At 64.2% G+C, this 55,114-nt stretch carries 51 protein-coding genes, 1 other RNA gene and 1 pseudogene (1 of these 53 only partly in view); 38 read left to right on the plus strand and 15 right to left on the minus strand.

Annotated elements, in window-relative coordinates:
- Nucleotides 1-640, minus strand: partial view of a glycoside hydrolase family 25 protein gene (locus RFM40_RS10615; RefSeq protein WP_320225427.1) — the 5' portion only. Its footprint begins 152 nt before the window's first position; the window shows 640 of its 792 coding nt (coding positions 1-640); it begins with the start codon at nucleotides 638-640; its stop codon lies beyond the left edge, outside the window.
- Nucleotides 641-920: 280 nt separating this feature from the next.
- Here RFM40_RS10615 and RFM40_RS10620 point away from each other — a divergent pair, with 280 nt between their 5' ends.
- A complete protein-coding gene (locus tag RFM40_RS10620) occupies nucleotides 921-2,303 on the plus strand; it encodes a serine hydrolase domain-containing protein (protein WP_320277507.1) in 1,383 nt (460 codons plus the stop codon).
- A 30-nt stretch (nucleotides 2,304-2,333) separates the two neighbouring features.
- Here the strand turns inward: RFM40_RS10620 and RFM40_RS10625 are convergent, their stop codons facing one another.
- The 4 genes from RFM40_RS10625 to RFM40_RS10640 form a co-directional block, all read right to left on the minus strand.
- Nucleotides 2,334-2,642: a HigA family addiction module antitoxin gene (locus RFM40_RS10625; RefSeq protein ID WP_320277508.1), complete on the minus strand. Its 309-nt coding sequence runs from the start codon at nucleotides 2,640-2,642 to the stop codon at nucleotides 2,334-2,336.
- An 8-nt stretch (nucleotides 2,643-2,650) separates the two neighbouring features.
- A complete protein-coding gene (locus RFM40_RS10630; RefSeq protein ID WP_320277509.1) occupies nucleotides 2,651-2,947 on the minus strand; it encodes a type II toxin-antitoxin system RelE/ParE family toxin in 297 nt (98 codons plus the stop codon).
- A 125-nt stretch (nucleotides 2,948-3,072) separates the two neighbouring features.
- Nucleotides 3,073-3,750, minus strand: a complete 678-nt coding sequence (locus RFM40_RS10635; protein WP_320277510.1) for a class I SAM-dependent methyltransferase — start codon at nucleotides 3,748-3,750, stop codon at nucleotides 3,073-3,075.
- Nucleotides 3,747-5,045: a BtaA family protein gene (locus RFM40_RS10640; RefSeq protein WP_320225431.1), complete on the minus strand. Its 1,299-nt coding sequence runs from the start codon at nucleotides 5,043-5,045 to the stop codon at nucleotides 3,747-3,749. The genes RFM40_RS10635 and RFM40_RS10640 overlap by 4 nt, the downstream gene beginning before the upstream one ends.
- Nucleotides 5,046-5,173: 128 nt before the next feature.
- Between RFM40_RS10640 and RFM40_RS10645 the strand changes: the two genes are divergently transcribed.
- Nucleotides 5,174-5,437: a hypothetical protein gene (locus RFM40_RS10645; protein WP_320225432.1), complete on the plus strand. Its 264-nt coding sequence runs from the start codon at nucleotides 5,174-5,176 to the stop codon at nucleotides 5,435-5,437.
- 13 nt (nucleotides 5,438-5,450) lie between these two features.
- Here the strand turns inward: RFM40_RS10645 and RFM40_RS10650 are convergent, their stop codons facing one another.
- A complete protein-coding gene (locus RFM40_RS10650; protein WP_320225433.1) occupies nucleotides 5,451-9,062 on the minus strand; it encodes a hydantoinase B/oxoprolinase family protein in 3,612 nt (1,203 codons plus the stop codon).
- Here RFM40_RS10650 and RFM40_RS10655 point away from each other — a divergent pair.
- From RFM40_RS10655 to RFM40_RS10690, 8 genes and pseudogenes are all read left to right on the plus strand, one after another.
- A complete protein-coding gene (locus tag RFM40_RS10655; protein WP_320225434.1) occupies nucleotides 9,007-9,675 on the plus strand; it encodes a winged helix DNA-binding protein in 669 nt (222 codons plus the stop codon). The genes RFM40_RS10650 and RFM40_RS10655 overlap by 56 nt on opposite strands.
- A gap of 160 nt (nucleotides 9,676-9,835) precedes the next feature.
- Nucleotides 9,836-10,036 carry a hypothetical protein gene (locus tag RFM40_RS10660; protein WP_320225435.1) on the plus strand — a complete coding sequence of 67 codons (201 nt, stop codon included), beginning with the start codon at nucleotides 9,836-9,838 and terminating at the stop codon, nucleotides 10,034-10,036.
- A gap of 136 nt (nucleotides 10,037-10,172) precedes the next feature.
- Nucleotides 10,173-10,892 carry a DnaJ family molecular chaperone gene (locus RFM40_RS10665; RefSeq protein WP_320225436.1) on the plus strand — a complete coding sequence of 240 codons (720 nt, stop codon included), beginning with the start codon at nucleotides 10,173-10,175 and terminating at the stop codon, nucleotides 10,890-10,892.
- On the plus strand, nucleotides 10,889-11,656 hold the full coding sequence (locus RFM40_RS10670; protein WP_320272203.1) for an N-acetylmuramoyl-L-alanine amidase: 768 nt from the start codon (nucleotides 10,889-10,891) through the stop codon (nucleotides 11,654-11,656). Before RFM40_RS10665 ends, RFM40_RS10670 begins: the two co-directional genes overlap by 4 nt.
- 185 nt (nucleotides 11,657-11,841) lie before the next feature.
- Entirely contained in the window at nucleotides 11,842-12,552 is a 711-nt protein-coding gene (locus RFM40_RS10675) for a lytic transglycosylase domain-containing protein (RefSeq protein WP_320277511.1), read from the plus strand.
- A 58-nt stretch (nucleotides 12,553-12,610) separates the two neighbouring features.
- Nucleotides 12,611-13,011, plus strand: an RNA gene (gene rnpB / locus RFM40_RS10680) — RNase P RNA component class A.
- A 168-nt stretch (nucleotides 13,012-13,179) separates the two neighbouring features.
- A complete protein-coding gene (locus RFM40_RS10685) occupies nucleotides 13,180-13,464 on the plus strand; it encodes a type II toxin-antitoxin system ParD family antitoxin (RefSeq protein ID WP_320272201.1) in 285 nt (94 codons plus the stop codon).
- A pseudogene (locus tag RFM40_RS10690) lies at nucleotides 13,461-13,715 on the plus strand (type II toxin-antitoxin system RelE/ParE family toxin); the annotation flags it as partial. The gene RFM40_RS10685 and the pseudogene RFM40_RS10690, both read left to right, overlap by 4 nt.
- A gap of 59 nt (nucleotides 13,716-13,774) precedes the next feature.
- Here RFM40_RS10690 and RFM40_RS10695 read toward each other — a convergent pair.
- Nucleotides 13,775-14,890 (minus strand): cystathionine gamma-lyase, encoded by a 1,116-nt coding sequence (locus RFM40_RS10695; protein ID WP_320277512.1) that lies wholly within the window; start codon nucleotides 14,888-14,890, stop codon nucleotides 13,775-13,777.
- Between the two features lie 398 nt (nucleotides 14,891-15,288).
- On the opposite strand from RFM40_RS10695, the gene mraZ reads away from it, so the two are divergent.
- From mraZ to RFM40_RS10810, 23 genes are all read left to right on the plus strand, one after another.
- Nucleotides 15,289-15,747 carry a division/cell wall cluster transcriptional repressor MraZ gene (gene mraZ / locus RFM40_RS10700; RefSeq protein ID WP_320272199.1) on the plus strand — a complete coding sequence of 153 codons (459 nt, stop codon included), beginning with the start codon at nucleotides 15,289-15,291 and terminating at the stop codon, nucleotides 15,745-15,747.
- The gene (gene rsmH / locus RFM40_RS10705; RefSeq protein WP_320225442.1) at nucleotides 15,744-16,760 is read left to right on the plus strand and encodes a 16S rRNA (cytosine(1402)-N(4))-methyltransferase RsmH; all 1,017 of its coding nucleotides are present in this window, start codon (nucleotides 15,744-15,746) and stop codon (nucleotides 16,758-16,760) included. Before mraZ ends, rsmH begins: the two co-directional genes overlap by 4 nt.
- Nucleotides 16,761-16,764: 4 nt before the next feature.
- A complete protein-coding gene (gene ftsL / locus RFM40_RS10710; RefSeq protein ID WP_320225443.1) occupies nucleotides 16,765-17,160 on the plus strand; it encodes a cell division protein FtsL in 396 nt (131 codons plus the stop codon).
- A complete protein-coding gene (locus tag RFM40_RS10715) occupies nucleotides 17,157-18,884 on the plus strand; it encodes a peptidoglycan D,D-transpeptidase FtsI family protein (RefSeq protein WP_320277513.1) in 1,728 nt (575 codons plus the stop codon). Before ftsL ends, RFM40_RS10715 begins: the two co-directional genes overlap by 4 nt.
- A gap of 54 nt (nucleotides 18,885-18,938) precedes the next feature.
- Nucleotides 18,939-20,393: a UDP-N-acetylmuramoyl-L-alanyl-D-glutamate--2,6-diaminopimelate ligase gene (locus RFM40_RS10720; protein WP_320277514.1), complete on the plus strand. Its 1,455-nt coding sequence runs from the start codon at nucleotides 18,939-18,941 to the stop codon at nucleotides 20,391-20,393.
- On the plus strand, nucleotides 20,390-21,823 hold the full coding sequence (locus tag RFM40_RS10725) for a UDP-N-acetylmuramoylalanyl-D-glutamyl-2,6-diaminopimelate--D-alanyl-D-alanine ligase (RefSeq protein WP_320277515.1): 1,434 nt from the start codon (nucleotides 20,390-20,392) through the stop codon (nucleotides 21,821-21,823). Before RFM40_RS10720 ends, RFM40_RS10725 begins: the two co-directional genes overlap by 4 nt.
- Before the next feature lie 26 nt (nucleotides 21,824-21,849).
- Complete coding sequence (gene mraY, locus RFM40_RS10730) at nucleotides 21,850-22,932, plus strand: phospho-N-acetylmuramoyl-pentapeptide-transferase (RefSeq protein WP_320219410.1); 1,083 nt, start codon at nucleotides 21,850-21,852, stop codon at nucleotides 22,930-22,932.
- An 8-nt stretch (nucleotides 22,933-22,940) separates the two neighbouring features.
- The gene (murD, locus tag RFM40_RS10735; protein WP_320277516.1) at nucleotides 22,941-24,341 is read left to right on the plus strand and encodes a UDP-N-acetylmuramoyl-L-alanine--D-glutamate ligase; all 1,401 of its coding nucleotides are present in this window, start codon (nucleotides 22,941-22,943) and stop codon (nucleotides 24,339-24,341) included.
- Nucleotides 24,341-25,492: a putative lipid II flippase FtsW gene (gene ftsW / locus RFM40_RS10740; RefSeq protein WP_320277517.1), complete on the plus strand. Its 1,152-nt coding sequence runs from the start codon at nucleotides 24,341-24,343 to the stop codon at nucleotides 25,490-25,492. Before murD ends, ftsW begins: the two co-directional genes overlap by 1 nt.
- Nucleotides 25,493-25,498: 6 nt before the next feature.
- The gene (gene murG, locus RFM40_RS10745; RefSeq protein ID WP_320277518.1) at nucleotides 25,499-26,623 is read left to right on the plus strand and encodes an undecaprenyldiphospho-muramoylpentapeptide beta-N-acetylglucosaminyltransferase; all 1,125 of its coding nucleotides are present in this window, start codon (nucleotides 25,499-25,501) and stop codon (nucleotides 26,621-26,623) included.
- The gene (gene murC / locus RFM40_RS10750; RefSeq protein WP_320272191.1) at nucleotides 26,620-28,026 is read left to right on the plus strand and encodes a UDP-N-acetylmuramate--L-alanine ligase; all 1,407 of its coding nucleotides are present in this window, start codon (nucleotides 26,620-26,622) and stop codon (nucleotides 28,024-28,026) included. Before murG ends, murC begins: the two co-directional genes overlap by 4 nt.
- Nucleotides 28,023-28,988, plus strand: a complete 966-nt coding sequence (gene murB, locus RFM40_RS10755; protein WP_320277519.1) for a UDP-N-acetylmuramate dehydrogenase — start codon at nucleotides 28,023-28,025, stop codon at nucleotides 28,986-28,988. Before murC ends, murB begins: the two co-directional genes overlap by 4 nt.
- A gap of 309 nt (nucleotides 28,989-29,297) precedes the next feature.
- A complete protein-coding gene (locus RFM40_RS10760; protein WP_320272189.1) occupies nucleotides 29,298-30,224 on the plus strand; it encodes a D-alanine--D-alanine ligase in 927 nt (308 codons plus the stop codon).
- Entirely contained in the window at nucleotides 30,212-31,153 is a 942-nt protein-coding gene (locus RFM40_RS10765; RefSeq protein ID WP_320272188.1) for a cell division protein FtsQ/DivIB, read from the plus strand. The genes RFM40_RS10760 and RFM40_RS10765 overlap by 13 nt, the downstream gene beginning before the upstream one ends.
- On the plus strand, nucleotides 31,150-32,457 hold the full coding sequence (gene ftsA / locus RFM40_RS10770) for a cell division protein FtsA (protein ID WP_320225454.1): 1,308 nt from the start codon (nucleotides 31,150-31,152) through the stop codon (nucleotides 32,455-32,457). Before RFM40_RS10765 ends, ftsA begins: the two co-directional genes overlap by 4 nt.
- Nucleotides 32,458-32,525: 68 nt before the next feature.
- Nucleotides 32,526-34,181: a cell division protein FtsZ gene (gene ftsZ / locus RFM40_RS10775; protein WP_320272186.1), complete on the plus strand. Its 1,656-nt coding sequence runs from the start codon at nucleotides 32,526-32,528 to the stop codon at nucleotides 34,179-34,181.
- 427 nt (nucleotides 34,182-34,608) lie between these two features.
- Nucleotides 34,609-35,556: a UDP-3-O-acyl-N-acetylglucosamine deacetylase gene (lpxC, locus tag RFM40_RS10780; RefSeq protein ID WP_320225456.1), complete on the plus strand. Its 948-nt coding sequence runs from the start codon at nucleotides 34,609-34,611 to the stop codon at nucleotides 35,554-35,556.
- Nucleotides 35,557-35,771: 215 nt separating this feature from the next.
- Entirely contained in the window at nucleotides 35,772-36,641 is an 870-nt protein-coding gene (locus RFM40_RS10785) for an outer membrane protein assembly factor BamD (RefSeq protein ID WP_320225457.1), read from the plus strand.
- Nucleotides 36,642-36,649: 8 nt separating this feature from the next.
- Entirely contained in the window at nucleotides 36,650-38,323 is a 1,674-nt protein-coding gene (gene recN, locus RFM40_RS10790; protein WP_320225458.1) for a DNA repair protein RecN, read from the plus strand.
- Between the two features lie 138 nt (nucleotides 38,324-38,461).
- Nucleotides 38,462-40,669, plus strand: coding sequence for an NAD-dependent DNA ligase LigA (gene ligA / locus RFM40_RS10795; RefSeq protein WP_320272185.1), 2,208 nt, complete (start codon nucleotides 38,462-38,464; stop codon nucleotides 40,667-40,669).
- Nucleotides 40,669-41,355 carry a DUF2461 domain-containing protein gene (locus RFM40_RS10800; protein WP_320277520.1) on the plus strand — a complete coding sequence of 229 codons (687 nt, stop codon included), beginning with the start codon at nucleotides 40,669-40,671 and terminating at the stop codon, nucleotides 41,353-41,355. The genes ligA and RFM40_RS10800 overlap by 1 nt, the downstream gene beginning before the upstream one ends.
- A gap of 204 nt (nucleotides 41,356-41,559) precedes the next feature.
- Nucleotides 41,560-42,288 carry an AzlC family ABC transporter permease gene (locus RFM40_RS10805; RefSeq protein WP_320225461.1) on the plus strand — a complete coding sequence of 243 codons (729 nt, stop codon included), beginning with the start codon at nucleotides 41,560-41,562 and terminating at the stop codon, nucleotides 42,286-42,288.
- The gene (locus RFM40_RS10810) at nucleotides 42,285-42,581 is read left to right on the plus strand and encodes an AzlD family protein (protein WP_320225462.1); all 297 of its coding nucleotides are present in this window, start codon (nucleotides 42,285-42,287) and stop codon (nucleotides 42,579-42,581) included. The genes RFM40_RS10805 and RFM40_RS10810 overlap by 4 nt, the downstream gene beginning before the upstream one ends.
- 210 nt (nucleotides 42,582-42,791) lie before the next feature.
- Here the strand turns inward: RFM40_RS10810 and RFM40_RS10815 are convergent, their stop codons facing one another.
- From RFM40_RS10815 to RFM40_RS10825, 3 genes are all read right to left on the minus strand, one after another.
- On the minus strand, nucleotides 42,792-44,636 hold the full coding sequence (locus RFM40_RS10815; protein ID WP_320277521.1) for an aminopeptidase P family protein: 1,845 nt from the start codon (nucleotides 44,634-44,636) through the stop codon (nucleotides 42,792-42,794).
- Nucleotides 44,637-44,731: 95 nt separating this feature from the next.
- A complete protein-coding gene (locus tag RFM40_RS10820) occupies nucleotides 44,732-45,604 on the minus strand; it encodes a 50S ribosomal protein L11 methyltransferase (protein WP_320277522.1) in 873 nt (290 codons plus the stop codon).
- Nucleotides 45,605-45,683: 79 nt separating this feature from the next.
- Complete coding sequence (locus RFM40_RS10825; protein ID WP_320219392.1) at nucleotides 45,684-46,268, minus strand: SCO family protein; 585 nt, start codon at nucleotides 46,266-46,268, stop codon at nucleotides 45,684-45,686.
- Between the two features lie 242 nt (nucleotides 46,269-46,510).
- Here RFM40_RS10825 and RFM40_RS10830 point away from each other — a divergent pair, with 242 nt between their 5' ends.
- The 3 genes from RFM40_RS10830 to RFM40_RS10840 all read left to right on the plus strand — a co-directional run bounded on the left by RFM40_RS10830 (nucleotide 46,511) and on the right by RFM40_RS10840 (nucleotide 48,422).
- Nucleotides 46,511-46,987 (plus strand): CreA family protein, encoded by a 477-nt coding sequence (locus tag RFM40_RS10830; RefSeq protein WP_126099442.1) that lies wholly within the window; start codon nucleotides 46,511-46,513, stop codon nucleotides 46,985-46,987.
- Nucleotides 46,988-47,072: 85 nt separating this feature from the next.
- Nucleotides 47,073-47,714: a DapH/DapD/GlmU-related protein gene (locus RFM40_RS10835; RefSeq protein WP_320230287.1), complete on the plus strand. Its 642-nt coding sequence runs from the start codon at nucleotides 47,073-47,075 to the stop codon at nucleotides 47,712-47,714.
- 279 nt (nucleotides 47,715-47,993) lie between these two features.
- Nucleotides 47,994-48,422 (plus strand): low affinity iron permease family protein, encoded by a 429-nt coding sequence (locus tag RFM40_RS10840; protein WP_320277531.1) that lies wholly within the window; start codon nucleotides 47,994-47,996, stop codon nucleotides 48,420-48,422.
- A 9-nt stretch (nucleotides 48,423-48,431) separates the two neighbouring features.
- Here the strand turns inward: RFM40_RS10840 and RFM40_RS10845 are convergent, their stop codons facing one another.
- Nucleotides 48,432-49,298 carry an SDR family NAD(P)-dependent oxidoreductase gene (locus RFM40_RS10845; protein ID WP_320277523.1) on the minus strand — a complete coding sequence of 289 codons (867 nt, stop codon included), beginning with the start codon at nucleotides 49,296-49,298 and terminating at the stop codon, nucleotides 48,432-48,434.
- A 194-nt stretch (nucleotides 49,299-49,492) separates the two neighbouring features.
- Here RFM40_RS10845 and RFM40_RS10850 point away from each other — a divergent pair, with 194 nt between their 5' ends.
- The gene (locus tag RFM40_RS10850; protein ID WP_126099445.1) at nucleotides 49,493-49,774 is read left to right on the plus strand and encodes a hypothetical protein; all 282 of its coding nucleotides are present in this window, start codon (nucleotides 49,493-49,495) and stop codon (nucleotides 49,772-49,774) included.
- A gap of 6 nt (nucleotides 49,775-49,780) precedes the next feature.
- On the opposite strand, the gene RFM40_RS10855 is transcribed toward RFM40_RS10850, so the two are convergent.
- Nucleotides 49,781-50,356, minus strand: a complete 576-nt coding sequence (locus RFM40_RS10855) for a TMEM175 family protein (protein WP_320230283.1) — start codon at nucleotides 50,354-50,356, stop codon at nucleotides 49,781-49,783.
- Nucleotides 50,357-50,494: 138 nt separating this feature from the next.
- On the opposite strand from RFM40_RS10855, the gene RFM40_RS10860 reads away from it, so the two are divergent.
- Nucleotides 50,495-51,703, plus strand: coding sequence for an MFS transporter (locus tag RFM40_RS10860; RefSeq protein WP_320277524.1), 1,209 nt, complete (start codon nucleotides 50,495-50,497; stop codon nucleotides 51,701-51,703).
- A 25-nt stretch (nucleotides 51,704-51,728) separates the two neighbouring features.
- Here RFM40_RS10860 and RFM40_RS10865 read toward each other — a convergent pair whose 3' ends face one another.
- The 3 genes from RFM40_RS10865 to RFM40_RS10875 form a co-directional block, all read right to left on the minus strand.
- Nucleotides 51,729-53,198: an MATE family efflux transporter gene (locus RFM40_RS10865; RefSeq protein WP_320277525.1), complete on the minus strand. Its 1,470-nt coding sequence runs from the start codon at nucleotides 53,196-53,198 to the stop codon at nucleotides 51,729-51,731.
- Nucleotides 53,199-53,303: 105 nt separating this feature from the next.
- Nucleotides 53,304-54,785, minus strand: coding sequence for an esterase-like activity of phytase family protein (locus tag RFM40_RS10870; RefSeq protein ID WP_320230279.1), 1,482 nt, complete (start codon nucleotides 54,783-54,785; stop codon nucleotides 53,304-53,306).
- Nucleotides 54,786-54,873: 88 nt separating this feature from the next.
- A partial coding sequence (locus RFM40_RS10875) for a hypothetical protein (RefSeq protein WP_320277526.1) occupies nucleotides 54,874-55,114 on the minus strand: 241 nt, incomplete at its 5' end.

Here is a 55,114-nt window from a genome sequence, read left to right on the forward strand (position 1 = left end):
GGCCGGCGACCGAGCGCAGCCAATAGGGATAGCCGCGGAAGGTCGCCAGTTGATTGTCGTCGAAGAAGTCGAGCGAAGTGTAGATGATCGGCTTCTTGCCGTAATGGCGTTCGACGATTTCGAGGAAGGTGGTCATCTCGCTGCGCACCGTCGCGGGATCAGGGCGCAGCCTGCAGGTCGGCGACTTCGGGTTCCATTCCATGTCGAGCACCGGCGGCATGGCCGACGGGTCTCTTGGGACATTGGCGATGAACCAGCGCGCCTGTGTAGCGGCCGGGGTGCAGAAATAGAAGAAATGATAGGCCGCGCGCGGGACTCCGGCCGCCTTTGTGCGTGACCAGTGCTCGTTGAAATAGTCATCGAAACGGTCGCCGCCCTCGGTCGCCTTGATGAAGGCGAAGGAGATGCCGCTGGCCTTGGCCGTCGGCCAGTCGACCGAGGTCTGGTACTTGGAGACATCGGTGCCATGGATGGCATAATTCCACGGCGTGCCGCTGTCCCATTCATGCGGCTTGGAATCCTCGAAACGCGGCGCGCGCACCGCGACGGTCTGCGATGACGGCGCCAGCGGCGAAAGATCCTCGACGGTCGAGCAGGCGCCCAACAGCGTAAGCATCAGGATGGCCGCAAGACGGCGCATGATATCCCCCGAGCCGGGATCAGCCGGCCGCTGATGGGTCCTTCACTGATGGTGGTCGCTTACGCGGGCCCCCTCCGGACGATCGCCCCACAGGACCGCCCTTCTTCATGCATGTCGTTGTCCCAAAGCAGCTTGGCGCTTTTGGGCGATATCCCTCCGTGATCGCCGAACATGGTTGATAATCCGTTGACGGCGCTCGACATCGGACATGATTTTGCGGAAGCAATGGCGGCAAATCGATGACATAAAGCGAGCCGGAAAGTCCAAAGGGCGGGAAAAGATGCGGGCGGTCGTGAAGTTCGTCAAATGGCTGCTGGGCCTCGTGGTGCTGGCGGTGGTCGCACTTTTTGCCTGGCTTTACCTTGCGCCGCCCGAGCTGATCCGTGTCGGCTCTGGCTATTCGGCCAAGATCGTCTGCTCGAACGTGTTCATCGCCGGCCGCGACCCGAATGAAGTGCTGGCGGTCGACGTGCAGGCGCCGGGCCATCCGCTGCTCAAGCTGATGAAGGTATCCGTCGACAGGGAAAGGGGGCTTGTTTCGGCGGGCCTGTTCGGCGTGCTGGGCAAAAGCGTCGCGGTCGCGCGCGACGGGCTCGGCTGCGCCTCGGTTCCCAACGGCGACACCGGACGGGCGAGGCAGACATCCGTGCATGTCGAGCCTCTGGCGGTGACCGCACAGGACGCGCTCTGGCCCGAAGGCGAACGGGTGGATGCCTCGCAAAACCCGCAAGTGTCGAAGATCATCGACGATGCCGCCATGGCCGGGACCGGCATGCGCGCGCTCGTTGTGGTGAAGAACGGCCATATCGTCGCGGAGCGCTATGGCGATGGCTTTACCGCCAAGACGCCGCTGCTTGGCTGGTCGATGACCAAGACGGTGAATGCCGCGATCGTCGGCACGCTGGTCAAGGGCGGCAAGATGGCGCTCGACAGCAAGGACCTGTTCGCGCCGTGGAAGGCCGACGGGCGGGCCGCCATCAGCCTCGCCGACATGATGGCGATGTCGAGCGGGCTGGAGTTCAACGAGGATTACGGTGACGTCGCCGACGTGACCCGCATGCTTTATCTTGAGCCGGACATGGCGGGCTTCGGCGAGGCCAAGCCGCTCACCGGCGAGGTGGGCAAGGCGTTTTCCTATTCGAGCGGCACGGCCGTTATGCTGTCTCGGCTGTGGCAGGACGCGGTCGGCGACAAGGCAAAGGCGCTGGCATGGCCGCGGACGGCGCTGTTCGAGCCGCTCGGCATGCACAGCGCGGTGCTCGAAACGGACGAGCAGGGTACGTTCGTCGGCTCGTCCTATCTCTATGCCACGGCGCACGACTGGGCCCGCTTCGGCCAGTTCCTGCTGCAGGGCGGCGTCTGGAACGGCGCGCAGATCCTGCCCGCCGGCTTCGTCGACTGGATGCGGGAGCCGGCACCGGCCTCGAAGGTCTACGGCAAGGGTCAGGTCTGGATCGAGGGGCCGGGCGATGAGGAGAATCCCGGCGCTGGCGCCGCTGCCGGCCTGCCGAAGGACACCTATTGGATGGAAGGCCATGACGGCCAGACGATGGCCGTCGTTCCGTCGGAGCAACTGGTCGTGGTGCGTCTCGGACTGACGCCCGCCAAGCTCGGCTACCGTCCGCAGATCATGGTGGCGGCGCTGGTGAAGGCACTACACTGAGCTCTGATGGCCAATCGCCGCAACTCCTCTCTATGCTGCGGTCGGCAAAGGTTTGGCGCGATTGACGCGCGCCCGCTCATCAGGCGAGTTCATGACTTGCCAAAGATCGCTGCGGCGTTGGACGTTCAGCCAGAAATCCGGGCTGTTACCAAACACTCGCGCCAGAATGAGCGCGGTCGCTGCCGTCACGTTGCGGCGGTCATTGCACAATTCGTTCACATGTTTGCGCTGAACTCCCATTGCCCCGGCCAACGCCGCCTGTGTCAGGCCGAGCGGCTGCATGAATTCTTCCGTGAGGATTTCGCCAACCGTTGCGGGCTTGCGTGCGGTCATCAACATGTCTCACCTCACTTATAGCTGTGGTCGTCCAGATAGATGTCGGACGCCTCGCCGCGGCCGCCGTCCCAGCGGAAGACCAGCCGCCATTGCTTGTTGACACGGATTGAATGGAAACCTTCGAGATTGCCGCGCAGCTTCTCGAGATGATTGCTGGGCGGCACACGCAAGTCCTGATCAATCGTCGCATCGTCAATCATCTGGAGCTTGCGGAACAAACGGCTTTCGAGATCGGGCGGAATATTGCGAGAGTGGATGTCGTCTACAAAGAAGGCCCGCAGCCATCCGTCTCTAAATCCGACGATCATCGCATGCTTTCCAGGATAGAGGTAATGTACCACTCCTTGGGGCATATGACAATGCGCAGCGTAACGGAGTCATCATTGCGCCAGCCCATGGCGGGTTGGAACCATAGGCCTCGCGATCGCAAAACTCAGAATATCGGATTGGACCGCGATCTTATCACCGCTAACCAGGCGTAGCCGCGATAAAGCGTTCTGAAATGGAAGGTTGCGCCGGTCCGCTGGGATTCCGATCCAAGGACGTCGCGCAGCGAGGCGCGTGGCTCGACATGGAATTTCCGCAGCCAGCCGCGCAGCAGGGCCCGGAACCAGCGCGGCAGGCCTTCCTGCTGGCCGAAATCGACGACATGCAGCGAGCCGCCGGGAGCAAGCGCGGCGAGCGCTGCCGAGACGGTCTTTTCCCACCCAGGGATCATCGACAGTGAATAGGAGACGAAGACGCGGTCGAAGCGCGCGGTGCCGAAAAGCGCCTTAGCATCGAAGTCGGTGGCGTCGCCGCGAGCCAGGGTGACCCGAGCGGCGAGACCTTCGCGGGCCATAGCGGCGTTCGCCGTTTCCAGCATCTCGGCCGAGATATCGAGGCCGAAAAAGCGGGCGTTCGGATAGCGGCAGGCGGCAAGCACGATGTTGCGGCCGGTGCCGCAGCCGAGTTCCAACACGGTGCCGCTTTGCGGCATGTCGAGCCCTGCAATCAGCCGGTCGCGGCCGAGCAGGTAGTATTTGCGGGTCAGATCGTAGATGTGGCGCTGCCAGCGGTAGACGCCATCCATCAACTCGGCATGGCTGGCCGGCAGCTCCGTCGTGCTCATGCGGCGCGCTTCACATAGAGGTGGAAGCCGCCATAGATGGCCGAACGGTCCCTTGCCGAGAATTCGCGCGAGGCCTCGGTCTCATAGTGCCACTGGTCGAGCAGGGAGTTGGAGACGCGGCCCGGCAGCAGGCTGGGCTCGGCCGCGGTGCGGAAGATCACGCGGGCGCCAACCGATGCCGTGCGGGTGATCTCGGTCCACAAATCGTTGAGCAGGTCGTCGGTCATCCAGTCCTGCGCGTCGAGCAGGACGAAGCGGTCGACCGAGCCCGCATCCTTGCCGGCCAGGAATTTGATCAGGTTGGCATGATGGATGGCGACGCGATCGATGTTGGCGCGGATCGTTTTGTAGTTGCCCGGCTCGAGATAGGCGGGCAGGGCTGCCTCGCCAGGTTCCGGATAGCGGCGGGCGAAGGCCTGCCAGGCGAAATAGTTGTTCTTCAGCGGAAAATCGCAGGCGAGCTTTTCCAGCCGCGCCTTCAGGACGCTCGCCATCGAGCCATCGCCGGAGGTGATCAGCGAATCGTACTGCGCCGGCGGGATGCCGAGGCCGAACAGCGAAGCCTTGCGCGATGTCGCCCAGCGCAGGAGCTTCTTGTCGAAGACCGGCGCCAGTTCCTCGTTGAAGAAGCGGCGCTGTTCGCCGATGTTCTCGGCCTTCATGATGCCGGCCGGGTCGACGCCGAACAGTTTTGCGACGCGATGACCCATGGCGATGAACAGGCCGAGCAGCCCGGTCTGGTAGAAGTTGCGGTCGAAGACCGCGATGCGCCGCCGGCCGCGCCAGTTCCGGCGCTCCCAGTAATGGCGGCTGACCGGATCGAGATGCGGCGCGACGAAGCGGTCGTAGGCTTCCGAATTATGGCTGGTGTCGGCGGCGCCGAAGAAGCGGAACAGGTCGCCCTGGGACGGCAGGTGGCGAACCGCTTCCAGTTTCATGCGGTTCAGCGCGACGTGCGCCGCGTTGAGGTCGACTGCGTCGATCCGGGCCGGCGAGCGGGAGAGGTAAGCCAGAACGTTGCAGCCGCCTGACGCGATCGTGACGACGCGATGGCCTGCGCCAAGCTGCATGGCGTCCATGTCGACGTCCGGATCCTCCCAGATCTGCGGATAGACGAGGCCGGAAAACAGGAAGGCGAAAAGCCGTTCGGAAAAGCCTTCCTTCGACAGTGCGCGGTTCTGATAGACCGCTTTTCCAACTTCCTTGCCGCGGCGATAAACGAGTTCTCCGGAAACATCCGACATGGCAAGGTGATTCCCCGTTTGCGTTAGCGCAAGCGGGTAGCGCAGCGTCATGACAGGCAGGTGACAGGCTGTTGACGGCAAGTTGCTCCAAGCGTGATACTCCGAGCCGACTGATAATTGCACTGGCCAGATGTTCTTCGCGGTCTCGAAGCCGCATTATCCGGCCTGAGGGTGGGGCGATGGGACGGAAGGTCATTGCGCTGGCCGTAGTGGGGCTGGTTGCGCTCGGCGGTTTTCAATTCGCGACTGGCGGCGTCAAGCCGAGCGTCGACTTTGTTGAGGCGAAGGCCCGTTGTTACGACGCAGTGGCGCGCGGCAAGGCTATACGCAGCGGATCACCCTTGCCGCAGTCGGAGGGGATCCAAACGTATCGGCTCATCGTGATGGACTGCCGAAACAAGGGCTTCCTTATCAACGCTAGCTACGAAGACGTGTCATTTTGAGTTGACGCGGATTCTACACTCTGCCGAACCCGCCGGGCGTCGGCGTGATGACGATGACGGCCTCGCCGGCGTCGAGCGTGGTCTGGTCGCAGGCCTTCAGAACATCGATCGAGCCGTCGTTGCGCCTGACCTTGGTCGAGCCGGCCTCGCCGTCGCCGCCACCATTCAGTCCCTGGGGCGGGCGGTTGCGGTGCGAGGAGAGGATGGCGCATTCCATCTTTTCCAGGAAGCGGATGGTGCGCTTGGTGCCGTCGCCGGCGTTCCACCTGCCCTTGCCGCCAGAATCCGCGCGGATGTGGAAATCCTCCAGCACGACGGGGAAGCGCAATTCCAGCACCTCCGGATCGGTTAGCCGCGAATTGGTCATATGCGTGTGGACGCCGGAGGTGCCGGCAAAGCCGCGGCCCGAATTCATCCGGCCGGCCGGCGAGCCGGAGCAGATCGTCTCGTAATACTGATACTGCCGGTTGCCGAAGGTGAGGTTGTTCATCGTGCCTTGCGCGTTGGCCAGCGCGCCCATGGCGCCGAACAGCGCGTTGGTGACGTGCTGCGAGGTCTCGACATTGCCGGCGACAACCGCCGCGGGATAGGCAGGCTTGAGCATGCAGCCGTCGGGGATGATGATGTTGATCGGTCGGAGGCAGCCGGCGTTCATCGGGATCATATCCTCGACCATGACGCGGAAGGCGTAAAGCACGGCGGCTCGCGCCACCGGCTCCGGCGCGTTGAAATTGTTCTTCATGACCGGCGAGGTGCCGGTGAAATCGACCGTCGCCTCGCGCTTTTCCCGGCCGACGCTGATCCTGACCTTGATCACCTGACCGGTGTCGGTGGGGTATTCGTAGTCCGAAGTGTCCGGCAGGCGCTCCAGCACGCGGCGCACGCTCTCGGCGGCATTGTCCTGGACATGGCCCATATAGGCCTCGACGACATCGAGGCCGAAATGCGCGACCATCTTGCGGAGTTCCGCCACGCCCTTTTCGTTGGCGGCAATCTGCGCCTTGAGGTCGGCGATGTTCTGGGCGGGATTGCGGGCAGGATAGGGGTGGTCGGTAAGGAGGGTCTCGAGTTCCCTCTCGCGGAAGCGGCCGCGATCGACGATGCGGAAATTGTCGAACAGCACGCCTTCCTCGTCGACCGTGGTGGCCAAAGGCGTCATCGAGCCGGGTGCGGTGCCGCCGACATCGGCATGGTGGCCGCGCGAGGCTGCCCAGAACAGGATTTCCTTGCGCGCATCGTCGAACACCGGCGTCACGACGGTGATGTCGGGCAAATGCGTGCCGCCGTTATAGGGCGCGTTGAGCGCGAAGACGTCGCCCGGATGGATGTCGCCTGAGTTCAGGCGGATGACGGTTTCGACCGAGCGGTCCATGGAACCCAGATGCACCGGCATGTGCGGCGCGTTGGCGACCAGCGCGCCGTGGCGGTCGAACACCGCGCAGGAAAAGTCCAGCCGTTCCTTGATGTTGACTGAATAGGCGGTGTTCTGCAGCGTCACGCCCATCTGCTCGGCGATCGACATGAAGAGGTTGTTGAAGACCTCCAGCATCACCGGATCGGCCTCGGTGCCAAGCGCCGCCTGCCGGCGCTTCCGTTCGATGCGCCTCAGGAGCACATGGTTCCTGGCTGTGATCTCGGCCTGCCAGCCCGGCTCGACGACGATGGTCTGGTTCGGCTCGATGATCAGCGCGGGGGCCGCCACCTTGTGACCGGGTTTCAGATCCTCGCGGCGGAAGATGCCGGCATCGCGCCAGCCGCCATCGGCGAAGAATTGCCGCGTCTGCCACGGGCTTGCCGCCTTGTCTTCGAGACTTGATTCATTTTCGTCGCGCGCAGTGGTGCTGACATCGCTGCCTTCGACGCCAACCGCCTCCACGATCATCGGCTTGTTTTCATAGACGAAGCCGAACTGCGCCTTATGGGCGGCCTCGAAATCGCCTCTGGCGCGGAAGATCGAGCCATGCTCGAAATTGACCGGCAGCGCCGTGTCGGTGCCGTCATAGCGGATCTGCAGGACCGGCTTCGAGGCGATAGCGGCTTCCGCAATGCCTTGCGCGGCAAGCTCGGCCGTGACGCCTTGACGCAATGCCGCAATCAGGTCCTCGATCGACACGCGAGACTCTTCGGCGAGAGGTTTGAGCAATGCCTGCTGGCGCGAGGCGAAAACCGTCGACAGCCCGATACCGTAAGCCGAAAGCAGGCCCGAGAAGGGGTGGATCAGCACCGCTTCCATGCCGAGCGCATCGGCGACGAGGCAGGCATGCTGGCCGCCGGCGCCGCCGAAGCAGTTCAAGAGATATTCGGTGACGTCATAGCCGCGCTGCACCGAAATCTTCTTGATGGCGTTCGCCATATTCTCGACGGCGATGGTGACGAAACCCTCGGCCACCGCTTCCGGCGCGCGTCCGTCGCCGATCTCGGCGGCCAAAGCCGCGAATTTTTCGCGCACGGTGCCGACATCGAGCGGCTGGTCCTGGCCGGGGCCGAAGATCGCCGGGAAGACATCGGGCTGCAGCTTGCCGAGCATGACATTGGCGTCGGTGACGGCCAGCGGTCCGCCGCGCCGGTAAGCGGCCGGACCAGGATTGGCGCCGGCCGAGTCCGGGCCGACGCGGAAGCGGCCGGTCTCGTAATGCAGGATCGAGCCGCCGCCGGCCGCGACCGTGTGGATGCGCATCATCGGCGCTCGAATGCGCACGCCGGCGACCTCGGTGTCGAAGGCGCGCTCGTAGTCGCCGTCATAGTGGGCGACGTCGGTCGAGGTGCCGCCCATGTCGAAGCCGATGACCTTGTCGAATCCAGCGAGCTTCGCCGTCTCGACCATGCCGACGACACCGCCGGCCGGGCCCGACAGCAGCGCGTCCTTGCCCTGGAACATGTTGGCGGCGGTCAGCCCGCCCGACGACATCATGAACATCAGGCGGGGGCCAGTGCCCAACTCGCCGGCCACTTTTTGCACGTAGCGCGACAGGATCGGCGACAGATAGGCGTCGACCACTGTGGTGTCGCCGCGGCCAACCAGCTTGATAAGCGGCGAGACCTCGTGGCTGACCGAGATCTGGCTGAAGCCGATCTTACGGCAGACCTTGGCCACCGCCTCCTCATGATCCGGATATTTCCAGGCATGCATGAAGACGATGGCGACCGCGTCGATGCCGTCGGCCTTGGCCTGCTCGATCGCCGGGCGGCAGGCGGCAATGTCGAGCAGGCGTTCGACGCAACCGTCGGCGCGCACGCGCTCGTCGATCTCGATCACCCGCTCGTAGAGCTGCTCCGGCAGGATGATTTCCTTGGCGAAGATATCCGGCCGCGCCTGATAGGCGATGCGCAGCGCGTCGCGAAAACCCTTGGTGATGAGCAGGAGCACGCGGTCGCCCTTGCGCTCGAGCAGCGCATTGGTGGCGACTGTGGTGCCCATCTTGATGTCGCCGATCCGGTCGGCGGGAAAGGCGGCGCCGGATTTTAGCCCAAGCAGGTCGCGTATGCCCTGGATGGCGGCGTCGGCATAGGCTTCAGGGTTCTCGGACAGGAGCTTGCGCGGGTGCAACTGGCCCTGCGGATCGCGGCCGATGATGTCGGTGAAGGTACCGCCCCGGTCGATCCAGAAATCCCATCTCGAGGTCACGTTGCCTCCCTTTGCGGTCGTGCGGGTCCAGGTTTTCATTGCCTTATCGATGCCAATACGTCAATATATTATCGATAAATCATCGGAAAGGCATCGCATGCAGCGCGAAGAATGGGGGCCCATCGTTTCGGCATCGCATCTATCGGTCGGGGCCATGCCGTCCATGTCGGAATTGGAGTTCGCGCTGACGGTCACCGGCAACGCCTTTCAGCGCTGGACGGTGAGGTGCATGGCGGCCGCCGGCTACCCCAGCCTCACCCATCTCGACGTCCTTCTGCTGCATGCCACCAACCATCGAGGGCGCGAGAAAACGCAGGCCGATCTCTGCACCATGTTCAACATCGAGGACACGCATCTTGCGACCTATTCGATCAAGAAACTCGCCGGAATGGGCCTTGTCCGAACCGGCAGGCGCGGCAAGGAAAAGACCGTACGGGTCACCGAGGCGGGCGCATGTGCGTGCGAACGCTACCGCGAGTTGCGCGAAGGTCTGCTGATTTCGAGCATCAAGACGCTCGGACTCGATGAAGAGGCCCTCAGCAGGCTCGCTGGGCTGATGCGAGTGGTATCCGGCCAGTACGACCAGGCTGCCCGCGGCGCCGTCAGCCTATAGCGGGCGCACCACCTCGCCAAATTGCCTGTAATACCGGAGGGTTAGCAGTTATCGCGATGTTACAGGCAGAAACGCAACGTTACGAAACTCGCGAGCCGCTTGATGCATTTCTCCTGCGACCGTTCACCGAGCCGTGAACGTTTGCAGAAGGAGAAATACCATGAAGAAGCTCATTCTGGCGTCTGTTTCGGCGCTCGCCCTGCTGGGGGTCGCGGCTTGCAGCGAGAGCGGCACGGACAACACGACCACCCAAAGCACCAACCCGCCGGCCAACGAGCAGCCGATGAAGCCAGCCTCGCCTGACGCTTCGAAGCCTGCTGAACCGGCTCCGGCAACACCTCCTGCTGCGCCCGCGCAGTAGAGGTCAATCCAATTAAATCGGGAAGGCCGGCCTTGTGCCGGCCTTCCTTTTTTGGTGAGCCTTGGCGTCAAGGCCGTTGGACCTGCGGCATCGTCCCGGCTTGATAGCGGTGCCCGGTTCGCACTAAGAAGCCGGCATGTCGATTTGGGACCGCCTCGGCGAATTCATCGCTCGTGTTTCGTCGTCGGCGTCCTCGGGCGTCGCCGACGTCGTCGAGGCCGTGCGTACCGTGTTTTCCGGCGACCCGGATTTGCGCCGGCGCGTTGCCTTCTCCGTGGCGATGATCGCGCTCTCGGCCAAGATGGCCAAGGCTGACGGCATCGTCACTCAGGACGAAGTGCGCGCCTTCCAGGAGATCTTCGAGGTGCCGCCGAGTGAAACGCGCAACGTGGCGCGCCTCTACGACCTCGCCAAGCGCGATGTTGCCGGTTTCGATATCTATGCCCTGCGCATGGCGCAGCTTTGCGGTTCCGGCCATGCGAATTGCCTGATGCTGGAAGACATACTCGATGGGCTGTTCCACATCGCCAAGGCCGACGGCCTGATCCACGAGCGGGAAGGGCAATTCCTGCATCGCATTGCCGAGATTTTCCGGATCGACGAGGCGCATTACCAGGCGATCCTGTCGCGTCACGTCAATCTCGGTGCCGCCGACCCCTATGTTGTTCTGGGCATCGAGCGCGGAAAGCCGTTCGAAGAGGTCAGGAAGCGCTACCGCAAGCTGATCTCCGACAATCACCCCGACAGGTTGATCGCGCGTGGCCTGCCGCAGGAGTTCATCAAGATCGCCACGACAAGGGTCGCTGCGATCAATGCTGCTTATGAGATGATCGAACGGGGTCTCAGGCACGTATGAGCGGATTTTTGCCCGACCAGCCGGGTGCCGAGGTCAGGGTGTCGCCGAATTTTGGCCCGCGACGCGAGATGCTCAGGCCCGACATGATCGTGTTGCACTATACCGGCATGGCGACGGGCGCCGGCGCCGAGGCGTGGCTGTGCGATCCGGCAAGCGAGGTGTCCGCGCATTATCTTGTCCATGAGAACGGCTGCATCGTGCAAATGGTGCGTGAGGGCGACCGCGCCTGGCATGCCGGCAAGAGCTCGTGGTTCGGGCGCACGGACATCAACTCCTGCTCGGTCGGCATCGAGATCGTCAATCCCGGGCATGCGCTCGGCTACAAGGCGTTCCCGAAGCGGCAGATCGATGCGGTGATCGGATTGTGCGCGGGGATCGCCGGCCGGCATTCCATTCCACCGCAAAGGGTGCTTGCGCATTCCGACGTGGCGCCGGGGCGCAAGGTCGACCCGGGCGAGAGGTTTCCCTGGAAGGCGCTTTTCGCGGCCGGCGTCGGCCATCTCGTTCCCGCGGCCCCGATCAGGCAGGGCGCGACGTTGAAGGCCTGCGACACCGGCGCCGACGTCGAGGCGCTGCAGTCGATGCTGGCACTCTACGGTTATGGCGTCGAAATATCGGGCGTCTTCGATCGCCAAACAGAAATCGTGGTGGCGGCGTTTCAGCGGCATTTCCGGCGGCGGCTCGTCGACGGCGTGGCGGACAGCTCGACGATCCGCACACTGCAAAGGCTGCTGGCTTCCGTAAAGGCCGCCTCGCCAGAATAATCTGCCAAGCTGCCTAAATTACAATTTGTCATACAAAGTGAATTGCCTCGCCTTCATTGGCGCCAAATCGCTCTTCAAACGCATCTCCCGCAAGTTGTCGGACGTCTAACCTCCCAAGATGCTCCGATGTTGAGTTGGCCCACCCGTGCGAAGTTCTTCGCGCGGTTCAAACAGAACAGGACTACATGCAAAGATTGACCGTTGTAGCGGCAGCCGTTGCTGCCGGAGTGATGACTTTTGCCTTCAGCCCGGCTAACAGCGCGCCGTTGAATATGCGGGCGGCAGATAATGGGTTCGCAGCGACCCCCGTGACGCCGAAGGCGGCCCCGGCCCTCAAACCCGCAAAAACCAAGAAAACCGCTGCGGCGAAAGTGCAGAAGACCGCCGCATTGAAGTCGGCAAAATCAACGGTCAAACGCGGTAGGAAGCGCGGCAGGCAGACTGTCGACCTGACGACGACAGCGTCCATTCACCCCGAAATGCCTGCATTGTCGTCTTCGGCCACCGGCGGCGGCCAATATTCGGCGATCATCGTTCGCTATGCTGCAAGCTATGGCGTGCCGGTGTCGCTCGCCAAGGCCGTTATCAAGATCGAAAGCAACTACCGGCCGAACATGGTCGGGGGCGCCGGCGAGATCGGCCTGATGCAGATCAAGCCGGCGACGGCGCGGATGATGGGCTATACGGGTTCGGTCAAGGGACTGTTCGATCCCGACACCAACATCAAATATGGCATGAAGTACCTCGCCATGGCGCAAGGCCTCGGCGGCGGCACCACTTGCGGCACGATCCTCAAATACAATGCCGGTCATGGCGCAAGGCGGATGAATCCGGTTTCGGCCGCCTATTGCAGCAAGGTGAAGGTGCAGATGGCGGCCCTCGGCTCGCCCGCCTAGAGGCAAATTCGCCTTTTTCGTTTGCGTTTTCAGGCGGGAATCCCTTTATACGCGCTTGCCAGCTGGCCGGGCGGCCGCGCCTGCAAGAGTCGAAAGGCTGCGGGTGAGGAAAGTCCGGGCTCCATGGAGACACGGTGCCGGCTAACGGCCGGCGGGGGCAACCCCAGGGAAAGTGCCACAGAAAGCAAACCGCCGCGGCATCAGCCGCGGCAAGGGTGAAAGGGTGGGGTAAGAGCCCACCGCGCGACTGGCAACAGGAGCGGCACGGCAAACCCCACCGGGAGCAAGACCGAATAGGGGCGGTGCGAAGGGAAACCTTCGAGGGCTGTTTCCGGCCCACCGTCCGGGTAGGTTGCGTGAGGCGCATGGCGACATGCGCCCAAGATGAATGGCCGCCACGTTCTCGCGCCGCAAGGCGCGGGGGCCATACAGAACCCGGCTTACAGGCCAGCTGGCATTTTTCCGATACCGACAAAACCCTTGATATCAACAGGTTGCAGCCATGGGCGTGCCTGTTGATTCAAGCGCGTGGAGCTGCGCTCGGTTCCACCGCTCTATGGATGCGTTCCTTGAAACCGGTACGATTAAATCGTACCTTGGTCGCAAAGAAAGCCGTCGGAGCACATCATGGGCCAGGTCGACAAACGCAGCATTACACTTTCGCCCGAGCTGGCGCAGGCGGTCGACGACGTGGTCGCCGCTGGTGAGTACGCTTCGGCGAGCGAGGTGATCCGGGACGCGCTCAGGCAATGGAAGGACCGGCGCGACCTGCTCGGCTACACGGTCGAGGAACTGCGCAAGCTGGTGCAAGAGGGAATCGACAGCGGGCCTGCCCAGGACGGCCGGCCAATCATGGAGCGTTTACGCGCCAAATACGCAAAGATGGCCGATACCCGAGGCTTCGAGGAGTGAAATACCGGCTGCTTCCCCGGGCAGAATCCGACGTCGAAGCTATCGGTGACTATGTCGCCGAACGAAATCCGAATGCTGCGATCCGCCTCATCGACGCGTTGGAGAGGCGATGGGATTTGTTGACTTTGCATCCCTTTTCCGGCGCGCCACGTGACGATATCGCGCCTGGCGTCCGCCACCTGATCGTCGGCGAATACCTTACCCTTTATCGCGTTGGCGAGGATGCGACCGAAATCGTCCGCGTCTTGCACGGGCGGCGCAACATCGAAGCTGGCGACTTGAATTCGCGATCGACCCGGTCGGGCGACAGTCAATCGCCAAGTCGGTCCAACGACGTCTCGATCGCCTGCCAGAGCTCTTCCACCGGCTCGCAGCCGATGGCCAGCCGCACGAAGCCGGGCGGCACGGGGTCGCCACGCTTCGAGCGCCGTTCGGCCGAGGAGTGCACGCCGCCGAAGGAGGTCGCCGATTCAATCAGCGCGCAATTGTTGATGAAATCCTCGGCCTTTTCTTCCGAGGCCAATTCGAACGAAATCAGGAAGCCGAAGCGTTCCATCTGGGCACGCGCCAGATTGTTCGAGGCATCGCCCTCGAGCCCGGGAAAGCGCAGGCCGCTCACGGAGCGATGCCCCTTGAGACGACGGGCGATCGTTTCCGCCGAAGAGCACATGCGGTCGAAGCGCACCTCAAGCGTTTCGAGGCCGCGATGCACGAGCCAGGCCTCGAATGGTCCGGGAATGCCGCCGGCCGTTTCGCGCCAGTCTCTGACCCTGGCGACAATGTCCGGATTGCGGCTGGCGACATGGCCGAACAGCACGTCCGAGTGCCCGTTGATCGCCTTGGTGTCGGCCGACACGACGATGTCGGCGCCGAGGTCGAGCGGCCGCTGGCCAAAGGGCGTCATCGTCGTGTTGTCGACGACAAGAACCGCACCTTGCTCGTGAGCCGCCTTGGCGACGGCGGCGATGTCGCAGATATCCAGCCGCGGGTTCGACGGAGTTTCCACGAAGATCATTCGATAGCCGGCGAAACCGCCATCGAGCATGCTGGATGTCGCCCTGACGTCATAGGCGACGCCGAGCGGTTTCAGGAAGCGCTCCGCCAGGGCGCGTGTCGTGTGATAGCCGTCCGAGGGCAAGAGAATGCGGTCGCCCGATTTGACGAGCGAAAAAAATGCCGCCGAAATCGCCGCCATGCCAGACGGAAAGGCAACGCACTGGGCATCTTCCAGATGGCCAAGCATATGCTCGACGGCGTGCCATGTCGGATTGCTGAACCGGCCGTATTGATCGTAGCCCGTCGCGTCGCCCGGCGAGTGAAAGATCGAGGCCATGGTCAGGGGCAAGGGGATCGGGTCGCCCTTGGCGAAATCGCCGCTGCGCAGATGGGCAAGTGACGCGGCGCGTGACTTCGCGGTTTCAGGCATGGGCTCATTCCTCCACTGAACAGAGCTCCGACGCTAGGCGCGCCGGCCGTTCGCAGCAAGCCGCGTCTTTTTGGGCCAGACCGTTCTAAACGCTTCGTTAGGCTTAATAGACGATAAAGACGGGACGTGCCGTCAGCCTGCTCTTCCTGGTTGTGGCACGCGCGTTTGTGATGCCTCTTCCCGTTGACGCCCATAGTACCCCATGATATCCCATTCGCATCATCAAGCCTTCGTTCCGCGTCAGGGTGAAGCGTACGCCAATCGGGCAGTCGCGGCGGCTGCGCGTTTGCCGGTTTTCGCCTGTGAGAACGGGGCTATTTCTCGCGAGGGAACGCGCGGTGACGGCGCGGAGAAAAGAATGGAAAGGGGTGCGGCGGCGGAAGCGGCTGTAACGCGTAATGGACCGGTTTCTGTCAAACACGGTGAGCAGGATCGATGCGAAGGGACGGGTGTCCGTTCCAGCGCATTTCCGCGCGGTCGTGCAGAAACGTGGCTATGGCGAGCTCTATGCGCTACGTTGCCTGGACCTTCCGGCGATGGACGTCGGCGGGCTCGATCTGCTCGACCGCTACGAGCAGCGGATCGCGCTCGAGGATCCCTTCCTGCAGACAGCGGACGACATGTCGTTCTTCTGTCATGGCGACGGGACGTTCCTGAAACTCGACCAGGACGGCCGCATCACGATGACCGATTTCATCCGCGAGCATACGGGCATTTCCACGGAGGTGGCCTTTGTCGGCCGCGGCAATTTCTTTCAAATTTGGGAACCGGGCCGGCTTGCCGCCTATGGGGCGCAGGCGCGGGCCAGGCTCTTGCAGCTTCGGCAGGGGACGAAGCCTGGGGAGCGACCGGAATGATGGCTGGCCACGGCGATGATCCTCACGCCGTTGGCGGACTGGTCCGTCACATTCCGGTCCTCCTTGCCGAGGTGCTGGAGGCGCTTGCGCCAAAGGCCGGCGAGACAATCGTCGACGGGACTTTCGGCGCCGGCGGTTACACCGGCGCCATCCTCGAGCGGGGCGCCTCGGTCGTGGCCATCGACCGCGATCCGGACGCGATCGCCGCGGGCCGGGTTCTTGAGCAGCAGGCCGGCGGCAGGCTGAAGCTCGTGCAGGCGCCGTTCTCGACGCTGGACGAACGGGTCGAGAGCGCCGACGGCGTCGTGCTCGACATCGGCGTCTCTTCCATGCAGCTCGACCAGGCCGAGCGCGGCTTTTCTTTTCGCGCCGACGGGCCGCTCGATATGCGCATGGCGCAGGCGGGCCTGAGCGCTGCCGACGTCGTCAACACCTTCAAGGCGGGAGACCTTGCCCGCATCTTCGGCTTCCTCGGCGAGGAGCGGCATGCCGGCCGCATCGCCCGCATGATCGAGAGCCGGCGCGAGAAACGGCCCTTCGAGCGGACGCTCGATCTGGCCGACGCCATCGCCACCCATATCGGCCGCGCGCCGAAGGACAAGATCCATCCCGCCACCCGCGTCTTCCAGGCGCTGCGCATCTTCGTCAACGACGAGCTCGGCGAACTGGCGAGCGCGCTGTTCGCTGCCGAGCGTGTGCTCAAGCCCGGCGGGCGGCTTGCCGTGGTTACTTTCCATTCGCTGGAGGACCGCATCGTCAAGCGTTTCATCGCCGATCGGGCCGATGCGGCCAGCGGTTCTCGCCATATGCCCGACGCGCCGGCGCGGCCGGCGACGTTCCGCAAATCCGGCGGCGGGGTTGTGCCAGGAGAGGCTGAGATCGCCGCCAATCCGCGCGCGCGCTCGGCCAGGCTGCGCGCGGCAATCCGCACCGACGTGCCGGCACGCGCCGGCGATTTTTCGATTTTCGGCCTTCCAAAGCTTCCCGCCGTCGAGCGGCCGGGGGAGAGGTAAGCACGTGTTTCGTACCAGCGACATAGTCCTGATCGCCATCATGGTCTCGGCGGCGGCTTTGACCTACAAGACCAAGCGCGAAGCCGAGGATCAACTGGCGGCGGTGCAGAAGCTGCAGGCGCAGATCCGCTACGAAGAAGACACGATCGACCTTCTGAAAGCCGACTGGAGCCTGCTCACCCAGCCGGCGCGGCTGCAGAAGCTTGCCGAAATCTACAAGTCGCAGCTCGGGCTCGAGCCGCTCAACGCCCGCCAAATCGGCGGCCTCGACGACGTGCCGATAAAGCCCGTCAACATCGAGGACCTGTCGTCGCAGCGGCTTGGCGGGATGGCCGACAATTCCGGCAAAGGGCCCTCGGGCGACAAGGATCCGGTGGTCACGGGGAGCACCGTGCAATGATCGGCAGGCTTCCAAGGATCGGTGACCTGCTGAGACGACGCAAGAAACCCACCGAGGACGGCTCGATCGTCGTCGACGCCGCCCGCAAGGCGACCGGCGGCAAGGCCAAGACCCGCATCATCATGACGATGGCGGTGTTCTTCACCATCTATTCGACGATTGCCGGCCGGCTGGTTTATCTCGGACTGCAGAACCCGGACATGTCGGGTGGTCCGCAAAGCCGCGTCACCGCCTCGCGGCCAGATATTGTCGATCGCAACGGCGAGGTGTTGGCGACCGACATCAAGACGGCATCGCTGTTCGCCGAGCCGCGCCGTATCGTCGACGCCGACGAGGCGATCGAGAGATTGTCGACCGTGCTTCCCGAGATCGATTACGAGCAGACCTATCGCAAGCTCAAGAGCGGCGCCGGCTTTGTCTGGCTGCAGCGTCAGCTGACGCCGAAGCAGCAGGCCGACATCCTGGCATTGGGCATCCCCGGCCTCGGCTTCCGCACCGAAAAGCGCCGCTTTTATCCGAGCGGCGAGACGTCCTCCTACATTGTCGGGCTGACCAACATCGACAACCAAGGCATCTCCGGCATGGAGAAATACATCGACGACCAGGGGCTGACCGACCTGCAGGCGTCGGGGCTGGCGGTGGCCAGGGACCTGAAGCCGGTGAAGCTGTCGATCGACCTTCGCGTCCAGCATGTCGTGCGCGACGAGGTCGCCGCCGCCCTGGAGCGCTATCGCGCCATTGGCGCCGGCGCCGTTGTGCTCAACGTCAAAACGGGCGAGGTGGTGGCCATGGCCTCGGTGCCGGATTTCGATCCGAACAATCCTTACAATGCACAGGAAAAGGACCGGCTGAACCGTATGTCGGCGGGCCTCTATGAGATGGGTTCGACCTTCAAGAGCTTCACCTCGGCCATGGCGCTCGATTCCGGTAAAGCGACGATGGCGAGCCGCTTCGACGCTTCGCATCCAATCCGGGTCGGCCATCAGGCCATTCACGATTTCCACGGCAAGAACCGTGTGCTGTCGTTGCCGGAGGTGTTCCTCTATTCGTCCAACATCGGGTCGGCCAGGGAGGCCGAGCTGGTCGGCATCGAGGGGCACCGCGAATTCCTGCATCGCCTTGGAATTTTGGACAAGATGCAGACCGAACTGCCGGAAGTCGCCCGCCCGACTGAACCGAAGGTCTGGAAACAAGTTAATTCGTTTACCATCGCCTTCGGCCATGGTGTGTCGACGACGCCGCTGCAAGCTGCTGTCGGCTGCGCGGCCCTGATGAATGGCGGCTATCTGATCGAGCCGACCTTCCTGCCACGTACCGTGGAGCAGGCAATGACGGTGGCTGAGAAAGTGGTCAGCGAAAAGACGGTCGAAGGCATGCGCTACCTTTATACGCTCAACGCCGAGAAGGGCTCTGCCAGAAACGCCAGAGTCCCCGGCTATCGCGTTGGCGGCAAGACCGGAACAGCCGAGAAGGTCATCAATGGCCGATACTCGAAGGACTTGAATTTCAATACCTTTGTGGCCGCCTTCCCGATGGACGATCCGCAATATCTCGTGTTCACGATTGCCGACGCCCCGCATCCGGAAAAGCCTGGCATGACAGACGTCGCGGCCGCGAATGCGGGGGTTATAGCTGGCAATATCATCAGGCGTTCGGCGGCCATGCTTGGCGTGAAGCCAGATTTCAGCCATGAAAATGGTGCAACGCTGGTTTCCTATCAGTGATTCTTGGGGCGCGCTGGCAACTGCGCGCTATTTTGTTGCGGTGAACGGGACTCAATGCATCTGAAAGATCTAGCCGGTGTCCTGCCTATCGAGGGAACAGTTTCCCTCGATCTGGAGGTTACCGGTCTCTCATCCGATTCCCGCCAGGTAAGACCGGGCGTCGTCTTCTTTGCACTGGCCGGCAGCAAGGCCGACGGCTCGGCCTACGCAGCCGACGCTGCGGCAAAAGGCGCCGCTGCGATCGTCGCCGCCAAGGGGAATGCCATTTCCGGACTGTCGATCCCGGTTCTTGCCGTCGATGATCCGCGTCTGGCATTGGCGCTGAGCGCGGCGCGCTTCTTCGGCAAGCAGCCTGAAACAATGGTCGCCGTCACCGGTACCAGCGGCAAGACGTCGGTCGCCGCCTTCACACGCCAGATCTGGGAGCAGGCCGGCCTTGCCGCCGCTTCGATCGGCACGACCGGTGTGGTGGCGCCCGGCCGCAATGAGTATGGCTCGCTGACAACGCCGGATCCGGTGGCCTTGCACAAGCTGCTGAAAGAGCTGGCCGATGCCGGCGTCACCCACGCCTCGATGGAGGCCTCCAGCCACGGCCTCGACCAGCGCCGCCTCGACGGCGTCAGGCTGGCGGCTGGCGGCTTCACCAATCTCGGCCGCGACCACATGGACTACCACCCGACGGTCGAGGACTATCACCGCGCCAAGCTGCGCCTGTTCGACACGCTGCTGCCGAAGGGAGCGCCGGCTGTGATTTTCGCCGACGATCCCTGGTCCGAGCCGACGGTCCATGCCGCGAGGGCAACGGGTCTCAACGTGCTGACGGTCGGCCGCCACGGCGAATTCCTCACGCTGAAGCGCGTCGAGCATGAGCGGCGGCGCCAGCGCGCCGAGGTGGAAGCCGACGGCGTGCTTTACGAGATCGACCTGCCTTTAGCCGGCGATTTCCAGATCGCCAATGCGCTGGTTTCGGCCGGACTCGCCATCTCGACTGGAACATCGGTCGGCAAAGCCTTGGCGGCGTTGGAAAAATTGAAAGGCGCGCCTGGCCGCCTCGACCTCGTCGGCACGACGGCGGCCGGCGCTCCGGTCTATGTCGACTATGCGCACAAGCCCGACGCGCTGGAAAATGTGCTGACCTCGGTTCGTCCGTTCACCACGGGCCGCGTCGTCGTGGTGTTCGGCTGCGGCGGTGACCGTGATCGCGGCAAGCGGCCGATCATGGGCGAGATCGCGACCCGGCTTGCCGATGTCGTCATCGTCACCGACGACAATCCGCGCACGGAAGTTCCCGAGACCATCCGCGCGGCAATCCTTGCCGCGGCGCCCGGCGCCATCGAGATCGGCGACCGCCGCAGGGCGATCCATGAGGCGGTCGCGATGCTTCATGCCGGCGATACGCTGATCGTTGCCGGCAAGGGGCATGAGGAAGGCCAGACCATCGGCACTGAAACTTTCCACTTCTCCGACCATGAGGAAGTGCGCGAGGCGCTCCAGGAGCGCGCCGCATGAACCTGCTCTGGACATCGGAGGCGCTTGTCGAGGCCATGGGCGGCAGGCCGATAGGTTTGCTCCCGGAAGGCATTACCGGCATTTCCATCGACAGCCGCAGCCTTGAGCCGGGGAATGCCTTCTTCGCCATCAAGGGCGAGACGATGGATGGCCACGACTTCGCGACCGCGGCGGTGAAAGCAGGCGCTGCCGTGCTGGTCGTCGCCGAAGGCAAGCTGCCGTCGCTCGGCAGGCTGACCGCGCCGATGATCGTCGTGCCGGACGTGCTTGCGGCATTGGAAAAGCTCGGCGTCGCCGCGCGTGTCCGCTCACGGGCGAAGATCATCGCGGTGACCGGCTCAGCGGGCAAGACGACGACCAAGGAAGCGCTGCGCCATGTGCTATCGGCGGTCGGCAAGGTGCATGCCTCGGCGCAGTCGTTCAACAATCATTGGGGCGTGCCGCTGACGCTCGCGCGCATGCCGCAAGACTGCAACTACGCGGTCTTCGAGATCGGCATGAACCATCCGGGCGAGATCAGGCCGCTGGTCAATATGGTCAGGCCGCATGTCGCGATCGTCACGCTGATTGCCGCCGCCCATCTCGGCTTCTTCAAGAGCCTTGACGAGATCGCCATGGCCAAGGCCGAGATTTTCGAGGCGATCGAGCCCGGCGGCGCCGCGCTGCTCAACCGCGACGATCCGCGCTGGAAGCTGCTCGGGAAAATGGCGAAAGAGGCTGGTGTCGAGCATGTCTTCGGCTTCGGCGAAAACGCCCGCTCGGCCTTCCGCCTTGCCGGCTGCGAGCTTCATGCCGACCATTCCGACATCGCTGTCAAGATCGGCAAAAAGGACGTGACGGCCCGTGTCGGGGTGCCCGGCCGACACATCGTGCAGAATGTGCTGGCCGTGCTGGGGGCCGCGCAACTGGTCGGCGCCGACCTCGACAAGGTGGCGGCGGCGCTTGGTGACCTTTCGGCCGAGCGCGGCCGCGGCAGGCGCCACATATTGCATCATCCGAACGGCCCGATCACGCTGATCGACGAAAGTTACAACGCCAATCCGGCTTCGATGGCGGCAGCCATGGCGCTGCTCAACGCCACGCCGGTATCGGGTGGGGGCAGGCGCATCGCCGTGCTCGGCGACATGCTCGAGCTCGGCAGCCACTCGGCAAAACTCCATGCGGCGCTTGCCGAGCTCATAGTCGGCACCGGGACGCGCAACGTCTTTCTCGGCGGTCCGGAGATGCGGGCGCTGGCCGATGTTCTGCCATCCGATGTCGAAACCGAATACCGGTCAGGCGCGGAAGAGCTGAAGCCGGTCGTGATGTCGGCAATCAGGCCCGGCGACGTGGTGATGGTCAAGTCGTCGAAAGGCATCGGATTTTCAAAGCTGGTCGAGGCATTGCTCGGCAAATTTCCGGCGGAAGCCACAACCATTGAACCGACCTGAAGTCGGGCTCCGGGGGACGGAAGCGTATGCTCACTTTACTCGTTGATTTCGCGGACAAGATCTCGGCCTTCAATGTCTTCCGCTACATCACCTTCCGCACCGGCGGCGCGCTGATCACGTCGGCGCTGATCGTCTTCATCTTCGGACCGACCATCATCAACTCGCTGCGGCTTCGCCAAGGCAAGGGCCAGCCGATCCGCGCCGACGGACCGCAGACGCATTTCAAGAAGGCGGGCACGCCGACCATGGGCGGGCTGATGATCCTGTCCGGCATCATCGGCTCCTCGATCCTATGGGCGAACCTTTCCAGCATCTATGTCTGGGTGGTGCTGTTGGTCACCGTCGGCTTCGGCTCGATCGGCTTCTATGACGACTATCTCAAGGTCACCAAGCAGTCGCATCTGGGCTTCTCCGGCAAGGCGCGGCTGGCGATCGAATTCGTCATCGCCGGCATCGCCGCCTGGGTAATCATGCACAACGGCCAGGCGCCGTTCTCGTCCTCGCTGACCTTCCCCTTCGCCAAGGAATTCCTCATCAATCTCGGCTGGTTCTTCGTGCCGTTCTCCTGCTTCGTCATCGTCGGCGCCGGCAATGCGGTGAACCTGACCGACGGTCTCGACGGGCTGGCGATCGTGCCGATCATGATCGCGGCCGCGTCCTTCGGCGTCATAGCCTATCTCTCGGGCAATGCCGTCTTTGCCGAATATCTGCAGATCCATTTCGTGCCCGGCACCGGCGAATTGGCGGTGGTGCTCGGCGCGGTCATCGGCGCCGGCCTCGGCTTCCTCTGGTTCAACGCGCCGCCGGCCGCGATCTTCATGGGCGACACCGGATCGCTGGCGATGGGCGGCCTGATCGGCACCATCGCCGTCGCCACCAAGCACGAGATCGTTCTGGTCATCGTCGGCGGCCTGTTCGTGGTCGAGATACTGTCGGTCATCATCCAGGTCGGCTACTTCAAGATGACCGGCAAGCGCGTCTTCCTGATGGCGCCGATCCATCACCATTTCGAAAAGCTCGGCTGGACCGAGAGCCAGGTGGTGATCCGCTTCTGGATCATCGCCGTCATCCTTGCGCTGGTCGGCCTCTCCACCCTCAAGCTCAGATAGGACACCGCTTGGTTCCCGCCGCTTCCTTCGCTGGCAAACGCGTTTCGCTCTTCGGGCTCGGCGGTTCGGGGATCGCGACCGCGCATGCGCTGATCGCGGGCGGCGCCGAGATCCTCGCCTGGGACGACAATCCGGACAGTGTCGCCAAGGCGGCCGCCGCCGGGATCGCGACCGGCGACCTGCGCGCCGCCGACTGGCCGCGCTTCGCGGCCTTCGTCCTGTCGCCCGGCGTGCCGCTCACGCATCCGAAGCCGCATTGGGCGGTGGAGCTGGCGCGCGGCGCCGGCGTCGAGGTGATCGGCGACGTCGAGCTGTTCTGCCGCGAGCGCATTCAGCGCGCGCCGACGGCACCCTTCATCGCGATCACTGGCACCAACGGCAAATCGACGACGACGGCGCTGACGGCGCACATACTGAAATCGGCCGGACGTGATACCCAAATGGGCGGCAATATCGGTCGCGCCATCATGACGCTCGATCCGCCCGAGCCCAAGCGGCACTATGTGGTGGAATGCTCCTCCTACCAGATCGATCTTGCGCCCTCGATCAACCCGACCGCCGGCATCCTGCTCAACCTGACGCCCGACCATCTCGACCGGCACGGCACGATGGCGCATTACGCCTCGATCAAGGAAAGGCTGGTCGCCGGCAGCGACGCCGCGATCATCGGCATCGACGATTCCTGGTGCGCCCTGATCGCCGACCGGCTGGAGCGGGCCGGCAGGCAAGTCATCCGCATTTCCAAGCGCCTGCCGCTGACCGACGGCTATTTCGCCGACGGCACCAACCTGATGGAGGCGATGAATGGCCGTTACAGCCGTATCGCCTTCCTCGAAGGCATCGGCTCGCTGCGCGGCCAGCACAATGCGCAGAACGCGCTTGCCGCTGTCGCCGCCTGCCTCAGGATCGGCCTCGAGCTTGGCGAGATCCAGGCCGGGCTTGAAAGCTTCCCGGGGCTGGCGCACCGCATGGAGCAGGTCGGCCGCAAGGACCATGTGCTGTTCGTCAACGATTCCAAGGCGACCAACGCCGACGCGGCGGCACCCGCGCTGTCAAGCTTCAACCGCATCTACTGGATTGCCGGCGGCCTGCCCAAGGAAGGCGGCATCGAGCCGCTGCGCAGCTTCTTCCCGCGCATCGCCAAGGCCTATCTAATCGGCGAGGCGGCGCCCGCTTTCTCCGCCACGCTCGGCGAGGCCGTGCCTTACGAGATTTCCGGAACGCTGGCAGCCGCGGTCGAGCATGCCGCCCATGACGCCGCGAGCGACACCGGCGGCGAGGCGGTGGTGCTGCTTTCGCCGGCCTGCGCCAGTTTCGACCAGTTCAAGAATTTCGAGGTTCGCGGCGAAGCCTTCAGGCAAGCTGCGACTGCTATTGATGGAGTGAAACCCATCGGAGGGCCACGTTGATGCAAAGCCGTCTCGACAAAAGTCCGGTCGCAACCTGGTGGTGGACGATCGATCGCTGGTTCCTCGCGGCATTCCTGTCGCTGATGGGGCTGGGCATCATTCTGTCCTTCGCGGCAAGCCCAGCGGTCGCCGAGAGGATCGGCCTCAGCAGCTTCCATTTCGCCACGCGGCAAATCATCTTCACCATCCCGGCTCTCATCGTGATGCTGGCGGTTTCTTTCCTGGAGGCCCGGCAAATAAGGCGCATGTCCTTGGTGATGCTCTGCATCATGCTGGTGCTGATGGTGGTGGTGCTCTACGTCGGCGTCGAAGTGAAGGGCGCGCGGCGCTGGGTGTCGCTCGCCGGCCTCTCCATCCAGCCGTCCGAGTTCCTGAAACCGGCCTTCGTCATCATCTGCGCCTGGCTTTTTGCCGAGCATAAGCGACAGCCCGACATTCCCGGCAATCTCTTCGCCATGCTGCTGCTCGCTCTGGTGATCTCGCTGCTTGTGGCGCAGCCCGACCTCGGCCAGACGATGCTGGTGCTGGGCACCTGGGGCGTGATGTTCTTCATGGCCGGCCTGCCCTGGTTCTGGATCGTCGCGCTGGGTGCTGCAGGCATTGGCGGCGGGTTCGCCGCCTATACGGTGTTTCCGCACGTCGCCGCCCGCATCGACAAGTTCCTCACCGGCGAAGGCGACACCTTCCAGGTCGATATGGGCCGCGAGGCCCTGATCAACGGCGGCTGGTTCGGCGTCGGCCCGGGCGAGGGGACGGTGAAGCGGGTCATCCCGGACAGCCACGCCGACTTTGTGTTCTCGGTCGCAGGCGAGGAGTTCGGGCTGATCATGTGCTTCTTCATCATGTCGATCTTCGCCTTCATCGTGCTGCGCGGATTGAGTATCGCGCTGAAGGAGCACGACGACTTCACGCGTTATGCCGTCGGCGGGCTCGTCACCATTTTTGGCTTGCAGTCTGCCATCAACATGTGCGTGAACCTGCAGCTGATGCCGGCCAAGGGCATGACGCTGCCCTTCATCTCCTATGGCGGCTCCTCGCAGATCGCCATCGCCATCTCGATGGGCATGGCGCTGGCGCTGACGCGCAGGCACCCCGAAAAGCGCAAGCAGATAGGCTATGCCTTCTCGCAGCGCACCCTTCCGGCGGAATGAGGCGGGATGTCGAGAGGTGTCATCCTGCTTGCGGCCGGCGGAACGGGTGGACATCTGTTCCCGGCAGAGGCGCTCGCGCATGAGCTGATCGAGCGCGGCTGGGAGGTGCATCTTGCCACCGACCGCCGCGCCGAGCGCTACTCCGGCCACTTTCCCGCCGCCGACATTCACTCGATCCCTTCGGCCACGCTTCGCTCGAAGAATCCGATCGCTATGCTTTCGGCCTTCTGGACGATCTGGCAAGGCGTGCGGCAGGCCGGTCGGGTGATAGCCAGGATCAAGCCCGATGCCGTCGTCGGCTTCGGCGGCTATCCGACGCTGCCGCCGCTCTACGCGGCAACTCGGCGCAAGGTGCCGACGCTGATCCATGAGCAGAACGCCGTGATGGGCCGCGCCAACAAGGCGCTTGCCAGCCGCGTCGATGCCATTGCGGGCGGCTTCCTGGCGGAGGGTGAAAGCGCTGCCGGCGCCAAGACCGTGACGACCGGCAATCCGGTCAGGCCGCAGGTGCTGGAAGCGGCGAAGATCTCTTATACAGCACCCACCGACGGCGAGCCGTTCCGCCTCCTGGTGTTCGGCGGCAGCCAGGGCGCGCAGTTTTTCTCCGATGCCGTGCCGGCGGCGATCGCGCTTCTGCCCGAAGCGCAACGCAAACGACTGGCGATCACGCAGCAGGCGCGCGCGGAAGACGTGGCGCGGGTCAAGGCCGCCTACGCCAATCTTGGCGTCGACGCGCAGGTCTCGCCCTTCTTCACCGACATGGCGGCGCGCATGGCGTCGGCGCATCTGGTGATGTCGCGCTCCGGCGCCTCGACCGTATCGGAGATTGCCGTCATCGGCCGCCCCGCGCTGCTGGTGCCTTATCCGCATGCGCTCGACCATGACCAGGCGGCCAACGCCGCGGCACTTGCCGCCGCTGGCGGGGCCGAGGTGCATCCGCAATCCACGCTTTCGCCCGAGGGCATTGCTGCGCTCGTTGGCGGGCTGATGGGCAACCCCGACAGGCTGACGGCGATGGCCACGGCCGCCCGCTCGGCCGGAAAACCCAATGCGGCACGGTTGCTCGCCGATCTGACAGAGGCTATTGCGTCCGGCAAAACGGTTTCGGACTACAGGAGGACGCGCGCATGAAGATGCCGCAGACGATCGGCCTCGTGCATTTCATCGGCATCGGCGGCATCGGCATGAGCGGCATTGCCGAAGTGCTGCACAATCTCGGCTACAAAGTGCAGGGTTCGGACCAGGCGGACGGCGCCAATGTGCAGCGGCTGCGCGATAAGGGCATCGAGTGTTTCGTCGGCCACAAGGCCGAGAATATCGGCGACGCCGAAGTCGTGGTGGTGTCGACGGCGATCAAGAAGTCCAACCCCGAGCTGAAGGCCGCGCGGGAGAAGTTGCTTCCCATCGTCCGCCGCGCCGAGATGCTCGCCGAACTGATGCGCTTCCGCCAGGCGGTCGCCATCGGCGGCACGCATGGCAAGACGACGACCACTTCGATGGTGGCGACTTTGCTCGAAGCCGGCGGGCTCGACCCGACCGTCATCAATGGCGGCATCATCAACGCCTATGGCACCAATGCGCGCATGGGCGACGGCGAGTGGATGGTGGTCGAGGCGGACGAGAGCGACGGAACCTTCCTCAAGCTGCCGGCCGATATCGCCGTCGTCACCAACATCGATCCGGAACACCTCGACCACTATGGCAGCTTCGACAAGGTGCGCGAGGCTTTCCGCCAGTTCGTCGAGAACGTGCCGTTCTACGGCTTCGGCGTGATGTGCACCGACCATCCCGAGGTGCAGGCGTTGGTCGGCCGCATCGAGGACCGGCGCGTCATCACCTATGGCGAAAACGCACAGGCCGACGTGCGTTTCACCAACCATCGCATGGACGGGGCAGTATCGGAGTTCGACGTGGTGATCCGCGACCGCAAGGGACGCGGCACAACGACGATCCGGGACTTGCGGCTACCGATGCCGGGACGGCACAACGTCTCCAACGCGACGGCGGCGATCGCGGTCGCGCATGAGCTCGGCCTGTCGGACGAAGCGATCAAGAAGGGCATTTCGTCTTTCGCCGGCGTCAAGCGGCGCTTCACCCACACCGGCTCCTGGAATGGGGTCGAGGTGTTCGACGACTACGGCCACCATCCGGTTGAGATCGCGGCGGTGCTAAAGGCCGCGCGCGGGGCAACCAAGGGCCGCGTGATCGCGATCGCGCAGCCGCACCGCTTCACCCGGCTGCACGATCTGTTCGAAGAGTTCTCCGTCTGCTTCAATGACGCCGACACGGTGATGGTGGCGCCGGTCTATGCGGCCGGCGAGGAGCCGATCGAAGGCGTTTCATCGGACGCGCTGGTGTCGCGCATCCGCGCCGGCGGTCACCGCGACGCGCGCTATATCGAAGGCCCGGCGGCGGTCGCCCCGGCCATCCGCGAGCTTGCCAAGCCCGGTGACTTCGTCATCTTCCTTGGCGCCGGGAACATCACGCAATGGGCCTATGCTCTGCCCAAGGAGCTTGGGGGAACACCCTCATGATGCGCGGCCAAGCCCTGATCGACAAACTCGGTGACAAGCTTGCCGGCCTGCGCGGCCGCGTCACACCCAATGCCGAGATGGACAAGATCACCTGGTTCCGCGCCGGCGGCCTGGCTGAGGCGCTGTTCCAGCCGGCCGACGAGGACGACCTCGCGGCCTTCCTGCGCGGCGTGCCGGAGGAAATCCCGATCACCGTGGTCGGCGTCGGCTCGAACCTTCTGGTACGCGACGGCGGCATTTCCGGTTTCGTGGTGAGGCTTTCGGCCAAGGGCTTTGGCGAAGCCGAAGCCACCGGGCCGACCACCATCAAGGCGGGCGCGGCAACGCCGGACAAACGTGTCGCAGCGGTCGCGTATGAGGCCGGCATCGGCGGGCTCCATTTTTACCATGGGATTCCGGGCGCCGTCGGCGGGGCGCTGCGGATGAATGCGGGCGCCAATGGCGTCGAGACGCGCGAGCGCGTCGTCGAGGTGCGGGCGCTCGACCGCACGGGCAATGTCCATACGCTCAGCAATGCCGATATGGGTTATGCCTATCGTCATTCGTCGGCGCCTGGCGGACTGATCTTCACCTCGGCCATCTTCGAAGGGTTTCCGGAAGACAAGGCGGCGATCAAGGCGGCGATGGACACCGTGCAGAACCATCGCGAGACGGTGCAGCCGATCCGCGAGAAGACCGGCGGCTCGACCTTCAAGAATCCCGAAGGCACCTCGGCCTGGAAGGAGATCGACAAGGCCGGCTGCCGCGGGCTGATGATTGGCGGCGCGCAGATGTCGCCGATGCATTGCAACTTCATGATCAACACCGGCACCGCGACCGGCTACGACCTCGAATATCTCGGCGAGACGGTGCGGGCGCGGGTGCTCGAGAATTCGGGCATCAGGCTGCATTGGGAGATCAAGCGGCTGGGCAATTTCCGGCCGGGTCATGAGGTGCAGGAGTTCCTGGGGCAGCTTCTTTAGCTCGCTGCGAGTTCAAGTAGTGCTTGAACTTGCGTGGTCGGTGACGCCGCCGACCGTTGCTGCAAAGACTCAACAACACGCTTTTCTGACCTGTTTTCGCGGAAAGTGAATCTCTCGGAATCATAGGCACTTGCCAGGGAATCAACTCTCTGATTCTCTGCCCTAAAGCGTTTCCTGATTTGAGTCGTTTGACGCGTTACCCGCGTTTTCCGTCTGGGGGGCAACCTGCCGGAAGACTCGGACTCACTATGCGGGAATGTTGTGTGCGGAAATATCGGTTGCGGGCCCGGCGTGAGAGGGGATGACGGGATGAAGAAGAAGCATGTGGCTGTTCTCCTGGGGGGATTTTCCTCGGAGCGGCCCGTGTCTCTGTCCTCGGGGAAGGCGTGTGCGGATGCGCTCGAGAATGAAGGTTATCAGGTCACCCGGGTCGATGTTTCGCGCGATGTCGGGTCTGTGCTTGCCGAGCTCAAGCCCGATGTCGCCTTCAATGCGCTGCACGGTCCGTTCGGCGAGGACGGCACCATCCAGGGAATTCTCGAATATCTCGGAATTCCCTACACCCATTCGGGTGTGCTCGCTTCGGCGCTGGCCATGAACAAGGAGCAGGCCAAGAAGGTCGCCAAGGCGTCGGGCATTCCGGTCGCGGAATCGAAGGTGATCAACCGTTTCGCGGTCAAGAACAAGCATCCGATGAAGCCGCCTTACGTGGTGAAGCCGGTCAACGAGGGGTCGAGCTTCGGCGTCGTCATCGTGCATGAGGGGCAGTCGCATCCGCCGCAGGTGATCGGCTCGTCCGAGTGGCAATATGGCGAGATCGTCATGGTCGAGCGTTACATCCATGGGCGCGAATTGACCTGCGCGGTGATGGGCGACGTGGCGCTTGGCGTCTGCGAGATCATCCCGACCGGGCATTCTTTCTACGACTACGATTCAAAGTATGTGCCTGGCGGATCAAAACACGAAACCCCTGCAAAAATTTCACCGAATATTTACCAAAAAATACAGACACTGGCCCTCAAGGCTCATCTTGCTATCGGTTGCCGGGGCGTCTCCCGGTCGGACTTCCGTTACGACGACCGTCACTCCGAAAACGGCGAGGTTGTCTGGCTCGAGATCAACACCCAGCCGGGCATGACGCCGACGTCTCTGGTGCCTGAAATCGCCGCGCAAGCGGGACACTCGTTCGGCGATTTGTTGAGTTGGATGGTGGAGGACGCTTCGTGTCTGCGTTGAGGTGGGGACAGGGCAAAGGCGGCGGGGCTGGGCCCGCGCTGTTTGGTGTGCCGCTGTCGTTCGACCATTTCGTTTTGCCGCGCCAGCTTCGCCGGCCGGTGCGTGTGCTTGCCCGTCTCTGCGGTGGCGAGTATGAGGCGCCGCGCTTTTCCGCCGCGATCCTCTCGGCTGCCTTGTTGGCCTCATCTGGCGCCTATGGCGCCTATCTCGGCGGTTATAGCGACAGCATCGTGCAGGGCGTGACGGCCCGAACCGGGTTTGCGGTCGACCAGATCAAGGTCGTCGGCAACCGCCAGACTTCCGAGATCGACATACTGGACCGGCTCGGCCTCGACGGCTGGACGTCGCTGATCGGCTTCGACGCCGAGGCCGCGCGCGAGCGCATCGCGACGCTGCCCTGGGTCGAGGTTGCGGCGGTGCGCAAGATCTACCCGCATACGCTGGAGGTGCGCGTCGAGGAGCGCGAGCCCTTCGCGCTTTGGCAGCAGGGCAATTCGCTTTCGGTGATCGAGCGGTCGGGCGAGGTGATCGCGCCGTTCTCGGGCGGCAAAGAGGCTCTGCTGCCGCTGATCATCGGCACGGGCGCGCCGGCCAAGGCGCCGGAGTTCCTGGAGAAGATCAAGCGCTATCCCGAGCTCGCAGCGCGGGTCAAAGGCTATATCCGTGTCGGCGAGCGGCGCTGGGATATCAAGCTTGAGAACGGCATCACGGTGAAGTTGCCGGAAGACGATGAGGATCAGGCGATCGCCGAACTCGTCAAGCTCGACCATGACAACGGGCTTCTGACGCGCGACATCGCCGCCGTCGACATGCGGCTCACCGATCGGCTGGTGGTGGAGCTGTCGCCGGAGGCGGCGACGCAGCGCGAGGCCGCGCTCAGCGAAAAGCCGAAGAACCTGACGAAGCGCAAGCCGGAGACGAAGATATGAGCTGGCTTGGCGGCAGCGGTGATGCTTCTTCGCGCCGATCGGGCACGCTCACGGTGCTCGATGTCGGCTCGAGCAAGGTTTGCTGCGTGGTGGCGAAGCTGAAGCCGCGCGACGACGGCAAGCTTCTGCGCGGGCGCTCGCATCGCATCCAGGTGATCGGCATCGGCCATCAGAAATCGCAGGGCGTGAAGTCGGGCGTGGTGATCGATCTCGACCGCGCCGAGCATGCCATTCGCCTGGCTGTCGACGCGGCCGAGCGCATGGCCGGGCTTACCGTCGATTCCCTCATCGTCAACATGACGGCCGGCCGGCTGAAGAGCGAAGCCTTCTCGGCGACCATCAATCTCGGCGGGCATCAGGTCGAGGAAGCCGACATCAAGCGCGTGCTTGGCGCCGGCGCCAAGCAGGCATTGCGGGCGGAGCGTGAGGTGGTCCACTCGCTTCCCGTCGGCTTCTCGCTCGATGCCGAACGCGGCATGCGCGATCCGCGCGGCATGGTCGGCGACGCGCTCGGCGTCGACATGCATGTGCTGACCGGCGATTCCGCGCCGATGCGCAATCTGGAGCTCTGCATCAATCGCTCGCATCTGTCGGTCGAGCGCATGGTGGCGACGCCTTATGCCAGCGGGCTTGCTGCGCTGGTCGACGACGAGCTCGAAATGGGCGCTGCCTGCATCGACATGGGCGGCGGCACCACGACGATCTCTGTGTTCTCGGAAGGCAAGTTCGTCCATGGCGACGCTATCGCCATCGGCGGCAACCATGTGACGCTCGACATGGCCAAGGGCCTGTCGACCTCGCTCGATGCCGCCGAACGCCTGAAGGTGATGCATGGCTCTGCGCTGCCCGGCAGCGCCGACGACCGCGACCTGGTCTCCATCCAGCCGATCGGCGAGGAAGGCGAGTTGCCGTTGCAGATCCCGCGCTCGGTGATGACGCGCATCATCCGCGCGCGCATCGACGAGACGCTGGAGCTCCTGCGCGACCGGCTGAACAAGTCCGGCTACGGCAACGCCGTCGGCAAGCGCGTCGTTCTCACCGGCGGCGCCAGCCAGTTGGCCGGCCTGCCGGAGGCGGCGCGCCGCATCCTCGGGCGCAATGTGCGCATCGGACGGCCGCTCGGCGTGGCGGGCCTGCCGGAAGCGGCCAAGGGGCCGGCGTTTTCGACCCCGGTCGGACTTCTGATCTATCCGCAGATGGCGAGCTTCGAGAGCCATTCGGCGAAAGGAATTTCCGGTTTCAGGATGACCGGAACGGGCGGAAAACTGCATCGCATGAGTCAGTGGTTGAGAGACAGTTTTTAATTTGACGGGGACAGCCCCATAGGCGGCCGCAGCGGCGAGGCGGCGGGAAAGGCAAAAGGACGGAGACAATGACCATTAATCTGCAAAAGCCGGACATCACCGAGCTGAAGCCACGCATCACCGTTTTCGGTGTCGGCGGCGGCGGCGGCAACGCGGTCAACAACATGATCACAGCCGGCCTGCGCGGCGTCGAGTTCGTGGTGGCCAACACCGACGCGCAGGCGCTGACCATGTCGAAGTCCGAGCGCCTGATCCAGCTCGGCGCGCATGTCACCGAGGGTCTTGGCGCCGGCTCGCAGCCGGAAGTCGGCCGCGCGGCGGCGGAAGAATGCATCGACGAGATCATCGATCATCTCTCCAACACGCATATGTGCTTCGTCACCGCCGGCATGGGCGGCGGCACCGGCACGGGCGCTGCTCCGGTCGTTGCCCGCGCGGCGCGCGAGAAGGGCATCCTCACCGTCGGCGTCGTCACCAAGCCGTTCCATTTCGAAGGCCAGCGTCGCATGAAGACGGCCGACATGGGCATCGAGGAACTGCAGAAATGTGTCGACACCCTGATCGTCATCCCCAACCAGAACCTGTTCCGGCTGGCCAATGACAAGACCACCTTCGCGGACGCCTTCGCCATGGCCGACCAGGTGCTCTATTCGGGCGTCGCCTGCATCACCGACCTGATGGTCAAGGAAGGCCTGATCAATCTCGACTTCGCCGACGTCCGCTCGGTGATGCGCGAAATGGGCAAGGCGATGATGGGCACCGGCGAAGCTTCTGGCGAGGGCCGCGCAATGGCCGCGGCGGAAGCCGCCATCGCCAACCCGCTGCTCGACGAGACCTCGATGAAGGGCGCCAAGGGTCTGCTGATCTCGATCACCGGCGGCCGCGACCTCACCCTGTTCGAGGTCGACGAGGCCGCGACCCGCATCCGCGAGGAGGTCGACCAGGACGCCAACATCATCCTCGGCGCCACCTTCGACGAGGAGCTGGAAGGCGTTATCCGCGTTTCGGTGGTCGCCACCGGCATCGACAAGTCGGCGGCCGAAATCGCCGCGGCGCCGATCTCGATCCGCGCGCCGCAGAAGCCGGTCAGCCGCCCCGCGGCGCCTGTTCAGGAAAACCGTCCCGCACCGGTCCAGCAGCAGGCTTACGAACCCCGCGCCGTCGATCCGGTCGCCGAGGCGATCCAGCTTGCCGAGGCCAACGCCGCCGCGATGGCGCAGCCGCGCCCGGCGCCGGTCGACGACTTCCGCCCGCAGAGCAAGATCTTCCAGGCGCCGCCGGCGCAGCCGCAGCCCCAGCCGGCGGTGCAGCATCAGGTTGCGCAGCCCGCGCCGCAGCGCGAGATGCCGCAGCCGATGGCCGCCGCGCCGCAGCGCATGCCGCGCGTGGAGGACTTTCCGCCGGTCGTGAGGGCAGAAGTGGAAGCCAAGAGCCGTCCCGCGGACCATGAGAACAGCGGTCCGATGGGGCTGATCAAGCGGCTGACGAACGGCCTGACCCGCCGCGAGGAAGAGCCGGCGCGGCTCCAGCCGGCGCAGCCGCGCGAACCGAAACTGCGCCAGGCGGCACCGGAAATGCGCCGCCTCGCCAGCCAGGACCCGCAGCTCTACGCGCCGCGCCGCGGCCAGCTCGACGACCAGGGCCGCCTCACGCCGCAGAGCCGCACGGTCCAGGAAGACGACCAGCTGGAGATTCCGGCATTCCTGCGCCGCCAGGCCAACTGATCGTTAAAGCGCGCCGCGACAAGCGGCGCGCTTTAAGCCTTGATTTGGTGCATGTCGTTCTCCCAAAACCGCTGCGCTCTTTGGGCGACATGCGCTAACGATATATAACGGTTGTTAACAGGCAGGCGGGAGATCGTCTGCCTGTTGGTGTTAAAAGTGATTGTAAAACAGTGTGTTACGCGCACGCCTTCGTTCAAGATCGCGGTTACACAGGGATAGAAACCGTGATTTGGAGTCTCCCGGACGGGCCATTATCTTCCGCTCGGACTAAAGTCGGTTTGCCGGGATTCGGGGAGTTAGCCCTGCCTGCCGATCATTTCAGAGCCGCATGCCTTGTTCATTTGCCGCATTTTCGCGGACGCCAGGTGACCCATCTGGCTGAAAATGCTCAAGAGGCTGACAAGGCGGACGCAGGCAGTTAGGGCTTATGGGGTTTGTCTTGCACGACTATCAGACGACAGTTAAAGCGCGCGCGACGTTGACCGGCACGGGCGTGCACAGCGGCAGGCCCGTCACCGTTCATTTCCTGCCGGCCGACGCCGACACCGGCATCGTGTTCCACCTTTCGAATGGCGGCGAGGACCGCGAGTTCCGCGCGCTGGTCTCCGAGGTCGGCGCCACCGATCTTTGCACCATGCTAGGCGACCCGGCCGGCGAGCACATCGGAACCGTCGAGCATCTGATGGCGACGGTGTTCGGACTTGGTATCGACAATCTCATCATCGAGATCGACGGCTCGGAAGTTCCCATTCTCGACGGCAGCGCGGTTGCCTTCGTCGAGGCCTTCGACCAGGCCGGCATCGAGACGCTTGCGGTCAAGCGCCGCTATATTCGCGTGGTCAAGCCGGTCCGCATCGAAGCCGGCGCCTCCTGGGCGGAGTTCCGCCCCTATGACGGCACGCGGTTCGAGGTCGAAATCGATTTCGAGAGCCCGGCCATCGGCCGCCAGCTCTTTGCGTCCGACATCAACCCCGACATCTTCCGCCGCGACATCGCGCGGGCCCGTACCTTCGGCTTCATGAAGGACGTCGAGCGGCTGTGGGCTGCCGGCTACGCGCTTGGTTCGTCGCTGGAGAACTCGCTGGTCATCGGCGACGACAACCGCGTCATCAATGTCGGCGGGCTGCGCTATCCCAACGAATTCGCCCGCCACAAGACGCTCGACGCCATGGGCGATCTGGCGCTGGCCGGCGCGCGCTTCATCGGCTGCTTCCGCTCCTATCGCGGCGGTCACCGGATGAATGCGGCGGCGCTCCGCCGCCTGCTGTCCGACCGCACGGCGTTCGAGATCGTCGAGACGCGGCGCCGCGAGCGCGGCCGGGTTGCCGAAATGATCGCCGTCAGCGGGCCGGTCTACGCGCCCTGGGTGATCTGATTCTTAACGATTTTCTGGCTTTGTAACGAAGCTTGTGTTGCACAAATGCATCACGAGTCCCTGAAATTTTGCAGGTGTGAGCGCGGCGCCAAACCGCCACAAAAATGTGCGATTGGCCGGACATAGCGTTGCCGGGCAAGGGGATAATGGTTTATGGCTGCGGCCCGGACCGAAACGACGCCACCGAAACGACGCCGAAAGGGCGGAATCCAAACATGTTTTTTTCGCGAGTTGGTCAATCGGTAGCGCCGCGTCGGGCCGCCCTGCTGGCGCTGTCGGTGGTTGCTCCCGCGCTCGTGCTGTCGGCCTGCATGTCGTCCGAGAAGGATGTCAACCTGGCGACCTATGTCGACCAGACCGAGCCGGCCGACGTTCTTTACAACCAGGGCCTGGCCAATATGAATGCCGGCCGCCTCGATGAGGCGAGCAAGAAGTTCGATGCCGTCGATCGCCAGCATCCCTATTCGGAATTCGCCCGCAAATCGATGGTGATGGGCGCCTTCGCCGACTATCGCGCTGGCAAGTATGACGAGGCAATCGGCTCGGCCAAGCGCTACCTGACGCTCTATCCGTCGACCGACGATGCAGCTTACGCCCAGTACATCATCGGCTTGAGCTACTACCGGCAGATCAAGGACGTCACCCAGGACCAGAAAGAAGCGCGCCAGACCGTCCAGACCATGCAGGACCTGGTGACGCGCTGGCCGACTTCCGAATACGTCGACGACGCCAAGGACAAGATCCGCTTCGCCACCGACCAGCTCGCCGGCAAGGAGATGCAGATCGGTCGTTATTATCTCGAACGCCGCGAGTATATCGCCGCCGTCAAGCGCTTCCGCACGGTGGTCGAGAACTATTCCAATACCCGCCATGTCGAGGAGGCGCTGGCGCGCCTGACCGAGAGCTACTATGCGATGGGTCTGACCTCGGAAGCGCAGACGGCCGCGGCGGTGCTCGGCACCAACTATCCGGACAGCCAGTGGTACAAGGATTCCTACAAGCTCCTGCAGAGCAACGGGCTTCAGCCGCGTGAGAATGCCGGGTCGTGGATATCCAAGGCCGGGAAGCTGATCACCGGCGCCTGACACCTCTGATGCTGTCCAGACTGTCGATCCGCGATATCGTCCTGATCGAGAAGCTGGACATCGACTTCCTGCCTGGACTTTCGGTGCTGACCGGCGAGACCGGCGCCGGCAAATCCATCCTGCTCGATGCGTTGTCGCTGGCGCTCGGCGCGCGCGGCGACGCCTCGCTCGTCCGCCATGGCGCGGCGCAGGGCCAGGTCATCGCCGTGTTCGACGTGCCGCGCAACCATCCGGCACGCGCGCTGCTCGCCGACAACGACATCGAGGACGACGGCGACATCATCCTGCGCCGGGTGCAAACGGCCGACGGCCGCACCCGCGTCTTCGTCAACGACCAGCCGTCCAGCGTGACCCTGATGCGCGACGTCGGCCGCGCGCTGGTGGAGATTCACGGCCAGCATGACGAGCGGGCTCTGGTCGATCCCGGCGCGCACCGCGAATTGCTGGACAGTTTCGGCGGCCATTTGGGCGCCGTGCGCGGCACGGGCGAGGCCTGGCGCTATTGGCGGAACTGTGAGCAGGAACTTTCCAGGCACCGCGCCAAGGTCGAGGCGGCAGCGCGCGAGGCCGACTATCTGCGCGCCTCCGTCGCCGAGCTGGCAAAGCTCGATCCGCAACCTGGCGAGGAGACCGGACTGGCCGAACTGCGCGCCCAGATGATGCGTGCCGAAAAGATCGCGTCCGAAATCCACGATGCGCAGGATGTGCTGTCGGGACCGTCTTCGCCCCTGCCGCAGCTCGCCAGCCTGCTGCGGCGGCTGCAGCGCAAATCAGGGGAAGTTCCGGGCCTGCTCGACGACGTCGTGAAATCACTGGACGAGGCGATGATCTCGCTCGATGCGGCGCAGTCCGGCGTCGAGACGGCGCTTCGCGCCACCGAGTACGATCCGCAGCGCCTGGAAAAGGCGGAGGAACGGCTGTTCTCGCTGCGCGCGGCCTCACGCAAGCACAATGTCGCCGTCGACGATCTGGCGCAGCTGCGCGACACGATGGCGGCCGACCTCGCCGACCTCGATGCCGGCGAGGAGCGGCTGCACGGGCTGGAGAAGCAGGCCGCCGCGGCGCGGGAGGCTTACGACATTTCGGCGGCGCAGCTCTCTTCGCTCCGCCACGCCGCGGCGGCCGGGCTGACCAAGGCGGTAATGTCCGAATTGCCGGCGCTCAAGCTCGAGCGGGCCGAGTTCATCGTCGATACCGTGAGCGATGCCGAAGGCCGCATGGAAGAGGGTATCGACCAGGTCGAATTCTGGGTGCGCACCAATCCGGGCACACGGCCCGGACCGATGATGAAGGTTGCCTCCGGCGGCGAGCTGTCGCGCTTCCTCCTGGCGCTGAAGGTGGCGCTGGCCGATCGCGGCTCGGCGCCGACCCTGGTCTTCGACGAAATCGACACCGGCGTCGGCGGCGCGGTGGCCGACGCCATCGGCCAGCGGTTGGCGAGACTGTCGAAGCGGGTGCAGGTGCTTTCGGTCACCCACGCGCCGCAAGTGGCGGCGCGTGCCGCCACGCATTTCCTGATCTCGAAGTCCGGCGGTAAGGACCGCGTCGCCACCGGTGTCGCCGAGATGGACCGCGCCGCGCGCCAGGAAGAGATCGCGCGCATGCTGGCCGGCGCCACCATCACCGATGAAGCGCGCGCCGCTGCCGAGCGGCTGCTGCGCGAGAATACGGCCGCCGCTTAGAGCCTGATCTCTCCCGCCCGGAGGATGAGTCAGCAGATGGCTGCATCCCGCTGTTCAGGAATGATTTTTGTGCGAGCCGACTCCCTGCCAGCGAATCCTGATTTATAGTGGCCCGCCATAATTCGAGGACCGCGCTTCATGTCGGAAAAACCAATCGATTCGCTGAGCGAAAGCGAGGCCGCGGAGGAATTGAAGCGGCTGGCGGTTGAGATCGCCGAGCACGACCGGCGCTATCACACCGAGGACGCGCCGACGATCTCGGATGCCGAGTATGACGCGCTGGCACGGCGCAACCTTGCCATTGAAGAACGCTTTCCAGATCTCGTGCGCGAGGATTCGCCATCGCGACGGGTCGGCGCGCCGCCTGCGGAAGGCTTTGTCAAGGTGCGCCACGCGGTGCCGATGCTCAGTCTCGGCAAGGCCTATACCGACCAGGACGTCGCCGATTTCATCGAGCGCGGCCGGCGCTTCTTCGATCGCGACAAGGATCTCGACATCGCCTTCACCGCCGAGCCCAAGATCGACGGCCTATCGGCGTCGCTGCGCTATGAGAACGGCGTGTTCGTGCAGGGTGCGACGCGCGGCGACGGCGCCGTCGGCGAAGACATCACCGCCAATCTCAAGACGATCGCCGATATACCGAAGAAGCTGAAAGGCGCTGACTGGCCCGAGGTCATCGAGATCCGCGGCGAGGTCTACATGACCTATGCCGAATTCGAGGCGCTGAAGCAGCGCTCGGCGGCTGTCGGCGGCCAGGACTATGTCAATCCGCGCAACACGGCGGCCGGCTCGCTGCGCCAGAAGGATCCTGCGGTCACCGCCAGCCGCAACCTTAAATTCTTCGCCTATGCTTGGGGTTATACGACGGCGGATCCGGCGCCGACACAGTATGATTCGGTGCAGAAATTCGCGGAATGGGGTTTTAAAGTCAGCCCGCTGATGGTGCGGGCGAAGTCGATCGCGGAACTCATCGCGCAGTATCACCGGATCGAAGAGCAGCGCTCCTCGCTTGGCTATGACATCGACGGCGTCGTCTACAAGGTCGACCAGCTCGAGTTGCAGCGCCGCTGGGGGTTTGTCACCGGCGAACCGCGCTGGGCTGTCGCGCATAAATTCCCGGCCGAGCAGGCGATGACGACGGTCGAGAGGATCGACATCCAAGTCGGGCGCACCGGCACGCTGGCGCCGGTTGCACGGCTGGCGCCGGTGACGGTCGGCGGCGTGGTGGTCGAGAACGTCACGCTGCACAACGAGGACTACATCAAAGGCTTCGACAGCAACGGCCAGCCGATCCGCGACGGCATCGATGTCCGCATCGGCGACACGGTCGTCATCCAACGGGCAGGGGACGTCATTCCGCAGATCGTCAGCGTCGTCATCGACAAGCGGCCGGCAAACGCAGTGCCTTACGAGTTCCCGCACACCTGCCCGGTCTGCGGCTCGCCGGCAACGCGCGAGATCAACGAGAAGACCGGCAAGGAGGATTCGCGCCGCCGTTGCACCGGCGAACTGATCTGCCCGGCGCAGGCGGTGGAAGGGTTGCGCCACTTCGTGTCGCGCGGCGCACTCGATATCGAGGGGTTGGGCGCCGAGAACATCGACCTGTTCTTCAATGCCGGATTGGTCAAGACAGCGGCCGACATCTTTACGCTCAAGGATCGCCGGCCCGCCGTCACCAAGGCGCTGGCTGAGCGGCGCGAGGAGCAGGCGAGGCTGCGCGAGGAAGCATCGGGCAAAACGCGCAAGAATGTGCGCAGTGTCGAGGAGCGCAACTACGAAGGGCTCGACAAGTTGTTTGCGGCCATCGACGCGCGCCGCGAGCCCGAGCTGGACCGCTTCATTTTCGCGCTCGGCATCCGCCATATCGGCGAGACGACGGCCGCGGTGCTTGCCCGCCAGTTCTCGACCATCGAGGAACTGATCCGGGTTGGCAAGGAGACGGCGAAGGCGGAGAATCCGCATGACGTTTTCCCGTCGATCAACGGCATCGGCGACACGGTGATCGGCGCGCTGCGCGATTTCTTCGGCAACGAGCGCAACGACGACGTGCTCGATGCGCTGCTCGCGCAAGTCCATCCGAAACCCTATGTCGTCGAGATATCGGCCGACAGCGAGGTCTCCGGCAAGACGGTGGTGTTCACCGGCACGCTGGAAAAGATGACGCGATCCGAGGCCAAGGCGATGGCCGAGCGCCTCGGCGCCAAGGTAGCGGGCTCGGTCTCGGCGAAGACCGATCTGGTGGTGGCGGGACCCGGTGCCGGTTCCAAGCTCAAGACCGCAACCGACCTCGGCATCGAGGTGATCGACGAGGACACCTGGCTGCAGCGCATCGGCAGGGGCGGCTGATGGCCGGGGCGTTCAACGGTTTTGGGCAGAAGGCCATCCCGTTCCTGAAGGCGCTCGACTTCCACCAGAGCCGCGAATGGTTCCAGGAAAACCGCGACCTCTACGCAAGCGAGCTTCACGAGCCGTTTTGCGATCTCGTCGAGACGCTGAGCGAGCGTTTCGCGGCAGCGGGGCTCGGCCTGCGCGGTGACCGCAAGAAGTCGTTGTTCCGCATCAATCGCGATGTGCGCTTCGCAAAGGACAAGCGGCCCTATAACCGACATCTCTCGGCCATCCTGTCACCGGACGGCACCAAGATGGAGCAAGGTGTCTTCTACGTGCATATCGGGCTCGAGCGCTGTTTCGCCGGCGTCGCCTGGTGGCAGCCAGGCCCTGAACTGCTGCAGGCGATGCGCAAGGCGATCGTGACCAAGCCGGCGGCGTTCCGCGCCATGGTCACGGCGCTGAAGAAGGGCGGTCTCGTGCTGGATTCGGAGGACTGCCTCAAGCGCGCGCCGCGCGGCTTCGAGGAGGTCAGCGAAGCCGATCTCGCCCAGGCGGTCCGCAACCGTCATTTTGTGGTCCGGCACGAGATCGATCCAGCGACGATCTACTCGCCGGCGCTGGTCGACGACCTTGTCGACTTCACCTTGCGCGCCAAGCCATTGCTCGGCTGGGGCAGGGCGATCCAAGGCAAGATCGGATGACCGGAAATCCGTTACGCGATCAGTTCCGCTGATCGTTGGCTCAAGCGAATTGGTGTGACAAGGAAGGCGACGCTCCCTACATGAGGCGGCCTAAAGCGCGTCTCCCGAAACGGATTCAGGCGACGCGCTTTAAAGTTCTTTTGGTGCATGTCGTTGTCCCAGAACCGCTGCGCACTTCTGGGCGACATGCAAGGGAGCAGTTGAATGACGGCGGAAGCGATCTCCGAAAGCCGCGCAAGGACCGATTTCTGGGACGGTGTGCGGCTGTCGATGCCGGTGGTCGTCGCCTCGGCGCCGTTCGCGGTGCTGTTCGGCGCGATTGCCGTCGACAACGGCTTTTCCGTCCTCGAAGCCTTCCTGATGAGCGCCATGATCTTTGGCGGCGCCAGCCAGATGGTCGGCATCGAATTGTTCGGCCAGCATGTCGCACCGTGGCTGATTGTGCTCTCCATCTTCGCGGTGAATTTCCGCCACGTGCTTTACTCCGCTGGCATCGGCCGGCGCATCGCGCATTGGCCGGTGCTGCAGCAGGCGCTGGGTTACTTCATCCTGACCGATCCGCAATATGCCGTCGCCGAGGCGAGGGCGGCCTCCGGCCAACCGGTCGGGTTCGTCTGGTATCTGGGGCTCGGCCTGCCGGTCTATGTGTTCTGGGTGGCTGAAAGCGCGCTCGGCGCGGTGTTCGGCAAGCTGATCCCTGACACTCATGCGCTGGGTATAGATTTCCTGCTGCCGATCTATTTCCTCGGCCTTGTGCTCGGTTTCCGCAAACGGCCGCTCTGGCTACCGGTCGTCGCGGCAAGCGCGGCTGCCTCGATCATTGCCTATAAGACGGTCGGCTCGCCGTGGCACGTCTCTATCGGCGCCATTGCCGGCGTGCTTCTGGCGGTGATCCTGCCGCCCCATCACAGCGGCGTGGGCAAGCGGCCATGAGCACCACCTTCTGGATCATTCTTGCCGGCGCCATCGCCACCTATCTCACGCGCGTTGGCGGCCATCTCGTCATCTCGCGCTTCGAGACCATCCATCCGCGTGTCGAGGCGGGCTTGAACGCCGTGCCGGCCGCGGTGCTGACGACGCTGGTCGCGCCGGCAGCGCTGAGCGCCGGACCGGCCGAATGGGCGGCGCTGATCGTCACCGCCGCTGTTTCCTTGCGTGGCGGCTTGATGGCGATGTTTTTGGCCGGCGCAGCGGTGCTGATCATTGCACGGCAGTTTGTCGGATAGCCTTTATCCTGAATCGCTGGCGCCGCCCCGCCTGCCGGCACCTTCTCCAGTATAGTGACGGGGAGAAGGGGGCTGGCCGCAACGCCGGCGTCCATTCCGCGACGCTGGTAGTTTGCGAAACGGCCAGCGGGAGCATCTTTCTCCCCGTCACTATATACGGGGAGAAACGCCCGGCAGGGCAATGAGGGGCAGCGCCGACCTATCGAAGGATCAGATCTTGGCGTCGTGCGGCAAAGGCGCGGTGGCTTTTTCCAGCCAGGCCAGCGTCTCGCCGTCCACCATCGGACCGATCTCGGCCAGCACCCGTGCGTGATAAAGGTCGAGCCAATGCAGCTCATCGCGCGTCAGAAGATCGGTGCGGATGAGGCGCTTGTCGATCGCCGCCAGCGTCAGCGTCTCGAAGCCGTGCATGGCGATGTCGCCACCCTCGATCTGCTCCGCTGGCGTGACCAGGATCAGGTTCTCGATGCGGATGCCGTAGGAGCCTTCCTTGTAGTAGCCCGGTTCGTTGGAAAGCATCATCCCGGCAAGCAGCTTCTCGGTGCCGGTGCGGGCGATGCGCTGCGGGCCTTCGTGCACGGCAAGGTAGGAGCCGACGCCATGGCCGGTGCCATGGGCGAAGTCGCAGCCATGCTTCCACAGCGCCATACGGGCGATGGCGTCGATTTCAGAGCCGCGTGTTCCGGCGGGAAAACGCAGCGTCGAAATGCCGATCATGCCCTTCAGCACCAATGTGAACCGCTCGCGCATCTCCTCGCTCGGCTGGCCGATCGGCACGGTGCGGGTGATGTCGGTGGTGCCGTCCTGGTATTGCCCGCCGGAATCGAGCAGGAACAGCTCGCCGCTTTGGAGCTTGCGACTGGTGGCGCGCGAAACGCGGTAGTGCATGATGGCGCCGTTCGGGCCGGCGCCGGAAATGGTGTCGAAGGAGACGTCGCGCAGCGGCATCTGCGTTTCCTCACCGGTCTGCCGGCGCACCTCCTCGAGCCTGGTCACGACGTCGATCTCGTCGAGCGCGCCCGGCTTCTGCCGGTCGAGCCAGCAGAGCAGCTTGGCGACCGCTGCGCCGTCGCGACGATGCGCGGCGCGGCTGCCGTTCACCTCGGCCTGGTTCTTGGTGGCGCGCGGGATGCGGGCTGGATCGGCGGCTGAAACGACCGTGCCGTCATTGCCTTCGACCAGCATCTTGAGCTTTTCCGCCGCCAGCACCGGATCGAGCGCGATTTTTGCGCCGCCCTTGGCAAGCTCGGCGATCGCTGCTTCGAACTCGCTCGGATCGTGCAGATCGGCAAGCTGGGTGAGATAGGCGGCGACCTGGCGCGAGAATTTGCGCTGGTCCATGAAGAGCTGGTGCTTGCCGTCGGCGGCAAGGATGGCGAAGCCGAGCGCCAGCGGCGTGTGCGCCACATCGCCGCCACGAATGTTGAACGCCCAGGCGATGGAGGAGGGATCGGTGAGCACCGCATGGGTCGCGCCGTCCTTTTCGATCGCCCCCGCCAGCCGGGCCAGCTTGTCCTTGGCGAGCTCGCCGGCAAAGGCGATCGGGTGAAGCTCCACCGGCGCGCGCGGCGGCTCCGGCTGGTCCTTCCAGATGATGTCGATCGGGTTCTTGTCGAGCGGCACCAGCGTCGCGCCGGACTGCTCGGCCGATGCCTTCAGCGCCTTGATCTCGCCGATCGTGTGCAGCCAGGGATCGAAGCCGAGCCTTGAGCCCTTGCCGAGATTGTCCTTGATCCAGGACGGCGGAGGATTGTCGATGAGGCTTTCGATCGTGAAGATCGTGAGATCGACTTCGCCCCGCACCTGCAGCGTGTAGCGGCCGTCGACGAAGATGAAGGCGCGGTCGCGCAGGACAATGGCGACGCCGGCCGAGCCGGAAAAACCGGTCAGCCATTTCAACCGCGCCGAACGGTCGGCGACATACTCGCCCTGATGCTCGTCCGCGCGGGGAACAATGAAACCATCGAGGCCATTCTCCGCCAGCCATTGGCGCAGCATCGCCACACGCGGCTTGCCGACGGCCGGATCGCCGGCGGAATCAAAGGTCTGGAACATTTGGGCTCCCTCTGTTTCGGCGCGACCGTAGCGCATAGGTCGGGAAACCGGAATCGATTTTCGAATGCTCTGGGACGGCGCGGATTGGTCCAAGCTCACCGTTTGAGGTGGATCGTCACCCAGCCCTCGCGATGCGAGGTGCGGACGTGGCGGAAGCTCTGGCCGACATAGGCCGAGATCACCGCATCGCGCTGCCGGTCGAGGATGCCGGAGAGCACCAGCGAACCGCCGAGCTTGGTGTGCTTTGCCATCTCCGGCGCCAGTCGCATCAGCGGCCGCGCCAGGATGTTGGCGACGATCAGGTCGAAGGGCGCGCGCCTGGCGAAGATCGGGTGGTGGAACCCCGGCGCCGTAACCGTCTCGACCAGCGCCTTCACGTGGTTGAGGCGGGCATTGGCGGCGGCAACCCTGACCGCTATCGGGTCGATGTCGGTCGCCAGCACAGGGATATGCGCGAGCTTCGCCAGCGCTATCGCCAGCGCGGCACTGCCGGTGCCCAGATCGAGCGCATTGCGGGGTCGCTCGCGCAGCACAACCTGTTCCAGCATTTCGAGGCAGCCTGCGGTGGTGCCGTGATGGCCGGTGCCGAAGGCGAGACCAGCCTCGATCTCGATGGCGAGATCGCTGCTGTGGCGCTTGCCGCGATCATGCGCGCCGTGGACGAAGAAACGCCCGGCGCGGACCGGCTTCAGCCCTTCGAGTGAGCGCGCCACCCAGTCGATGTCGGGAAGCACCTCTCGTTCAACCGGCTTGGGCAAAGCGAGGCCCGCGAGGATGTCGTTGATCCGCGCCTCGATCGCTTCGACATCGCCATCGGCATAGAGCGAGACTTCGTGGATGTCGTTGGCCTCGTCGACTTCCAGCACGGCAAGCGGCAGGCCTTCGTCCTCGAAGGCGGCATCGAGCGCCGCAAAGATGCGATCGGCCTCGGCCTTGCGCGCGTTGAAATGGAGCCTGGTCTGCCCCATCAGGCTGGTTCTCGTTTGAGCATGATCTTTTCCGAAAACCGGACGCCACTTTTTGCTGACTCAGACCTTCGGTTCGGGATCATGCTTTGCCGCCCGCCGCGAGGCGCTTCAGCTTGGCAATGGCGGCGTCGGCGCTTTCGCCATAGGCGATGGTGCCGGCGAACTCGCCCTTGGCGTTGAGCAGCAGCACGGAGGCCGTGTGGTCCATCGTGTAGTCCCCGTCGCCGGTATCGACCTTCTTCCAGTAGATGCCGAAGGCCTTGGCCATGGCATGGACCTTGTCCGGATCGCCGGTGATGCCGGTGATGCGATCGGAAAAATTGCTGACATAGGAATTGATGATCTCCGGCGTGTCGCGCTCAGGGTCCACCGTGACGAAGTAGGCGTTGAGGTTCTTGCCGCTGTCGCCCATCGTCTTCAGCCAGCCGGCCATTTCGAACAGCGTGGTCGGACACACTTCCGGGCAATGGGTGAAGCCGAAGAAGACGACGCTCGGATGACCTCGGAACGCAGCTTCGGTGATCGGCGCTTTTTTCTGGTCGATCAGCGTGAAAGGGGCGCCATAGGGCTCGCCGCCATAGTGGCCGCGGTACCAGTCGAAGGTGAGCCAGCCTATGCCCGCCGCCATCAGGACGAGAATGCCGACCAGAATTGAGCGCATCATCAGAAACTATCCGTCGATCGTCGTGGCGTGCCGGGTGGGCACGAACCACGTTTTGGCGACAGTCTTAACGGTTCGGCGGCGCGTGCGCAAAGATGTCGCGTTGCCGCAACGATCATGACCCGCCGGCCGTCAGCGGAGGCCGAGCCTGGTGACCGCACCGTCGTCGAGCGGCTTGCAAATGCCATGGTCTTATCCCACCTGACATCGGCTAAAACGAACTTGAGGAGGCCTCCTTGCGAAAAATGATCGGCTTGTTCGCCGCATGTCTTGCCCTCAGCGCCGGCGCTGCGGCTGCCGACGAGGTCGGCAAGGTCGGCGTCGACTGGGTCGGCAACGACATCATGGTCGATGCGATCAAGGATCCGAAAGTGGACGGCGTCACCTGCCATGTCGCCTATTTCGATCGCAGCATCATCGATCGGCTGCACAAGGGCAATTGGTTCGAGGATCCGTCCGATTCCTCGATCTCCTGCCGCCAGACCGGCCCGATCACAATCGGCGACATCGACATGAGCGAGGGCGGCGAAGAGGTGTTCAAGCAGGGCCTCAGCCTGATCTGGAAGAAGCAGGTGGTGAACCGCATCTACGACAAGAAGAACGAGACGCTGATCTACCTCTCGCATTCGCGCCAGGTGCAGAACGGCTCGGCGAAGATGTCGGTCACCACCGTGCCGCTCTATGGCCAGAACATCGTGTGGACGAAGGGCAAGCCGCAGTAGGCATTGGAGACAGTTGCGACCTGGATTGGTCACGCCCTGCGGGCGATGGCTTGCGGGGCGGTCGCGCCCGGCGTAAAGCCGCGCCATGGACCGCCCTGAACACCTCGTCCTGAAAGACCCGGAGCCGCGCATCCACCCGACCGCGGAGCTGAAGGGGTGCAAGCTCGGCCGCTATGCCTCGATCGGCGAGCGGGTGATCCTGCGCGACGTGACGGTCGGCGACTTCTCCTATTTCGAGCGGCATTCGGAAGCGATCTACACGACGATCGGCAAGTTCTGCTCGATCGCCGCCAACAGCCGCATCAACGCGCTCGAGCATCCGATCGAGCGGTTGACCCAGCACAAGATCAGCTACCGGCCGAACGAGTATTTCCGCTGGCTTGGCGTCGACGCGGAATTTCGCGAGCGGCGGCGGGCAAAGCAGGTCAGCATCGGGCACGATATCTGGATCGGCCACGGCGCCGTTGTCATGCCAGGGGTTACGATCGGCAACGGCGCTGTCATCGGAGCCAATGCGGTGGTGACGCACGACGTATCGCCTTACGCAATCGTTGCCGGCGTTCCGGCGAAACCGCTGCGCCAGAGGTTCGCCGCCGCCACAGCGGCGCGCATCGAAAGCCTTGCCTGGTGGGACTGGGCGCCAGAGAGATTGGCAAAGGCCATTCCCGACATGCAATCCATGCCGACCGAGGCCTTCCTCGATCGGTGGGAAAACGAAGCACCGTGATCCTTCACGATTTTTAGGAATCGGTGCCCCTTCCGCCATGCGGGGGTGGCGCGGCGGAAGGGGCTGGAGGTAAACCGCCGTGAAGCGGAAGGAGCAGGCTTTTGGCCCGCACCGGCACTATGGCAACAAGCGGATAAGGTGTTTTTTCGCGACCCTACGCCTTTCGCGTGTATTCGATTGCAAACATGTGCAGGCGGAAAATTCGATCGGCGGGAACCGGAAAGGCGGGCGCCTTGTTTCTCCCGAAATGCCGCGCTCGAGCGGCCCATCGAGGAACGGATGATCGAGAAATTTTTCACCGAGGTTGCCAATCGGGTGGCTCACCTGGCCGGCATGCCGCCGACCTTCGCCATCTGCGTGCTGATCGTGCTGGTTTGGGCAGGGATCGGGCCATTTTTCGGCTTCTCGGACACCTGGCAGTTGGTCATCAACACCGGTACCACCATCGTCACCTTCCTGATGGTGTTCCTCATTCAGAACACGCAGAACCGCGATAGCGCCGCGATTCAGACCAAGCTCGACGAGTTGATCCGTGTCAGCCGCGCCCACAACACCTTCATCGGCATCGAGCACCTGACCGAATCCGAGGTCGAGGAGATTCGCGACAAATGCGAACGGGCGGCAAAGCGCCATGACCGCGAGGTCGCCGAGGCGGCCGTCAAGAAGGCCGCGGCGCAAAAGCACGGATCAAAGAAGCATGCGGCCTGAGTGCGAAACTCAGTTGTTCATGAAAACCGCGAACGCATCCTTGTGGTCCGGATGCCAGCGCGACAGGGCGGGGCGGTTTTCAATGATGTCGCCGATCGCCCAGGCCATGCGCTTTTCATCCGTGGGCCGCGTAATCTCGTTGTCCGGGCAAAGGATGTAGAAGTCATCCTGCTTGAGCGATGCCAGCATGAAATCGATCACCTGCTCGCCCGTCCAGGCGCCGGCCGGCTTTTCCGTCGCGCCCTCGGTCAGGCCGGTATAAGTGAAGCCTGGTATCAAGAGGTGCGCCGAGACCCTTGCTCCAGGCTCGTTGCGCAGCGCATGCGCCAGCCCCTCGGTAAACGTCTTCACGCCGGCCTTGGAGACGTTGTAGGCGAGATTGCCGGGCGGCGTGGTGATGCCTTGCTTGGAGCCGGTATTGATGATCAGGCCCGCCTTTCCGGCAGCCAGCATGCGCGGCGCGAAGGCTTCGACGCCATGCACGACGCCCCAGAAGTTGATGTCCAGCAGCCGCTTCCAGGCGTCACGGTTTTCCCAGGGCTTGCCCGGGTTGTTGCCGACGCCGGCATTGTTCATCAGCACTGAGACGGCGCCGAATGCATCGTGGGTGAGTTCCGCCAGTCGGTCCACCTCGTCGGCCTTGGAGACGTCGGTGGGAATTGGGAGAACGGCATCGTCCCCGGCAATGGCGGCGACCGCCTGCCGCGCCTGGTCGAGGCGCACGCCGCCGATATCGGCAATTACCGTCTTCATGCCCATGGCCGCGAACCGCTTGGCGGCGGCAAGGCCGATGCCGCTGGCGCCGCCGGTGATGACGGCGACATTGCCGGAGGCGAAGGCGGGCAGGGCGGTCTGGATTTCGGCGTCGCTGGTCATGGTACGATGTCCTTGTTCTGGGTCGAGCCGAACTTAACGCCGGCCGGAGCCGAGACAAGCCTCGATCGCCGCAATGGTTGACCGCAGAGCGGCAACGGGTTGACCGCAGAGCGGCAACGGGTTGACCGCAGGGCGGCAACGGGTTGACCGCGACAGCGTCCCCCGCGCATGCTGTAAGGAAAAAGGAGCTCGCATTGACCGACTGGATCGGAATCCTGAAAGAGCAGACCGCCACCGGCGAGCAGATGGGCCGCGATGTGCCGAAGATGCTTGCCGACCCCGATATCAGCGAGACGCAGGTCAAGACGCTGTTTTCGGCGCTGGAACAACAGGCGGATTTCGCCGAAAAGCTGCGCCTGGCGCTAGAGAAGTTCGGCCATGACTTTCCCGTCATCAAAGCCGCGGAGCGGCTTGAGGAACGCTATGCCGACCTTGCCGCCTCGGCGGCCGAGAAACTGAAGGCGATGCGGAAGTAAGCGCCGCTACTTTTCGATGAGCCGTTCGAAGCGCCTGTCCGGCACGAACCATATCATCGCCACAGCCACATAGAGCGCGACGCCGATCCACTGGTTGACGGAGGTGAGCAGCACGCCCGCGATGTAGATCGCCAGCGAGATCTTGCCTTTGCGGTCACGGCCCACTGCCTTGGCAAAGGTCGTGTCCACGCCATGCAGATGGCGCAACGCGACGACGAGAATGTAGTAGGCGAACGCGCAGAGCGCGAGGTCGACGCCATAAACGGCGACGGGCACCGGCGCGAAATGGTTCTCGCCCATGAAGGCCGTCGTCACCGGCATCAGCGACAGCCAGAACAGCAAGTGCAAGTTCGCCCATAGCACGCGGCCATCGACCCGCTGAACGGTGTGGAACATGTTGTGCAGGTTGTTCCAGTAGATACCGACGTTGATGAAGGACAGCACGTAGCTGAAGAAGATCGGCCACAAGGGCGCCAGCGCTGAAAAGTCCTCGCCGTGCGGCACTTTCAGCTCCAGCACCATGATGGTGATGATGATGGCGACGACGCCATCGGTGAATGCTTCGACCCGTCCCTTGCCCATGATTCCTCACTCGTCGGTCGACGGACGTTACGGTAGGATTTCGCGCAAGACCATACAGCCAGAACTGTCAGGAGCGCGTTCGGCAACCGGAACAGCGTCACTACATAGCCGTTGGGCTTACAACCAGCGGAGGTCTTCATGACCAGCTACGCTCGGACCCTGACGCGCGACAATGAACTCGGCGGCGGCGTCGCCATGGCAGCGGTTGCCGCCATGATTGCGGCGCTCTTTGCCGGCAGCACGGCTTTGACGCCGCTCTACGTGATCTACAAGCAAGCCTTCGGCTTCTCGCAGGTGACGCTGACGCTGGTCTACGCCGTCTATGTGGTCGGCAATCTGGCGGCGCTGCTGTTCTTCGGCCGATTGTCGGATGTCATCGGCCGCCGTCCGGCGGCAATGGCAGCGATGGCCGTCGCCGTGGTCAGCGCGTTGTCTTTCCTGTTCGCCGAAAACCTGGCGTGGCTCCATATCGCCCGCATCTTGAGCGGACTTGGCATCGGCATCGGCGCGGGAACCGGCACCGCCTGGCTTGCCGAGCTGATCGAAGGCGAGGACAAGTCGCGCGCCGCCATCGTTGCCACCAGCACCAATTTTCTCGGCCTGGGTCTTGGCGCCCTGATATCGGGGTTGCTCGCTGAGTACGCGCCATGGCCGCTCAGGCTGACATTCGCCGTCTATCTCGCCCTGCTGGCGCTGGTCACGCTGCTGATCTGGCGTACACGCGAGACGGTGTCCGAGCCGGGACGGCTCTCCGACGTTCCGATGCGGCCGCGGCTTTCGGTTCCCGACAGCATCCGCGCGCGGTTCGTGGCGCCCGCGGTCACCGGATTCGGCGCAATGGCTCTCGTCGGCTTCTATGCGGCGCTGGCGCCGAGCGTTCTGGCGCAGCAGCTTCATGTCACCAATCACGCCGAAGCCGGCGCGCTGTTCTTCGAATTGTCGGTGGTGACCGCCGCGACGATCCTGGCAACGGCGCGTCTGGCCAGCCGCACCGTCATGCTGGCGGCGCTTGTCCTGATGATCCCGACGGTGGCGATAGTTGTCGCGGCGCAGGTCTTTGCTTCGATGGCGATCATGATCATTGCCACCGCGCTCTGCGGCGTGGCGGCGGCGCTCGGCTATCGCGGCGGCCTGCAGGTGGTGAACCAGATCGCGCCCGCGAAGCGCCGCGCCGAAGTGGTCTCGGCCTTCTTCGTCTGCTGCTTCTGCGGCAACGCGCTGCCGGTCATCGGCATCGGCGTGCTGTCGAGCTGGACGAATGCGACCGTCGCAAGCCTCGCCTTCGCCGGCATGATCACGATCTTCTCGCTGGTGGCGCTGGGGTTCGGCGCGCGCTACGCGCGGTGATCGCGAGCGGCGGATGGCCTCACCTTCAACTGGTCGGCGTCTCCGGCAGGAGTTGCGCGCGCTGGCGCGGCATACCGAGGCCAGTGTCCGGCGGCTCGCCGGCCGGCCGGTCCTCGATCATATGCATGGTGCGCCAGCGGCCGAAGCGATAGTAGGCGGCGGCCAGCACCAGCGAAGCGATCGAGCCCGCCGGAAAGCTCCACCACAGCGCTTCCTGACCGATGACGCTTCGCATGGAATAGGCAAAGCCGGTGCGCACGATCAGCACCGAGATGATCAGGATGACCAGCGGCGGCATCACCGCGCCGGTGGCGCGTACCGTGGCGAACAGCACGATGGTGACGCCGAACAGGATAAAGGACCAGGATGCCACCTTGTTGATGTGGGCGGCGATGTCGATCGCGGCGCTGTCGGTGCTGAGGAAGAGGCTGAGCACCGGGCGGTCGAAGAGGAAAAGCAGCGCCACCAGCACGCCGGTTAGCACGAGGTTGAAGCCGACGCCCGAAGCGGCAACCTTGCCGATGCGGTCCCAGCGTCCGGCGCCGACATTCTGCGCCGCCATCGAGGAGACGGCGGCGCCGATGGCCAAAGCCGGCATCTGGATATAGGTCCAGAGCTGCGCCGCGATGCCGTAGGCGGCGGCGACCTGCGAACCGTAGGAGTTGACGATCCCCATCACGGTCAGCGCCGCGGCCGAGATGACGATCATCTGCAGGCCCATCGGAATGCCCTTGAAAACGACGACGCGCAAAAGCGCCGGGTCCGGCTTGAGCAGAGAGAGATCGCTGCCCGCCAGCCGCAGCGGATGCCTGCGCGCATAGAGCACCATCAGGATGGCGATCACGCTCACCGTCTGGCCTACAAGCGTCGAGGTGGCCGAACCGGCGATGCCGAGCTCGGGGAAGGGGCCGATGCCGCGGATCAAGAGCGGGTTCAACACGACATCGAGCACGACCGCCAACGCCATGAAAAAGAACGGCGTGCGCGAGTCGCCGGCGCCGCGCAGCACCGTCATGACGAAGGACAACAGGTTCATCATCGGCACGGCGACGAAGATGATGCGCAGATAGGCGCGCGCCAGCGGCAAGGCGTCCTCCGGCGTGCCGAGCCCGGTGAGGATGGCGTCGACCCAGATCCAGCCGCAGACAGCAAACACCACAGAAACCAGGAAGAAGAAAGTGGCGCTGGTGCCGACGATGCGCCGCGCCTCGGGCAGGTCGCGGGCGCCGACGGACTGCGCGACCAGGATGGTCGCCGCCATGCCGATGCCGAACACCGTGCCGAGGATCAGGAACAGCACCAGATTGGCGTTGGAGGTCGCCGTCAGCGCCGCCTCGCCAAGGAAGCGGCCCACCCAGACGGCGTTGATCGAGCCGTTGAGCGACTGCAACACATTGGAACCGAGCACCGGCAGGGCAAACAAAAGTAGCGTGCGGGGAATGGGGCCGCTGGTCAGGTCGCCGGTCCGCCGGCGAGCGGGCTTGTCGTCATCCATGGCGGGCACCGAAAATGGAATCAGGCCCGCGATGCTATCGCAGGCCTGATGGTGATGCATCCTTTCAGGATCGGACTTGGGTGACGGGCAGCCGCCCGTCACTGCTTACTGGCCGGCGACAGTGGTTCCAGAGAGGCCGGGCAAGGTGACCTGATAGACGAGGAAGGTGGTGTCGACATCGGCGCCGTCCTCGGCCTTGTAGGGCGCGCCGACCTGGAAGCCGTCCTGAGTGAGAAAATCGTTGTCGTTGGCGACGAACAGGAAATAGTCGTCGGGCAGTTTTGGATCGAGCACGCTCGCCAGCGACATCGCTTCCCACTTCTCCGAGAGGTTGTTCCTATCGTTCGGCGCGCCATTGTGCAGGCCGAAGCGGCCGAGCTCGCCCTTGTCGTTGATGTCGATGAACGCGGTGAGCTTGGCCGGCGTCACCGAAGGGTCGAGCACGCCCTTCGGCGCGACCGGCTTGTCGGCGGCGTCGAACGGGCCGTTGGCGATATCGGTCGCGGCGGAGAGATCGACGATCTCGATCTTGCGATAGAGCGACTCGGCGTCTTTCAGGCCCTGGCCGTTGCCGCCGTCGCGCGCCAGCATCAGGAAGCTCTTGTCGGATAGCGCCACGATCTCGCTCTGCGCGGCCACCTTGGTCTTGCCCTTGGCGTCCTTGAACACCGGCAGCGGCACGACATATTCGTGCGCCAGCTTCAGGTGGGCGAGGTCGGATGCGTCATAGACGAGGGCGCGGGTGTTCTGGCGCGTCGAGCCGGAATCGCCGCCATCCTGGCGCGGCGCCGACTGCAGCACGGCGATCAGGAACTTGCCGTCCGGCGTCATCGACATGCCTTCGAGGCCCTGGTTGTTCTGGCGGCCGGTCTCAGGATCCTTTGGATCGGGCTCGGCGGCACCGGATCCGGGATTGTTGGAAGCGAAGTTCGGCTTGCCATGGCGCATCGGCACCAGGGCCGCCGTCGGCCGTGTCGCCGACATCAGATGGCCGTCGGCCGAGAAGCGGTAGATGTTCGGGCCATATTCGTCGGAGATGAACATGGTGCCGTCGGGCAGGCGCACGATCGCCTCGTCGTCCAGCGCCAGCTTGCCGTTGTCGGCCTGCGGCAGCATAGGCATGTCGCCGGCGGCCTCACGCACGCCGTTGAGCGGGTCGAGGCCGGTGGCGTCGGCGCCCTTGTCGTCGGTCAAAAGCATGGTGTCGGCGAGCGTCGCCTTGACGCCCGTCTGTTCCTGTCCGGCGGCGGGCGCGGCGCCCGGAGCGGTCGGGGTCATCTCGATCGAGATGGTGTTGAGGCGCGGACGATAGTCGGTGGTGCCGACGACATTGTAGCCGCGATCAGGGAGCAGCCAGAGCGAGCCCTTGTAGCCGGCGCCGTCACGCGCCCAGCCCTTGGTGTCGATCGACATGCCGGAACCGGAACCGAAGGTCTCGCCGAACTTGTCCTTCTGACTGGCCGGAATGCGGCCGATGCCGACAAGCCCCTTGTTGACATAGGCGACGCCGTCGGCGAGCGCCGGAGTCAGGGCGGTGAACAGGGCAAGTGCCGCGCCGAGCGCGACGGTTCGGTTGAGATGCTTCATGAGATGTCCCCTTGTTGACGAGCAGATCGGCCAAAGCCTGAAAGAGTTCGGCATCGACGATGCGGCGAGCCCGTTTCCGTTGAGCGGTCTAGGACGTGAACGTGATGGTTGCGTGACAGGCGCCGCCTCTCCTTCTCCCCTTGTGGGAGAAGGTGTCGCCGAAGGCGACGGATGAGGGGTGTTCCAGCTTGGCACCGCCGCACTCCGTCCAACACCCCTCATCCGTCTCGGCGCTGCGCGCCGATCCACCTTCTCCCACAAGGGGTGTTTGGACCGGGGACATCGCGAACAGGTGTGCGAGGACATCGCGAACAGTTTTGCGCGTTTTG

The organism is Mesorhizobium captivum, assembly GCF_033977165.1.
GTDB lineage: Bacteria > Pseudomonadota > Alphaproteobacteria > Rhizobiales > Rhizobiaceae > Mesorhizobium > Mesorhizobium captivum.

Coding starts and splice junctions, on each gene's coding strand:
- RFM40_RS10620 (WP_320277507.1), top strand. CDS start 921: ATGCGGGCGGTCGTGAAGTTCGTCAAATGGCTGCTGGGCCTCGTGGTG.
- RFM40_RS10625 (WP_320277508.1), bottom strand. CDS start 2,642: ATGTTGATGACCGCACGCAAGCCCGCAACGGTTGGCGAAATCCTCACG.
- RFM40_RS10630 (WP_320277509.1), bottom strand. CDS start 2,947: ATGATCGTCGGATTTAGAGACGGATGGCTGCGGGCCTTCTTTGTAGAC.
- RFM40_RS10635 (WP_320277510.1), bottom strand. CDS start 3,750: ATGAGCACGACGGAGCTGCCGGCCAGCCATGCCGAGTTGATGGATGGC.
- RFM40_RS10640 (WP_320225431.1), bottom strand. CDS start 5,045: ATGACGCTGCGCTACCCGCTTGCGCTAACGCAAACGGGGAATCACCTT.
- RFM40_RS10645 (WP_320225432.1), top strand. CDS start 5,174: ATGGGACGGAAGGTCATTGCGCTGGCCGTAGTGGGGCTGGTTGCGCTC.
- RFM40_RS10655 (WP_320225434.1), top strand. CDS start 9,007: ATGATGTCGGTGAAGGTACCGCCCCGGTCGATCCAGAAATCCCATCTC.
- RFM40_RS10660 (WP_320225435.1), top strand. CDS start 9,836: ATGAAGAAGCTCATTCTGGCGTCTGTTTCGGCGCTCGCCCTGCTGGGG.
- RFM40_RS10665 (WP_320225436.1), top strand. CDS start 10,173: ATGTCGATTTGGGACCGCCTCGGCGAATTCATCGCTCGTGTTTCGTCG.
- RFM40_RS10670 (WP_320272203.1), top strand. CDS start 10,889: ATGAGCGGATTTTTGCCCGACCAGCCGGGTGCCGAGGTCAGGGTGTCG.
- RFM40_RS10675 (WP_320277511.1), top strand. CDS start 11,842: ATGCAAAGATTGACCGTTGTAGCGGCAGCCGTTGCTGCCGGAGTGATG.
- RFM40_RS10685 (WP_320272201.1), top strand. CDS start 13,180: ATGGGCCAGGTCGACAAACGCAGCATTACACTTTCGCCCGAGCTGGCG.
- RFM40_RS10695 (WP_320277512.1), bottom strand. CDS start 14,890: ATGCCTGAAACCGCGAAGTCACGCGCCGCGTCACTTGCCCATCTGCGC.
- mraZ (WP_320272199.1), top strand. CDS start 15,289: ATGGACCGGTTTCTGTCAAACACGGTGAGCAGGATCGATGCGAAGGGA.
- rsmH (WP_320225442.1), top strand. CDS start 15,744: ATGATGGCTGGCCACGGCGATGATCCTCACGCCGTTGGCGGACTGGTC.
- RFM40_RS10715 (WP_320277513.1), top strand. CDS start 17,157: ATGATCGGCAGGCTTCCAAGGATCGGTGACCTGCTGAGACGACGCAAG.
- RFM40_RS10720 (WP_320277514.1), top strand. CDS start 18,939: ATGCATCTGAAAGATCTAGCCGGTGTCCTGCCTATCGAGGGAACAGTT.
- RFM40_RS10725 (WP_320277515.1), top strand. CDS start 20,390: ATGAACCTGCTCTGGACATCGGAGGCGCTTGTCGAGGCCATGGGCGGC.
- mraY (WP_320219410.1), top strand. CDS start 21,850: ATGCTCACTTTACTCGTTGATTTCGCGGACAAGATCTCGGCCTTCAAT.
- ftsW (WP_320277517.1), top strand. CDS start 24,341: ATGCAAAGCCGTCTCGACAAAAGTCCGGTCGCAACCTGGTGGTGGACG.
- murG (WP_320277518.1), top strand. CDS start 25,499: ATGTCGAGAGGTGTCATCCTGCTTGCGGCCGGCGGAACGGGTGGACAT.
- murC (WP_320272191.1), top strand. CDS start 26,620: ATGAAGATGCCGCAGACGATCGGCCTCGTGCATTTCATCGGCATCGGC.
- murB (WP_320277519.1), top strand. CDS start 28,023: ATGATGCGCGGCCAAGCCCTGATCGACAAACTCGGTGACAAGCTTGCC.
- RFM40_RS10760 (WP_320272189.1), top strand. CDS start 29,298: ATGAAGAAGAAGCATGTGGCTGTTCTCCTGGGGGGATTTTCCTCGGAG.
- ftsA (WP_320225454.1), top strand. CDS start 31,150: ATGAGCTGGCTTGGCGGCAGCGGTGATGCTTCTTCGCGCCGATCGGGC.
- ftsZ (WP_320272186.1), top strand. CDS start 32,526: ATGACCATTAATCTGCAAAAGCCGGACATCACCGAGCTGAAGCCACGC.
- lpxC (WP_320225456.1), top strand. CDS start 34,609: ATGGGGTTTGTCTTGCACGACTATCAGACGACAGTTAAAGCGCGCGCG.
- RFM40_RS10785 (WP_320225457.1), top strand. CDS start 35,772: ATGTTTTTTTCGCGAGTTGGTCAATCGGTAGCGCCGCGTCGGGCCGCC.
- recN (WP_320225458.1), top strand. CDS start 36,650: ATGCTGTCCAGACTGTCGATCCGCGATATCGTCCTGATCGAGAAGCTG.
- ligA (WP_320272185.1), top strand. CDS start 38,462: ATGTCGGAAAAACCAATCGATTCGCTGAGCGAAAGCGAGGCCGCGGAG.
- RFM40_RS10800 (WP_320277520.1), top strand. CDS start 40,669: ATGGCCGGGGCGTTCAACGGTTTTGGGCAGAAGGCCATCCCGTTCCTG.
- RFM40_RS10805 (WP_320225461.1), top strand. CDS start 41,560: ATGACGGCGGAAGCGATCTCCGAAAGCCGCGCAAGGACCGATTTCTGG.
- RFM40_RS10810 (WP_320225462.1), top strand. CDS start 42,285: ATGAGCACCACCTTCTGGATCATTCTTGCCGGCGCCATCGCCACCTAT.
- RFM40_RS10815 (WP_320277521.1), bottom strand. CDS start 44,636: ATGTTCCAGACCTTTGATTCCGCCGGCGATCCGGCCGTCGGCAAGCCG.
- RFM40_RS10820 (WP_320277522.1), bottom strand. CDS start 45,604: ATGGGGCAGACCAGGCTCCATTTCAACGCGCGCAAGGCCGAGGCCGAT.
- RFM40_RS10825 (WP_320219392.1), bottom strand. CDS start 46,268: ATGATGCGCTCAATTCTGGTCGGCATTCTCGTCCTGATGGCGGCGGGC.
- RFM40_RS10830 (WP_126099442.1), top strand. CDS start 46,511: ATGATCGGCTTGTTCGCCGCATGTCTTGCCCTCAGCGCCGGCGCTGCG.
- RFM40_RS10835 (WP_320230287.1), top strand. CDS start 47,073: ATGGACCGCCCTGAACACCTCGTCCTGAAAGACCCGGAGCCGCGCATC.
- RFM40_RS10840 (WP_320277531.1), top strand. CDS start 47,994: ATGATCGAGAAATTTTTCACCGAGGTTGCCAATCGGGTGGCTCACCTG.
- RFM40_RS10845 (WP_320277523.1), bottom strand. CDS start 49,298: ATGACCAGCGACGCCGAAATCCAGACCGCCCTGCCCGCCTTCGCCTCC.
- RFM40_RS10855 (WP_320230283.1), bottom strand. CDS start 50,356: ATGGGCAAGGGACGGGTCGAAGCATTCACCGATGGCGTCGTCGCCATC.
- RFM40_RS10860 (WP_320277524.1), top strand. CDS start 50,495: ATGACCAGCTACGCTCGGACCCTGACGCGCGACAATGAACTCGGCGGC.
- RFM40_RS10865 (WP_320277525.1), bottom strand. CDS start 53,198: ATGGATGACGACAAGCCCGCTCGCCGGCGGACCGGCGACCTGACCAGC.
- RFM40_RS10870 (WP_320230279.1), bottom strand. CDS start 54,785: ATGAAGCATCTCAACCGAACCGTCGCGCTCGGCGCGGCACTTGCCCTG.